The sequence below is a fragment of the uncultured Streptococcus sp. genome (assembly GCF_905372115.1).
In the GTDB taxonomy this organism is placed as follows: domain Bacteria; phylum Bacillota; class Bacilli; order Lactobacillales; family Streptococcaceae; genus Streptococcus.
On sequence record NZ_CAJPNR010000003.1, the window covers coordinates 56704 to 113569 of the forward strand.

Annotated in this window: 62 protein-coding genes (2 of these 62 running past the window's edge); 56 read left to right on the forward strand and 6 right to left on the reverse strand. The window is 43.5% G+C overall.

The genetic code is table 11. The annotated features are described in order from the left end of the window. From QZ169_RS01905 to QZ169_RS01985, 17 genes are all read left to right on the forward strand, one after another. Positions 1-202 carry the end of a prepilin-type N-terminal cleavage/methylation domain-containing protein gene (locus QZ169_RS01905; protein ID WP_295504541.1) on the forward strand. It extends 257 nt beyond the left edge of the window, so only the last 202 of its 459 coding nucleotides appear in the window; its start codon lies off the left edge, out of view; it ends in the stop codon at positions 200-202. A 113-nt stretch (positions 203-315) separates the two neighbouring features. Further along, positions 316-804 carry a hypothetical protein gene (locus tag QZ169_RS01910; RefSeq protein ID WP_295504543.1) on the forward strand — a complete coding sequence of 163 codons (489 nt, stop codon included), beginning with the start codon at positions 316-318 and terminating at the stop codon, positions 802-804. A gap of 16 nt (positions 805-820) precedes the next feature. Continuing rightward, positions 821-2215, forward strand: a complete 1395-nt coding sequence (locus QZ169_RS01915; protein ID WP_295504545.1) for a VWA domain-containing protein — start codon at positions 821-823, stop codon at positions 2213-2215. 12 nt (positions 2216-2227) lie between these two features. Further along, positions 2228-3715: a type II secretion system protein gene (locus QZ169_RS01920; protein ID WP_295504547.1), complete on the forward strand. Its 1488-nt coding sequence runs from the start codon at positions 2228-2230 to the stop codon at positions 3713-3715. 43 nt (positions 3716-3758) lie between these two features. Continuing rightward, the gene (gene pilM, locus QZ169_RS01925; protein ID WP_295504548.1) at positions 3759-5168 is read left to right on the forward strand and encodes a pilus assembly protein PilM; all 1410 of its coding nucleotides are present in this window, start codon (positions 3759-3761) and stop codon (positions 5166-5168) included. Next, positions 5168-5749, forward strand: coding sequence for a PilN domain-containing protein (locus QZ169_RS01930; RefSeq protein ID WP_227965026.1), 582 nt, complete (start codon positions 5168-5170; stop codon positions 5747-5749). The genes pilM and QZ169_RS01930 overlap by 1 nt, the downstream gene beginning before the upstream one ends. Then, positions 5733-7316, forward strand: a complete 1584-nt coding sequence (locus tag QZ169_RS01935) for a hypothetical protein (RefSeq protein WP_295504550.1) — start codon at positions 5733-5735, stop codon at positions 7314-7316. The genes QZ169_RS01930 and QZ169_RS01935 overlap by 17 nt, the downstream gene beginning before the upstream one ends. Before the next feature lie 263 nt (positions 7317-7579). Then, entirely contained in the window at positions 7580-9316 is a 1737-nt protein-coding gene (locus QZ169_RS01940) for an MFS transporter (RefSeq protein WP_295504551.1), read from the forward strand. A gap of 55 nt (positions 9317-9371) precedes the next feature. Beyond that, a complete protein-coding gene (locus tag QZ169_RS01945) occupies positions 9372-10460 on the forward strand; it encodes a hypothetical protein (RefSeq protein WP_125348693.1) in 1089 nt (362 codons plus the stop codon). A 7-nt stretch (positions 10461-10467) separates the two neighbouring features. Then, positions 10468-11532, forward strand: coding sequence for a VanW family protein (locus tag QZ169_RS01950; RefSeq protein WP_002919953.1), 1065 nt, complete (start codon positions 10468-10470; stop codon positions 11530-11532). Beyond that, the gene (locus tag QZ169_RS01955; RefSeq protein ID WP_295504553.1) at positions 11529-12341 is read left to right on the forward strand and encodes an A24 family peptidase; all 813 of its coding nucleotides are present in this window, start codon (positions 11529-11531) and stop codon (positions 12339-12341) included. The genes QZ169_RS01950 and QZ169_RS01955 overlap by 4 nt, the downstream gene beginning before the upstream one ends. A 36-nt stretch (positions 12342-12377) precedes the next feature. Next, positions 12378-12977 carry a glucosaminidase domain-containing protein gene (locus QZ169_RS01960; RefSeq protein ID WP_002894168.1) on the forward strand — a complete coding sequence of 200 codons (600 nt, stop codon included), beginning with the start codon at positions 12378-12380 and terminating at the stop codon, positions 12975-12977. Between the two features lie 167 nt (positions 12978-13144). Continuing rightward, the gene (locus QZ169_RS01965) at positions 13145-14059 is read left to right on the forward strand and encodes a hypothetical protein (RefSeq protein ID WP_295504554.1); all 915 of its coding nucleotides are present in this window, start codon (positions 13145-13147) and stop codon (positions 14057-14059) included. Between the two features lie 48 nt (positions 14060-14107). Next, positions 14108-14998, forward strand: a complete 891-nt coding sequence (locus QZ169_RS01970; RefSeq protein WP_002894163.1) for a hypothetical protein — start codon at positions 14108-14110, stop codon at positions 14996-14998. A gap of 51 nt (positions 14999-15049) precedes the next feature. Further along, a complete protein-coding gene (locus QZ169_RS01975; RefSeq protein ID WP_295504557.1) occupies positions 15050-16084 on the forward strand; it encodes a SepM family pheromone-processing serine protease in 1035 nt (344 codons plus the stop codon). Positions 16085-16281: 197 nt separating this feature from the next. Next, positions 16282-16878, forward strand: coding sequence for a DUF3796 domain-containing protein (locus tag QZ169_RS01980; RefSeq protein WP_295504560.1), 597 nt, complete (start codon positions 16282-16284; stop codon positions 16876-16878). A gap of 2 nt (positions 16879-16880) precedes the next feature. Further along, positions 16881-17105 carry a helix-turn-helix transcriptional regulator gene (locus QZ169_RS01985; RefSeq protein ID WP_125380116.1) on the forward strand — a complete coding sequence of 75 codons (225 nt, stop codon included), beginning with the start codon at positions 16881-16883 and terminating at the stop codon, positions 17103-17105. Positions 17106-17207: 102 nt separating this feature from the next. Here QZ169_RS01985 and rpmG read toward each other — a convergent pair whose 3' ends face one another. Then, complete coding sequence (rpmG, locus tag QZ169_RS01990; RefSeq protein ID WP_001265622.1) at positions 17208-17357, reverse strand: 50S ribosomal protein L33; 150 nt, start codon at positions 17355-17357, stop codon at positions 17208-17210. Positions 17358-17372: 15 nt separating this feature from the next. Beyond that, positions 17373-17555, reverse strand: a complete 183-nt coding sequence (rpmF, locus tag QZ169_RS01995) for a 50S ribosomal protein L32 (protein WP_008809991.1) — start codon at positions 17553-17555, stop codon at positions 17373-17375. A gap of 288 nt (positions 17556-17843) precedes the next feature. Between rpmF and ilvD the strand changes: the two genes are divergently transcribed. Beyond that, the gene (gene ilvD, locus QZ169_RS02000) at positions 17844-19547 is read left to right on the forward strand and encodes a dihydroxy-acid dehydratase (RefSeq protein WP_023917059.1); all 1704 of its coding nucleotides are present in this window, start codon (positions 17844-17846) and stop codon (positions 19545-19547) included. A gap of 88 nt (positions 19548-19635) precedes the next feature. Here the strand turns inward: ilvD and QZ169_RS02005 are convergent, their stop codons facing one another. Then, entirely contained in the window at positions 19636-19977 is a 342-nt protein-coding gene (locus tag QZ169_RS02005) for a metal-sulfur cluster assembly factor (protein ID WP_002899327.1), read from the reverse strand. A gap of 181 nt (positions 19978-20158) precedes the next feature. Between QZ169_RS02005 and hisS the strand changes: the two genes are divergently transcribed. The 16 genes from hisS (at position 20159) to QZ169_RS02085 (ending at position 40621) form a co-directional block, all read left to right on the forward strand. After that, on the forward strand, positions 20159-21439 hold the full coding sequence (hisS, locus tag QZ169_RS02010) for a histidine--tRNA ligase (protein ID WP_295504565.1): 1281 nt from the start codon (positions 20159-20161) through the stop codon (positions 21437-21439). 167 nt (positions 21440-21606) lie between these two features. Further along, positions 21607-21894 carry a WXG100 family type VII secretion target gene (locus QZ169_RS02015; protein WP_009659211.1) on the forward strand — a complete coding sequence of 96 codons (288 nt, stop codon included), beginning with the start codon at positions 21607-21609 and terminating at the stop codon, positions 21892-21894. A 234-nt stretch (positions 21895-22128) separates the two neighbouring features. Then, entirely contained in the window at positions 22129-25065 is a 2937-nt protein-coding gene (gene esaA, locus QZ169_RS02020; RefSeq protein WP_295504567.1) for a type VII secretion protein EsaA, read from the forward strand. Between the two features lie 6 nt (positions 25066-25071). Further along, positions 25072-25530, forward strand: coding sequence for a type VII secretion protein EssA (gene essA, locus QZ169_RS02025; protein ID WP_295504568.1), 459 nt, complete (start codon positions 25072-25074; stop codon positions 25528-25530). A 1-nt stretch (position 25531) separates the two neighbouring features. Then, positions 25532-25771, forward strand: a complete 240-nt coding sequence (locus QZ169_RS02030) for an EsaB/YukD family protein (protein WP_295504569.1) — start codon at positions 25532-25534, stop codon at positions 25769-25771. Position 25772: 1 nt separating this feature from the next. Then, on the forward strand, positions 25773-27032 hold the full coding sequence (gene essB, locus QZ169_RS02035; protein ID WP_295504572.1) for a type VII secretion protein EssB: 1260 nt from the start codon (positions 25773-25775) through the stop codon (positions 27030-27032). 2 nt (positions 27033-27034) lie between these two features. Further along, positions 27035-31435 carry a type VII secretion protein EssC gene (essC, locus tag QZ169_RS02040; RefSeq protein WP_295504576.1) on the forward strand — a complete coding sequence of 1467 codons (4401 nt, stop codon included), beginning with the start codon at positions 27035-27037 and terminating at the stop codon, positions 31433-31435. 15 nt (positions 31436-31450) lie between these two features. After that, complete coding sequence (locus QZ169_RS02045) at positions 31451-31819, forward strand: DUF5082 domain-containing protein (RefSeq protein ID WP_072073220.1); 369 nt, start codon at positions 31451-31453, stop codon at positions 31817-31819. Between the two features lie 2 nt (positions 31820-31821). Continuing rightward, positions 31822-33987, forward strand: coding sequence for a hypothetical protein (locus QZ169_RS02050; RefSeq protein WP_295504581.1), 2166 nt, complete (start codon positions 31822-31824; stop codon positions 33985-33987). Positions 33988-33999: 12 nt separating this feature from the next. After that, positions 34000-34986 (forward strand): hypothetical protein, encoded by a 987-nt coding sequence (locus QZ169_RS02055; protein ID WP_295504584.1) that lies wholly within the window; start codon positions 34000-34002, stop codon positions 34984-34986. Beyond that, positions 34973-35347 (forward strand): hypothetical protein, encoded by a 375-nt coding sequence (locus tag QZ169_RS02060; protein ID WP_295504586.1) that lies wholly within the window; start codon positions 34973-34975, stop codon positions 35345-35347. The genes QZ169_RS02055 and QZ169_RS02060 overlap by 14 nt, the downstream gene beginning before the upstream one ends. Before the next feature lie 143 nt (positions 35348-35490). After that, positions 35491-35703: a hypothetical protein gene (locus tag QZ169_RS02065; RefSeq protein ID WP_295504588.1), complete on the forward strand. Its 213-nt coding sequence runs from the start codon at positions 35491-35493 to the stop codon at positions 35701-35703. Between the two features lie 170 nt (positions 35704-35873). After that, entirely contained in the window at positions 35874-37628 is a 1755-nt protein-coding gene (gene aspS / locus QZ169_RS02070; RefSeq protein WP_295504590.1) for an aspartate--tRNA ligase, read from the forward strand. Beyond that, positions 37615-38550, forward strand: coding sequence for a YitT family protein (locus QZ169_RS02075; RefSeq protein ID WP_295504591.1), 936 nt, complete (start codon positions 37615-37617; stop codon positions 38548-38550). The genes aspS and QZ169_RS02075 overlap by 14 nt, the downstream gene beginning before the upstream one ends. A gap of 182 nt (positions 38551-38732) precedes the next feature. Then, on the forward strand, positions 38733-40010 hold the full coding sequence (locus QZ169_RS02080; RefSeq protein ID WP_295504593.1) for an MATE family efflux transporter: 1278 nt from the start codon (positions 38733-38735) through the stop codon (positions 40008-40010). After that, entirely contained in the window at positions 40007-40621 is a 615-nt protein-coding gene (locus tag QZ169_RS02085; RefSeq protein WP_295504595.1) for an HAD-IA family hydrolase, read from the forward strand. The genes QZ169_RS02080 and QZ169_RS02085 overlap by 4 nt, the downstream gene beginning before the upstream one ends. 47 nt (positions 40622-40668) lie before the next feature. Here QZ169_RS02085 and QZ169_RS02090 read toward each other — a convergent pair whose 3' ends face one another. Both QZ169_RS02090 and QZ169_RS02095 read right to left on the reverse strand, forming a co-directional pair. Further along, positions 40669-41154 carry a YcxB family protein gene (locus QZ169_RS02090; RefSeq protein ID WP_295504597.1) on the reverse strand — a complete coding sequence of 162 codons (486 nt, stop codon included), beginning with the start codon at positions 41152-41154 and terminating at the stop codon, positions 40669-40671. A gap of 78 nt (positions 41155-41232) precedes the next feature. Beyond that, a complete protein-coding gene (locus QZ169_RS02095) occupies positions 41233-41775 on the reverse strand; it encodes a histidine phosphatase family protein (protein ID WP_295504627.1) in 543 nt (180 codons plus the stop codon). A 97-nt stretch (positions 41776-41872) separates the two neighbouring features. On the opposite strand from QZ169_RS02095, the gene polA reads away from it, so the two are divergent. The 3 genes from polA (at position 41873) to QZ169_RS02110 (ending at position 45623) form a co-directional block, all read left to right on the forward strand. After that, positions 41873-44515 (forward strand): DNA polymerase I, encoded by a 2643-nt coding sequence (gene polA / locus QZ169_RS02100; protein ID WP_295504599.1) that lies wholly within the window; start codon positions 41873-41875, stop codon positions 44513-44515. A 165-nt stretch (positions 44516-44680) separates the two neighbouring features. Then, positions 44681-45118 carry a CoA-binding protein gene (locus QZ169_RS02105; RefSeq protein ID WP_061591887.1) on the forward strand — a complete coding sequence of 146 codons (438 nt, stop codon included), beginning with the start codon at positions 44681-44683 and terminating at the stop codon, positions 45116-45118. A 1-nt stretch (position 45119) separates the two neighbouring features. Then, positions 45120-45623 carry a kinase gene (locus tag QZ169_RS02110; RefSeq protein ID WP_295504602.1) on the forward strand — a complete coding sequence of 168 codons (504 nt, stop codon included), beginning with the start codon at positions 45120-45122 and terminating at the stop codon, positions 45621-45623. Between the two features lie 27 nt (positions 45624-45650). Here the strand turns inward: QZ169_RS02110 and QZ169_RS02115 are convergent, their stop codons facing one another. After that, entirely contained in the window at positions 45651-46526 is an 876-nt protein-coding gene (locus QZ169_RS02115) for a DUF975 family protein (protein ID WP_295504604.1), read from the reverse strand. A gap of 152 nt (positions 46527-46678) precedes the next feature. Here QZ169_RS02115 and tgt point away from each other — a divergent pair, with 152 nt between their 5' ends. The 19 genes from tgt to rpsH all read left to right on the forward strand — a co-directional run. Then, positions 46679-47821, forward strand: coding sequence for a tRNA guanosine(34) transglycosylase Tgt (tgt, locus tag QZ169_RS02120; protein WP_295504606.1), 1143 nt, complete (start codon positions 46679-46681; stop codon positions 47819-47821). A gap of 25 nt (positions 47822-47846) precedes the next feature. Next, the gene (locus QZ169_RS02125; protein WP_295504607.1) at positions 47847-48485 is read left to right on the forward strand and encodes a uridine kinase; all 639 of its coding nucleotides are present in this window, start codon (positions 47847-47849) and stop codon (positions 48483-48485) included. 180 nt (positions 48486-48665) lie between these two features. Then, the gene (locus tag QZ169_RS02130) at positions 48666-49397 is read left to right on the forward strand and encodes a hypothetical protein (RefSeq protein WP_295504609.1); all 732 of its coding nucleotides are present in this window, start codon (positions 48666-48668) and stop codon (positions 49395-49397) included. 357 nt (positions 49398-49754) lie between these two features. Continuing rightward, positions 49755-50063, forward strand: a complete 309-nt coding sequence (gene rpsJ, locus QZ169_RS02135) for a 30S ribosomal protein S10 (RefSeq protein WP_002894478.1) — start codon at positions 49755-49757, stop codon at positions 50061-50063. Positions 50064-50146: 83 nt separating this feature from the next. Next, a complete protein-coding gene (gene rplC / locus QZ169_RS02140; protein ID WP_002894479.1) occupies positions 50147-50773 on the forward strand; it encodes a 50S ribosomal protein L3 in 627 nt (208 codons plus the stop codon). A 24-nt stretch (positions 50774-50797) separates the two neighbouring features. After that, positions 50798-51421: a 50S ribosomal protein L4 gene (rplD, locus tag QZ169_RS02145; RefSeq protein WP_002894480.1), complete on the forward strand. Its 624-nt coding sequence runs from the start codon at positions 50798-50800 to the stop codon at positions 51419-51421. Next, positions 51421-51717: a 50S ribosomal protein L23 gene (locus tag QZ169_RS02150; RefSeq protein WP_002894481.1), complete on the forward strand. Its 297-nt coding sequence runs from the start codon at positions 51421-51423 to the stop codon at positions 51715-51717. The genes rplD and QZ169_RS02150 overlap by 1 nt, the downstream gene beginning before the upstream one ends. Positions 51718-51734: 17 nt before the next feature. Further along, positions 51735-52568 carry a 50S ribosomal protein L2 gene (gene rplB / locus QZ169_RS02155; RefSeq protein ID WP_002894482.1) on the forward strand — a complete coding sequence of 278 codons (834 nt, stop codon included), beginning with the start codon at positions 51735-51737 and terminating at the stop codon, positions 52566-52568. Between the two features lie 85 nt (positions 52569-52653). Then, positions 52654-52935, forward strand: coding sequence for a 30S ribosomal protein S19 (gene rpsS, locus QZ169_RS02160; protein WP_000533766.1), 282 nt, complete (start codon positions 52654-52656; stop codon positions 52933-52935). 11 nt (positions 52936-52946) lie between these two features. Beyond that, positions 52947-53291, forward strand: a complete 345-nt coding sequence (rplV, locus tag QZ169_RS02165) for a 50S ribosomal protein L22 (RefSeq protein WP_295504612.1) — start codon at positions 52947-52949, stop codon at positions 53289-53291. A gap of 12 nt (positions 53292-53303) precedes the next feature. Further along, positions 53304-53957 carry a 30S ribosomal protein S3 gene (gene rpsC / locus QZ169_RS02170; RefSeq protein ID WP_002894486.1) on the forward strand — a complete coding sequence of 218 codons (654 nt, stop codon included), beginning with the start codon at positions 53304-53306 and terminating at the stop codon, positions 53955-53957. A 3-nt stretch (positions 53958-53960) separates the two neighbouring features. Continuing rightward, a complete protein-coding gene (gene rplP, locus QZ169_RS02175; RefSeq protein ID WP_000960948.1) occupies positions 53961-54374 on the forward strand; it encodes a 50S ribosomal protein L16 in 414 nt (137 codons plus the stop codon). Positions 54375-54383: 9 nt separating this feature from the next. Continuing rightward, positions 54384-54590 (forward strand): 50S ribosomal protein L29, encoded by a 207-nt coding sequence (gene rpmC / locus QZ169_RS02180; protein ID WP_002894488.1) that lies wholly within the window; start codon positions 54384-54386, stop codon positions 54588-54590. A 23-nt stretch (positions 54591-54613) separates the two neighbouring features. After that, positions 54614-54874 carry a 30S ribosomal protein S17 gene (gene rpsQ / locus QZ169_RS02185; RefSeq protein WP_000440801.1) on the forward strand — a complete coding sequence of 87 codons (261 nt, stop codon included), beginning with the start codon at positions 54614-54616 and terminating at the stop codon, positions 54872-54874. A 25-nt stretch (positions 54875-54899) separates the two neighbouring features. After that, positions 54900-55268 carry a 50S ribosomal protein L14 gene (gene rplN / locus QZ169_RS02190; RefSeq protein WP_002894494.1) on the forward strand — a complete coding sequence of 123 codons (369 nt, stop codon included), beginning with the start codon at positions 54900-54902 and terminating at the stop codon, positions 55266-55268. Between the two features lie 75 nt (positions 55269-55343). Further along, positions 55344-55649, forward strand: a complete 306-nt coding sequence (gene rplX, locus QZ169_RS02195) for a 50S ribosomal protein L24 (protein WP_002894497.1) — start codon at positions 55344-55346, stop codon at positions 55647-55649. Positions 55650-55672: 23 nt separating this feature from the next. Then, on the forward strand, positions 55673-56215 hold the full coding sequence (gene rplE / locus QZ169_RS02200; RefSeq protein WP_002894499.1) for a 50S ribosomal protein L5: 543 nt from the start codon (positions 55673-55675) through the stop codon (positions 56213-56215). A gap of 17 nt (positions 56216-56232) precedes the next feature. Then, positions 56233-56502, forward strand: a complete 270-nt coding sequence (rpsN, locus tag QZ169_RS02205; protein WP_072073237.1) for a 30S ribosomal protein S14 — start codon at positions 56233-56235, stop codon at positions 56500-56502. A gap of 213 nt (positions 56503-56715) precedes the next feature. Beyond that, a protein-coding gene (rpsH, locus tag QZ169_RS02210) for a 30S ribosomal protein S8 (protein ID WP_072073238.1) crosses the window boundary here: on the forward strand, positions 56716-56866 show its 5' end (the start). It continues 248 nt past the right edge of the window; the window shows 151 of its 399 coding nt (coding positions 1-151); it begins with the start codon at positions 56716-56718; its stop codon lies off the right edge, out of view.

The following is a 56866-nucleotide window of genomic DNA, read 5'->3' on the forward strand; positions in this document are numbered from 1 at the left end:
GGCGCCATACATTTCTAAAAATTCCGCTAAAAAAGATGCCTCTACCATTGTAGAAAGCTTAGCTAAGAATGGTACTGCATCTGCCCATGAGATTAAAGGAACAGAGCTAATTTCTACCTTCAAGCCATCAGGTGCTAAGGATGCTTCAAAAGATAAAGTATGGAAGTATGACTGGTCATCAGCTGGTGTAAATGCTAACTAGAGATAGGTTCTCTACTCCGACTGCTTCGGCAGTCGGATATTACCAAAGTAGTTGTCAGATTGTGACAACTATTTTGGCAATATCAAAAGTAGAAGTATTAGGAGAGTAATAAAATGAAAGGGAAAAAAAGACAGGGTTCAACCTTGCCCATGGTCATTGTAACCATTGTGATTCTGGTTGCTATGATTGGGATTTTAGCTTCTATCGTGGATACGGGGCAGACACAGACTCAGCGTATGTATAGCTATCTCAAAGCTAAATATGTGGCAACATCTGGTTCGCAGTTGGCTTTGGGAGCTTATTTTGAGCCTCAAAACGGAAATCCCTCATCGCTCAATACAGAGTTTAGAAATCGAGCTGAAGGTCGGTCGCGTTCAACTGAACCTATTACTGCAACCCATACTTTCAAGGATGGAGGCGTAGCTGAGATTGAAATGACAGGGAAGTTTGATGGAAATGGTTCCGAAAATTACAATGTCACCATTAAATCTAAGTCTAAATTACCTGGTAGCAGTGATTATTATGAACATGTTGTCATTTTTAACTGGTCAACCAGCGGTATTCGCTCAGAAGAAGGTCACTTGGTTTCGGCTCAGAAATGAAAAATAGGTAGGAAAGATGAAACAATTACGCAAAGGGTTTACCCTAGTCGAGATGATTATGGCCATTATGCTCATGAGCATGATAGCGGTAATTATCGGTATTATATTTAATACTATGTTTTCCAGTCGGGAGTTAATAGAACGTGAAGCTAGTATTCAGGCAGAAATGAGAACTTCTATGCAGTATGTTGACCGAACCATTGGAAAAGCTACTTCGGTCTTTATCCTGGATGATAGTAAGTTTAAAGGAAATAAAGAAGGCCTGACTAAAGAATGGAGCTATATCGGTCTTTCATCTGATGGTAAAAAAGTTCTTAATTATGTTTGGGATAAAAGCAAACAAGACTGGAAGGTCAGTGAGTTAGGAACTAAATCCCTTTATAATATTAAGTTGGACTTGGAGTTTAAGACTGAAGGTAGCTATCAGGATAACCGCTTGATTAGCTATAATCTGACAGGGAAATATCCTGATACTAACAATAAGTTGTCTATTGATACAGCTATATCAGCTCTTAATACTAAGCAGGTCTTCTCTAAAGTTGCTAAAGGCAAGAAAGGAATTGCCTTAGCCTATCGGAACGATCCTATTGAGGGACAGATGAATGTAGCTATTTCTTTTGTTTTTGACAAATCTGGCTCCATGTCTTGGGATTTGAACGGTAATAATACTAACTATTGGGGCCCTAAAAGCCGGATGAGTATTTTGAAGGACAAAGCCACAATCATGATGAGAGATTTAAAAGATATTGGGAATGTCAGTGTTAATCTAGTTTCTTTTTCAATATTGGGTTCTTATGTTCAGAAAGACTTTTCTGAGCTAGACAAGGGGACAACAACTATAGAAGCAAGCATTAACGCTTTACAGACAGGTGGTGTAACTAATCCAGGGGATGGTCTACGCTATGGTATGATGAGTCTACAAAATCATTCTGCACAGCTTAAATACGTTGTTTTGTTGACAGATGGAATCCCTAATGCTTATACTGTGGACACTAATGATACATCTTGGCGTAATCGAAATGTCCAACCCTACTATAATCGTTGGAGAGAAACAGTTGGGGAATTAGTAACCTTTAATAATGGTCCTTATGATGTAACGACAAATCTAACAACAGATCAAAATCGTGTTTCTTATGACTCTTATTCTAATGAAGCACTACGGAAAAAGGCTATTGAATATGCAGGGAAAGTTTCTCAGACCTTTGGTGCAGGAGTTAAGCGTGTCAATGTTATCGGTTTTTCTGGAGTGCCATCTGAGATTGCTTATGGTGAGGATTTAACGAGAAGTATAGGAAGCGGAGGCATGGAAGCTAAGTATGTACCTGCTGCTGATGAGGCAGCCTTGCAGCAGACCTTCTCTGATATTAAGAAGCAGATTCAGCAGGATCTTTGGTTTGTATCAGGACCATAGAAAGGACAAAAGATGAAAGGATTGAAGAAACGTAAAGGAGTAACTCTGGTTGAGGTCTTGATTTCTCTAGTACTGATAGGTGTTATTACAGCTGGCCTATTGACCTTCTTTGCTGGAAGTTTTGATAATATCCTCCGTCAGCGGAAGCAGAATACAACAAATTTTGATATTCAGGAGTCTTTTGAAACTCAGCTGGCTGATATTAAGAAAAACAGTGGTAAAGGAACAGAGGTTGAAACGTTTACTTATCGTGTTGGTACAGGGAACAGTCAAAGCGTCAATGTGACGGGGCAAACCCTATCTTATAAAGAAAAAAATATTCATCTTTTTGCTGCTAACGAAAAAGAAAGCGTATTGTCAATTCCAGACGATTTACAAGTTCAAATTCCTAATTCCAAGCGGTACTATTATGTTGGTGAAACAACTCCCAGTGGAGTAGTGGGTTTGAAAGATAGTCAGCAAAATAGTAAAGCTCGAGTTTATACTGAGTCTGGTTGGTTTCTCAGTGATCGCAGTATTGGTTCTGGGGTTTCTGGTGTTGTACCTGTTGGAACAATCGGCCAAGCAGGAAATGATAGTATTTCTAAAATGGTTTTGCCAGAAATGCCGACTGATTTTCACGAAATATCAAAGCAGGACACTGGCCGCCGGATTACAGATGAGATGCGAGGCAAATACTTGACCTTCGCTGCCAGAGCTATTAACTCTTACGGTCGTGTTGGTAACTATCAAGAATCAAAAGATCAGGGGGATAATAGTCGTATATGGGTTATGGGTCTGCCATTGACAAATAAGTTACGGCTCCATACTGATGCAGATTTAGCTTTGCTTAAAAATGGGAACAAGACTACAAGGATCCCAACAACTGACCGACCTTATGAAAATACTGAGGTTCGCGACTATTTTAACAATGTTCTATATGGTGCAACAATCCCGGTTCTTAACTATTATGAGGAGGTGATTAAGCAAACTCGTCAGTTGATTGCTCTGAATGATAATACTATGATGTTTAGCCGAGATGGCAAGAACGGGACCATTGATTTCAATACTGGTTATACTACTTCAGTTCTGATAGGTAATCGTCAGCAGACAGGGGCACTTCTGACATATAAGCTGGATAATACCCTGACTTGGGGTCTCAATCTAGAGAGCGACGGTAGGATTGCTGTTAAAACTGTAGATACTACAGGAGCTAATAACGGTGGTCAGGAATTTATACAGAATATTAAGTTGGACTATACTAAAGATAATTCTATCCAAGTACGGAGTGCTGTGAAGAACGGCGGTCTAGGAATTGAAATTTTTATTAATGGACAGTTAGTCCATAATAAGACACTTACACTGAGACGTGGACAAATAACCCATAACATTGGTAGTGGTCAGATCATTTTTAGTGGCAAAACTTACATCAATGAATTTGCAATTTATATGCAAAGTTTGAGTGATAGTGATATACAAAAGCTTGCTAAATATTTTAGTGAAAAATACAAGGCGAGCTAATAGGGAAATAGTTTTTAGGAAAAATAAGGGAGATTAGGAGATTATGGCAAAAAATATGTTTTCGTCTAAGGGGCGCAGAAGCACTCTGGATGAAGAAGATAATGAGAAAAAGGGCTCATTTTTAGGAAAATTAAATAAACCGCTCTTCTCATCAAAAGGGAAAAAGAGAGAACACCTTTCTATTCAGGGGGTTCAGATTAAGTCAGATCGTCAGGATGACTTTGACGACGAAGAAAAGTCAACAGCAAAAGGTAGCTTCCTAACCAAGCTCAACAAGCCACTCTTTTCGAAGAATAGTGGTGACGATTCGTCTGCTAAGCCAGGGAACCGCTCGCCCTTTGCCAAGAAAGGCAGTGGTGCTGCTAGCCAGCCTGTTACCAGAATGCATGCACCTTACACTATGTTTGGCAAACCAATCAAGGGTAATCTGATGGCCATTGACTTCACTGACGAATCAGTCTATCTGGTTGTTGCTAGACAGAAGCGCAATGAGCTGGAGATTATCAAGATGGCATCTGCCAATCTGCCAGAAGGTGTTGTACTGAATAGTGAGATTATCGACCCGATTACTCTCAAAAATATTATCAGCGACCTGATGGAGCAGCATGCTATCACAGCTAAGTACGCTTTCTTTGCTCTGGGCAATACCAATATCATCGCTCGTTCGGTTGATGTGGCAGCTAGTGTGCAGAATGATGAGGATATTGAGGGCTTGGTATCTTACGAGCTCCAGCAATATCTGGATATTGATCCGACTTCTTATGTCATCCAGTTCCAAGAGCAGGAGTCTAATTCAGCTTTTCCGCTTGATGAAGATACTCGCTCACTCATGGTCTATGCTGTGCCAAAAGGCGTGGTAGAGCAATATCTGGGCTTGGCTGAGAATTTGAAGCTGACACCCTATGTCTTTGACCTTCAATCTAATACCTTTGAAAAATGGCTGGAACGCGTACAAGCGATTAACAATCGCGCCAAGAAGCTGACCAAGGAAAATGTCGGCATGGTACATCTGAGCAAGAGCTTCATCGGTGTTTATCTCTACTCAGAAGGCAAGTTTGTGACCAGCAACTATCTCAACCGTGGCTACAAGGACATTCTGAGCTATGCAGACGACGCTAGTCTGCTGCAGAAGCTTCCAGCGGTGGCTTCAGATGATCTGGATACAGGTCTCTTGAAGCGGGCCTTGGATGAGTGGGTGGCTGATGCTAAGAACCACATTCTCAATACTGAAAACTTCTTTAGTGGCTCAACTGGTCTCAACATTGACAGTTTCTATGTCTTTGGTGACCAAGATATCTGCTGGCAGTTGGCAGCTATTCTGAAGCAGAGCATGAATCGGGAATTCATCTCAATTGATAATGTAGATTATGAGAATGTATTGTGGGAAGGTTCGGCCGAGTTTAATGCGGAGTTCATTCCAGCTACAGCCATGTTGATTAGGAGAGCAAACTAATGCGGAGAGATTTAAACTACTTTTCAAAATATCATGTGGCACCGGCTAAAACCAGTCCACTAAAACTTGCTGCTATTTCCGCTTTTGCTGGGATTGCAGCGATTATGATTGTGCTGATTGGCTTTTTCCAGTTTAGCGCTATGCACCTCCAAGGCGAGATTGACCAAGCGGAGCAGACGCTCAAGAGTCCAGAAATGGCTCAAGAGCTGAAGGCAGTCTCTGAGACAGAAGACAAGATTGTAACGGTCAAGAATGATCAGGTGCTCTTTGGCAGTCTGGAAGGCGACTTCCGTCGACTGCACCGAGTAAACAAAGCCTTTATGGACTTCCTTAATAAAAATGTGACACGGGACTTGGTCTTTGATCAGATTAAGATAAATAACGACAATGTAGAAATCGTTGGTTCGGCTCAAGAGCAACTTTCCATCGCTAAGTTTGAAGAAGAGCTTCGTAAGTCTGAGAAGTTTAATCACATTTTTGTGGATAACATTACTCGCGAGGAAAAAGAGAATAATTCAAGATATGTGTTTAACATTAAAATTTTGACGAAGGATGTAGATTTCAATGAAGAACAAAAATGAGAAAGAAAAGAAAAAAATCCTGAGTAATTTAAATGAGCGTGACAAGAAGTTGTTGGCCTGTGTCGGAGGAGTAGCAGTACTTGCTGGTGGGGGGTATCTGGTATCAAATTCATATACTCGGATGGCTCAGCTGAATGAAGAACACGCAACAATCATGACAGAGCTGGATGGCAAGAATGCCAAGATTAGTCAAAAAAGATCTCTTGGGAATCAGCTGAAAACTCTGAATGCCAAGACTCTGGATCAAGCTAAAAAATACTATGGTACAACCAATCAAGGGGAGTTCATTTTCTTGATTGACAAATTGGTCAGAGAAAGTGGCATTAAATTCAAGTCTGTCAACTATACTGAAAGCAAAGAGTTGGAACTCCAGCAGGAGGGATTAGCTGCGACCTCATCTAATGGTCAAAACTCCAACTCTTCTGGTACGACTGGCAGCTCAAGTTCCGGTGAAACATCATCTTCATCCAGTACGACCTCTAGCTCGTCTACTACATCATCCTCGTCTTCATCTAGCAGCAGTTCTTCATCAGATGCGAATACCGCAACAACAACCGCGGCTAGTACAGCGACTTCAGGAAACGGTAAGTACAACAATTCCAATATTACTCAGATGACAGCGGACATTGAGTTCGAAGGAACTTATACGCAAGTTTTAAAACTCTTAGAATTGATTGATGGAAATCAACAAAAAATCGTTTCCAGCGAGCTTGAATTAGGTGAAAAGACAAGCCACTCCAATGTCGAGGAGAATAGGAATCCAGAGTTAGCTACCGGTAAAATCAAACTACGTTTCTATCAAGTAAAAGATGTTGAGCGCTATGTGACTCCAGAGAGCAATGTTGATAAGACACCAATTCAGTTTGCTAACTGGGAGTCACCATTTGCGATTCCGACTTGGCAAGCACCTTTCTTGACCTTAGTGTCAGGTAGCGGTACAGATACGGCTGGTAACAACAGTACCTTGGGGGCTGCAACAACCAATACAACTAGTAGCGCGACTGCTAACAGCAATACCAATCTAGCTCCATCTTATCTGGAGCAGCTCAGCAATCTGTCCAGTCAGAACAACGGTCTGTCAGCTTATTACAATTCATCAACAATCTACCGTTTCGAGTCACCTCTTAAGCTGATTCAGTCCGGTGGCAGCAATCAGTATGATGTGACGGTTGACAATACGGACTTCCTTGAGGGTTCAGGTTCCAATGTGGTTAAGATTCCAGCAACCAAGTCTTCTACCATGTATGAAATGGAATTTGCAGCACCATATGTATCCTTGAACAATAAGCCAGATGCTATCAGCTTCTCTCTATCTCTGTCTAATCAATGGCAGGGCAAGATTGGCTTGATTGTCAAGAATGCCAGCGGTCAGAAGATTTATCTTCACGTCATTCGTCCTAACAGCTGGACTGGCTGGCGCGAAGTTAGCTTCAATCCTGAAAACATTCCAGGATTCAGCTATCCAATGACTATTGTGGGTTACTACTTCGAAACTCCAAGCGGAGAAAGTCCTGAAACGACTATGAAGCTGGATAACCTATCTGTGAATAACTTGGTAGTGAGCTAAAATACTTTGAAAAATACCAAATAAGTCTATGGTTTAAAATTTCAAGAGCATGAGTAAATTTTTCTTAAAAAAATGCTAAAAACCAAGTTATTAGACTAGTATTCACAGTGCATTTATAGTAAACTAAAACATAGAGATATTTGAAATATAATACAAGCAAACTCAGAATAGACGCCCGAGTCTATTTTGGGTTTTAATGGAGTTTATGGAAAAACAAAATCAAGATTGGTTTTGCATTGAAAAAGTTTAATATCATTTAGAAAGTGGGGGGTGTCGAAAATACTCAAATGGCATATTTTTTACCTTTTGGAGCAGGGCTTATAGCACTGCATACGATTAGCATTTTATTTGTTTCTAGGATTTCATTAATAAAGCGCCTTTTTCTCGTAGTATGGGTCATGCTATTTGCGATTGGTGCTCCATTCCTCTTTCAACAAGTTCCCGGCATAGCCTTTGTTGGACTCTGTGCTTTGGCCTTGGCTGTCTATATGGTGCTGCTCTTTTCACAGGAGCTAGCTCCAGTCAAGAAGAGAGCAACTGCTTCAGCGCGAAGCAGAAGCCAGAAGCATGCTAAGAGCACACGCAAGAAAGCGGAAGCGACGAGCGCAGGCTTATCATCTGCTAGGGATTTGAACTTATCCAATGCTTCAACCGGTAGGATGAGAAAGGAAAGTAAAGAAAGGGTTCAGGCTGAGGAAAGTCCGGCAAGGCAGAGAGTATCTGCTTCTGGTCGCACCCTAGCAGACCGTTCTATCAAAAAGGATATGACAAGATATGAGAAAGTCAAACCTCTCTACCCTGTTGATAATTTGGCTACAGCTCCTGCCTTTGGAGAATACGAGCCAAACAGTCAGCTAGCGGCAGCTGAGGTCGGCATGGTGGGTATGGAACACAGCTCACAAAAAGCCAATGATGAATTTTTGCAGTCTCTGCTTCATCACCGCAAGGGAGCAACCAAGATTAAGGTGGCCAACTCTCTGATTCAGCCTACGGAAGCAAATGCAGCCGGCAATCAAGGCTATACAGATATTGATGATCCAGCCTTTGAGACAGCTGTTCTGTCTAAGATTAGACCGATGTCCTATACGGAGTCTAGCTATGGCAACTTCAGACCGCAGGCGGTTGAGGTGACAGGTGTTGTTTCTCAAGATGAGGAAGAATTCTTCACTGACCAAGAACAAGCTCAGCAGCCAGTGGCAGAAGAAGTAGGCAACAGCCTTGAAGATGTTTTTGCTGCTACGGGAGATATCAAGCCAGTTAGAGCAGAAGAGTCGAGAGCAGCAAACAGCTTAGAATCTCTCTTCTTTGCTGACTCGGGTGTTGAACCACAAGCTAAGATGGATTCCGCCTTCAGTCAAGCAGCTGCAGAGCCAGAATTTTCTGCTACTGAAGAGTCTATGGTTAGCCGTGATCGTGCTGATATTCAGGGTTATCAAGATATTCTCAGCCAGATTCAGCATGATTTGTTGGGATCTGAAGAGGAAGATTTGACTGCTGAAGTGGCAGAGACTTGGGAGAAAGAAAGCAGCTTCGAACCAGCAGTAGAAACGTTTGAGTTTGAAGAAGCTGCTGAACCAGCAGTTGTTCAATCAGTTTCTGAAGACGCTGTTTGGACACAGGCTGGGCCTGTTCAAGAAGCAGTTGCAGATGAGACAGAAGAAGACCTACTCAAGGGAATTGCTGACATCCTCAAAGCTGAGGAAGCACAAGTCAAAGCTACTCCAGTCGTTCCGGCTGCAGATGAGACAGAAGAAGATTTGCTTCAGAAAATCACTGACATCCTCAAGGCTGAGGAAGCAGCAGAAGCACAACCAGCTGCAACAACTGCGGGAGATAAAGAAGTCTATTTCCAATTCCTCCTACTGGAAAGTCAGGAATTATTGGCTTCTAATGCAGTTCAAGAAGCTGAGAGCTACCTGAAAGAGATTGTCCAAGGAAGCTCAGATCAAAATCTTCGTCAAGAAGCGTTCAACATGCTGGACAAAATCGGGAAAAATTAATACTATATAAACATACAATTGATAGTAATCAATTAGAAGGGTTTTAGGGGAAATTATGAAAAGTTGTAAGACAATCACAGGGACCGTTGTCATTGAGATTGAAAAAGGGATGGGACTGGGTGAAGTCCATGAAGTCTTTGTTGATGAGGGGGTCAATCTGACTTTTGTCATTAAGTCAAAACAGTCTGAACAGCCTTTTGCCTTGCTGTCTAGCAAGAACATCCAAGGCATCGGTGACTTTGCGGTCATGGTAGAGAATAGCTCAGTCTTTCAAGAGCTACAAGAAGCTGACCTGAAGGTCTTGAACGACAAACAGGGCAGTATCTTTGACGAAATCGTCATTACCATTGATGGAAACAAGGTGGGAACTGTTGTTGACTATCATATTGACGAAAAGAATGAAATTGGCTACTTGGTGGTTAATTCTGAAGATGCCAGCGAGGAAATTCAGATTCCTAAATCACGCATCTTGATGATTGGTAAAGAGTACATCATCCTCAATGATGAAAAAAAGACAGCTCCTCATCTTGAAGCAGATGTAGAGATGGGCCGTCTGGCTGCAGCAGATCTGCTCCATGAGACTGAAGCTGCAAAACCTGCCGAAAAAATTGAGGAAGTAGTTGCTGAAGCACCTGTATTCGAGCCAGTTGTAGATGAAAAAGTGGATGTAAAAGAAGAAGCAGCGACAGATTTGACAGAGGCCTTGGCTGCTGTAGGTCTGGGAGCTGCTGCTTCTGACTTGGAGTTTTCTGAAGCGGTCGTAGAGACAGCAGAAGAACCAGAAGTCCAAGATTTGGTACAAGAAATGACAGCTCCAGCTGAAGAAGAAGTTGAAGAAACAGATGCAGCACTGAGTCTGGATGCTGCTTTGGAAGAAGTATTGGCAGCCCCTGCTGAGGAAGTTGAAACAACTATCAGTACAGCGCCAGTTGCTGAGGAAGACTCTGCAGCAAAGAAAGCTGTTAACGACTTTATCGATCAGCAAAAACGTCTTCTGGTAGGCAAAACACTGCAAAAAGATCTTGTTAATGCAGATGGAGGAGTTATCCTGAATGCCGGAGATACTGTTTCTGATGACATCATTGATTTTCTTCGCCGTATCGACCGTAAATTCCTTATCCGCTTAGCTGAATGCGTAGTATAAGGTTGGGATGAGATTCATGTCAAGAAGAAAAAGAAAGGTTTCATCAAAATATCAAAAACTACTTCCAGCAGCGACACTTGCTGCCTTTCTGCTGGGTAGTTTATTTTATGTCATTTTTGTCTTTAATCCAACGATTGACCTGAGTATCAATGGCCGTCCCTCTATGAAGGTTCGCTCTCGGAGCGAAGCTGAGATTGAAGTTTACAGAGAACTGCCCTATAAGGCTACATTTCAGCTGTCTACGGGGCAACACTTCTCTGTAGATATGCGCTTTTTAGGACTGAGCTATTTTACAGAAGAAGAGCTTAAGCGGCTGGATAATATCTCAGCCAAGACAGTCTGGGATAAGTTTACACCGTTTTTCGATACCAAGGAAAATCTACAGATTTCCATCTATCCTAACCGTCTTTTTTGGCTTAGACCTTTAAACGATGTCTTAGCTGCCCACCCTGATGTTCTCAGTCAGCTTCCAACGACCAATCATCTGGTCATGGACGGCGAGTCTAACGTAAAGGTGGGAGACAAGTCTAATGGCTATAAGATTGACCCTGCTGCTTTTATCCAAGCATCTGAGGAGATTGCCAAGACTGGTAAATTTGATGATGTCAAGGTTGAGAGTACGCCTGTCGAAGCAGAAGATCAGAGTGAGCTTCTGAGCCAATATACGCACTTTATAGAGCGTAAGGAAGTACCACTGCCGACCAACGCTGCCCAAGCTCAAAACATGAAGACAGCCTTTTACAAGCTGCAGAATGTTTACTTGGCTCCTGGCGAGACCAAGTCTATCTCAGAATTGCTGGGCGCTTTGAATGCAGAGTCTGGATATCTGCCAGTCAAGGGCAAGGATAATAAAGAAGTTTACGGTCAGGGTGCTGAGCAGATTATAGATGCCATTCAGCAACTCGCCTTTTCACGGACCAATGTTATTTCTTATCGAGGACAGTATTTCAACATCGGAACGCCGGCTGAAGGTTTGACTGAATTGACCATTCAAAACAATACAGAAACAGATATGGTATTTTCATTAAGTTTGGAGGAGGGGCAAGTATCCATCATTCTGGCATCTAAGTGATACTCAAGGGAAGTCTAGGTTTGACACCGTCATCTGAGATTTTCAAAGAGTGTAAAAAGGGAAAAATTATGATTGCAAGTTTAGTATTTATATTAGGTGTCGTATTTGGGAGCTTTTTCAATGTCGTCATCTACCGTGTTCCGCTGGAAAAGAGCATTGCCAAAGGTCGGTCTATGTGCCCGTCCTGCGGTCATGTCTTGACTTCGGTGGAGCTGATTCCGGTTGTGTCGATTATCATGCAGGGCTTTAAATGTAAGCACTGCAAGGAGCCGATTTCACCGCGCTATCTCATTGTGGAGCTCCTGACGGGTCTGCTCTGGATGGCCTCTTATCTGATCTTTCAGGATCAGGGACCCTGGATGGTTGTTTCAGCCTGTCTCTTGGTGTCGCTTTGTCTCATTATCGCTTATATCGATTTTGATACTCAGTACATCTCGGACTCGGTTCTGCTGGTTTTCTGGCTGGGCCGCATGGCTGTTACGTTTTTTACCAATGAGTTCAATTGGGAACTGCTTTTTTCGCTGCTAGTCGGTGCTGGTCTCTACTCTCTCATTTATTTTGGGGCCAAGGCTTATTACAAGAAAGAGGCCTTCGGGATGGGGGATATTCTCTACTTAGCTGCTCTGAGCAGTTGGTTTAGCCCCTTGAATACACTGATTTTGGGATATGGTTCTTTCTTTGTAGCTGGAGCGATTCTCTTAATCGCAACCATCTTTAAGAAATTCAAATTTAAGTTGAAAGAAGAAGTCCCTTTTGGTCCTGCTATGAGCATCATGGCGGTCATCCTATATTTCTGGGGAGGAATCTAGGGAAACCAAAAGCGACAATAGAAATGGATAGAAAAAATGTTTAGGAAGAAAAAAGTTATCATAGCATTAGCGACAGCTACTGTCCTTTCAGGCAGTGTGTTGCCTGTCAGCCGCCTAGCGGCAAATGAAAAGGCTAGTCTGGATCCGTCTTTAGTGCAGGTGTCAGATCAGTTTCAGGCCAAGAAAACAGGAGCAGTCGTCTTTTCAGAAGATGTAACAGTGCCAAGCACAGTGTCAGCCGATTTCATTGATAGTCGTCTGGCTGGCACACCGATGGCTGGATTGGGAAAAGCTTTCAAAAAAGCAGAGAAAGATCATGGAGTTAATGCAATTTTTCTCGTAGGGCTGGCTATTCACGAATCGGATTACGGCCGCAGTCAAATTGCTCAGGCCAAGCACAACTTGTTTGGTTTCATGGCTTATGACTCCAGTCCTTTTTCCAGTGCAGGAAATTTCGCAACATTTGATGATGGTATAGATACCGTTGCCCGCTATCTCAGCGAGCACTATCTCAAGCCTGGCGGTCAGTTCTACAATGGTAAGAGCATGGCTGCTATCAATGTAAGATACGCATCTGACAAAACTTGGTCAAGCAAGATTATGATTCGTATTCGAAATTTTTTGAAAAAAGGTTAAGGTGGCTGGGACAATCATGTCTCAGCTTGCTTTATTATAGAAAGAATTTCTTTTGGTGAGGCGACTGACGGGGTTTTTCTTGCTCTCTGGGGCTCTAAAAATTCCTAATCATCCTCTCGGGACTAAAAAATCAAAAACTTGCTTCTGCGACATCTACATCGTCTTTTATGGCGAAAAATGACTTAATTAGGGGATTTATGAAAAGAAAGTTTGACGTAAGCGATGTGTTAAAGGAAGCCTGGGGACTGACTGTTGATTACTTTTTTGTATGGACAGCAGGGCTTGCTATCATTCAACTGCCATTTTTTATTCTGGGGCTGTTAATTCTATTTTTTTCTCCATTGACTTCTACATTTCTTCCAAGTATAATTCTGCTGGGATTTCTATGTGCATTTGTGATTGCTTATATCCATAAGTTTTCCTTGACCATGGTTCGTAATCCGCAGATGGTGCGAAGAAACTTCTGGAGGGCTGTTGGCTACAGTATTTCTGATGGCTTTTTTGGGCGTTTGCTTTCTATGTCTATTTACGTCTTTATATTTTTCTTGGCTATGTTACTTCTTTTTGTATACTTCTATAATGCCTTGATGTCAGATGCAAATTTTCAAGAGATTATGGGAACTTGGCTTATTTGGGTTGCAAAAAATCAAGAGAAGATAGCTAGCATGCTCTTCCTGCTTTTTTTAATAGCACCAATGTTTAACTTGGTATTCCATTTGTTTTATAGTTATTTTATAGTCTCTCACTTCTTCTTGTTGCCTTATATTATTCAAGATACCAACTCCTCTGATAACCTATTGCGTCCTCTGTCAGCCTTTGGCAGCTTGGGCAAGTCCTTTTCTTGTATGAATGGTCAGAGGGGGCGTTACTTACTGGTAGAGCTTGTCTTAAAGCTTATTCCTGTAGTATTGGGTCTGATAGAAGTTCTGAGTTTACTTTTTAGTGCTGGTGTGTCTAATATTGTGGGAATGATTGTTAGTATGATTAATGGCTTTTTGCTGATTTATACCTTGGCAGCCCGCTCGGTTATGGCTGACATCCTGATGTCTTATGATCGGGAAATAGTTAATTTTGGAGATTAATATTTATGAAAAAATTAGAAAGGGTTTTAGGATTTAGGATAATGAACGATGAATGATGTAAAAGTAACAAGGGTTTTCAGAGAAGCTTGGATTTTTGTTACAGAATATTATTTTGTCTGGCTGAAAGGCCTTTTGCTGGTCGGAATCCCGCTTGCAGTGCTGGGCTGGTTTCTTTTTCCGCTGGTTTCGAGTTGGTCTTACCGGTCCATTTTAGTCTTGACTTGTTTGGCATTTATAATTGCCTTCGGTTTTGCTTATGTCAATAAATTTGCCTTGACAGTGATTCGAAATCCGCAGATGGTTAAGCTCTATTTTGGCTATGCGGTTTGGTACAGTATCTCGGATGGCTTGCTTACTCGCCTCTTTTATTCCTTCATTGTCAGTGCAGTCCAAGTCCTGATTCTGTACATGGGTTGGTCGGCAATTGGCATCAATCTTGGGGTGGCTAGTCTCTTTGCCTTTTATCGGAGGGCAGTAAGTCCAGAGGCCATTGTGATTTTCCAGTTTCTCTTTCCTTTCTTGTTCATGGTCTTTTATCTGCTCTTCACTTATCTGGTTGATTCGCACTTCTTTTTGCTGTCTTATATCATTCAGGATACTAGCTCCAGAGACAATCTAGCCAAGCCGCTTTCTTTTTATGGCTGTTTGAGAAAGTCAGTCCTACTGATGAAGGAGCGCAGGGGTCGTTATGTTCTGCTCAGCTTTTTTCTAGCTTCTTTTGGTGGGTTGATTGGCTTGGGTACTCATCTCCTGATGGATCTGATAAGGCAGTATATTGGTCCCTTGCTGGGTGAACTGGATGATTTACTTGGCTTGATCCAGATGATTCCTGTCCTAGTTTTCAGTAGCTTTTACTGTGTATTTGTTCTGGTTGTTCGGACAGTTTTTGCCGATACTCTGATGGAAAATGATGCAGAAGTGGTGGATTTTGGTGATTAATTTAGGAAGTTGCAAGACCATACAATACTTGATAGAAACAAGAGGAAGGATATGAAATCAGTAACAAGAATTTTAATAACAGCTTTGGTGCTAACTGGGATTGGCTTTATCCCCCTGCCTTATCAAGTGGAGACCTTGAGACCGGCTTTGAATGCCAAAGACTTTGTCCAAGTTCAAGGAGGAACTGATAAAGGAAAAGGTAAAATCTATGTCATGGCTGTTGGTGTTTCCAAGGCCCGGGTGTTCAGTCTCTTTTTGACTTTGCTGCCTAATTACAGGCTGGAAACAGAGTATGTCTCTGTGCCTGAAAACTATTTTGATAAGGAGAAGGGACGGGAAGAGCGAGAGAACAGCACTATGGGGTCTTCCCATCTCAATGCCTTGCAGGTAGCTTATCAAGCATCCGGTCATACTGTTGAGATTAGACATAAAGAGATTTTTGTGGATGCTGTCAGCCAAGAGACGCCGTTAGCTCAGGAGCTGCAGAAAGGCGATGTGATTTTAAAGATTGACAATCAGACTTACACTAGCCCATACGACATTGTCGATCAGATGGAACAGCGGCCAGTTGGCGATGTGGTATCAATTGAGTACAGCCGTAATGGTGTAATTGGTTTGGCTAGCGGTCCTGTGATTGTGGATGAGACAACTGGTAAGCCTGGTTTGGGGATTGCATTAGGTTCCAAAGCCAGTGTTGCCATGAATCCTCTGACCAAGTTTAAGAGCAACGGTGTAGCAGGCCCCTCTGGTGGACTCATGTTCAGTTTGGAGCTGTACAATCAGCTCGTGTCTGAAGACATTACCAAAGGAAAAGCTATTGCTGGTACTGGAACGATTGACCACAAGGGAAATGTTGGCCGGATTGGCGGGATAGAGATGAAGGTCATGGCTGCAGATAAGGCAGGCGCTGAGATTTTCTTTGTTCCTGATGATACCATTGACGCCGATATTGCCCAGTACAATCCCAAGCTGCGCTCTAACTACCATGAGGCACTTCGTGCTTCTATCAAAATCAAGAGTAAAATGAAAATCGTCCCTGTCAAAACCTTCAATGAAGCTTTGAACTATCTCAGAGAGATGGAATAAGAGACTTTACTACTCTATGAATAGTCAATAGAAACACAAGCTCTTGCTAGTTATTTATCTGGCGAGGGCTTTTATTTTATAATTTTTTCAAATAATTGCCACCTTGGCACATAAATTCTTGCTTTCCAAATTGAAGTGTGATATATTTATAACATAAAGAATGTTAAATATTTCTAACACAAGGAAAGGAGTCTATCATGAAAAAAAGTCAAAAAACGGGTGGCCTCATTGCAATGATTGCCGCAGCTCTCTTTATTGATTTTACTGTTTTATTTGGTTCTAATCTTAGTTGGGGACCCAAGTTAGTTATTGCTGGTATTTCAGTGTTAGGTCAGATTGTAGCTATTTGGGGCTGGCTACATATGAAACCATGGCCTCATAAGAGTCAGAAAGGTAAGGGAAAGACTATTTTTGACTTGTCTGCTAAGCTATACACGATGCTTTTGTTTGCAGCAACCATTTTTTATACAGTAGGAATTTGGGTTGCGACCCCAAGCGAAGGATCCAGTATTAAGGAATGGATTTTGGGAGTTGGCCTCGTTATTGAAGCGATTGTATTTGGTTTTTTCTCTTTGAAAAATGTCAAGGAAACTCCAGACGAACGCTTCTATGCTAATCTAGCTAAGGCAGCTAGCTTGATGTTTGTTTTTATAATAGGCGCACTGATGATCCTAGCAGTTATCATTGGGTACATGGGTTCTCTCACTCTTTACATGGGCCAGATCTTTATTAGCATAGCTGCCTTGATTTGCATCTTTGCGGTTGTCTATCTTATCTTAGAACGGAGAGGATAACCGTGGCCAAAGAAAGCAAGATTATCACCAATCTCAAATATATCCGAGAATCCAAGGGTATGACCCAGCAGGAGCTAGCCGACCGCATCGGCATGAGGCGAGAGACAATTCTGCACTTGGAAAATAACCGCTACAATCCTTCGCTGGAAATGGCTCTCAAAATTGCTCAAGTCTTCAACTTGAAAGTAGAAGACCTCTTTGAACTCAGACAGAAAGAGGAGGCATAATTCTTTTTGAGACCTAGTATTAAGTTTGTTGTTCAGCTAGGGCTTGAAACAAAAAGAAAAATCCTTTGAAACATTGATTTCAAAGGATTTTTGTTATATAAATTACTTAACTTCTGTAAACACAACGTGCTTGCGAAGTTTTGGTGAGTATTTCTTTAATTGAAGACGGTCTGGTGTGTTACGTTTGTTTTTAGAAGTAAGGTACAAGCGTTCACCAGATTCTTTGTGTTCAAGTGTAATATTTACGCGCATGGTATCTCCCCTCTATTATTCAGCTGCAGCAGCTTTAGCAATCTTACGTCCCTTGTAGTATCCTTTAAGTGATACACGGTGAGAACGTGAGTAATCTCCAGTAGTTTCGTCAAAGGTTACAGATGGAGCTGTTACTTTGTAGTGTGTACGACGTTTGTTTTTCTTCGCTTTGGAAGTGCGACGTGCAGGTACTGCCATTGTTTGTTTCTCCTTTTAGTTTATGAATTCGATTCAATTTGATGATTTTCATCAACTTTAACAGTATAACAAAACTTTTTTGTAAAGTAAAGTTACTTGACAGATTTTTTCTTCTTTTTGAGAAAAAACTGAGCTTCTAGTTGTCATCTTTCTGCTTGAGAGGAAAAAGTTTCAAATTCGCCTCCATATTTTCCTAATCTTCTGAAAATTTAAAAATTTTCCTCTGTAAAATACAGCATAAGTGTGGTATAATAAAGCACAAAGATTACTGTAATGAAAGGGAAAGCTATGACAGATAAGGATATTCGTCACAGAAGTAAGATTTATGACAGTATGGTTAAATCTCCTAACCGTGCCATGCTTCGCGCGACGGGGATGACTGATAAAGATTTTGAAACGCCTATTGTTGGGGTGATTTCCACTTGGGCGGAAAATACACCCTGTAACATCCACTTGCATGACTTGGGCAAGCTGGCCAAGGAAGGTATCAAAGCAGAGGGCGCTTGGCCTGTTCAGTACGGGACTATTACGGTTGCGGACGGGATTGCCATGGGAACGCCAGGGATGCGCTTCTCTCTGACCTCACGCGACATCATCGCAGACTCCATCGAGGCTGCTATGGGTGGGCATAACGTGGATGCCTTTGTAGCTATCGGGGGCTGTGATAAAAATATGCCAGGCTCTATGATTGCCATTGCTAACATGGATATTCCTGCTGTCTTTGCCTACGGTGGAACGATTGCACCAGGCAATCTGGACGGCAAAGACATTGACTTGGTTTCCGTATTTGAAGGAATCGGGAAATGGAACCATGGTGACTTGACAGCTGAGGAAGTACGACGCATTGAGTGTAATGCCTGCCCTGGCCCTGGTGGCTGTGGTGGTATGTATACGGCCAATACCATGGCGACGGCTATTGAAGTTCTGGGCATGAGTCTGCCAGGATCGTCTTCTCACCCTGCTGAGTCCAAGGACAAGCAAGAGGATATCGAAGCAGCTGGCCGTGCTGTTGTGAAAATGCTGAAAATGGGGCTGAAGCCGTCTGATATCTTGACACGTGAAGCCTTTGAAGATGCAATCACGGTGACCATGGCTCTAGGTGGTTCTACTAATGCTACTCTGCACTTGCTGGCCATGGCTCACGCGGCCAATGTTGAGCTGACGCTTGATGACTTTAATGTCATTCAAGAGAAGGTGCCGCATTTGGCTGACTTGAAACCATCCGGTCAGTATGTCTTCCAAGACCTTTATGAGGTTGGTGGGGTGCCGGCTGTGATGAAGTATCTCTTGGCGAACGGCTTTCTGCATGGCGATCGCATTACTTGTACAGGTAAGACGGTGGCAGAGAATCTGGCAGAATTTGCTGATCTGACACCAGGTCAAAAGGTCATTATGCCGCTTGAAAATCCAAAACGTGCAGACGGTCCGCTTATCATCTTGCATGGTAATCTGGCTCCAGATGGTGCTGTTGCTAAGGTTTCTGGTGTTAAAGTACGCCGTCACGTTGGACCGGCTAAGGTCTTTGACTCAGAAGAAGCCGCTATTGATGCGGTACTGGCCGATGAAGTGGTCGATGGCGATGTGGTTGTAGTTCGCTACGTTGGACCAAAGGGTGGCCCTGGTATGCCAGAAATGCTGTCACTTTCTTCTATCATCGTAGGGAAAGGTCAAGGAGACAAGGTAGCCCTTCTGACCGATGGTCGCTTCTCAGGCGGTACTTACGGCTTGGTTGTCGGACACATTGCTCCAGAAGCCCAGGATGGTGGCCCGATTGCCTATCTTCGTACAGGCGATATGGTCACGGTTGACCAAGACACCAAGGAAATTTCCATGGCGGTCTCTGATGAAGAACTGGCGAAACGCAAGGCAGAAACGACTATTCCACCGCTTTATAGTCGCGGGGTACTTGGTAAATATGCTCACATGGTATCCTCTGCCGCTAAAGGTGCTGTTACTGACTTCTGGAAACCAGAAGAAACCGGTAAAAAATAGCTTATACTTATATATGATAAAAGAACCCGCTAGAAAAACTAGCGGGTTTGGTGTTTTTATTTTAAATGCTGATAAGTTAATTATCTTCTTATCTAGGACTGATCCCCAAGGCAATGCGGCCGAAGCGGCTGATACGGGTGATTTTCCAAGCAGGAGACCAAGTAACCTCAACAGAGGCACTTTCAATCTCATCAATTTTCTTAAGAGAGTCCATAATGGCGATGGGCAGACTCTCAGCACAGTCGCAGGCTGTATCAGTAAAGGTCATAACAACCTTGCAGTGGCCGTTTTCGTCTAAGTTAATTTCATAAATCAACCCTAAGTTATAAACATCCAACTCTACATCCGGATCGTAAATACGCTCGAGCTTCTCCACCAATTTATCCTGAATGGCAGCTGCTCGATCATTGATTTTGATATCGTCTCTCATGGCTATCCCCTTCTATTCTGAGTTGAATTGTTTTTATTTTCTCACAATTCAGACTTTTTTTCAAGCTATTTTGGAACATGAAAACGGATTTAGTTCTTCCAAACGAAAAATCCCTTTCGGGCTCCTCAAAATGGTGGACTTATGATAGAATATAAGTACTAAAGAAGGCGGAGGTCAGAAGATGAAATTACAAAAACCTAAAGGAACTCAGGACATTCTTCCTCAAGAATCAGCCAAGTGGCAGTATGTAGAAGACTTTGCCCGCAAGACATTTAGAAAATACAATTACGGCGAAATCCGCACGCCGATTTTTGAGCACTATGAGGTCATCAGCCGCTCGGTCGGGGATACGACAGACATCGTGACTAAGGAAATGTATGACTTCTATGACAAGGGCGACCGCCATATCACGCTGCGTCCAGAGGGAACAGCGCCCGTGGTGCGTTCTTATGTGGAGAACAAGCTTTTTGCTCCTGAAGTGCAAAAGCCTGTCAAAGTCTACTATATGGGCTCTATGTTTCGCTATGAGCGGCCTCAGGCTGGCCGTCTGCGGGAGTTTCACCAGATTGGAGCAGAGTGTTTTGGATCTAGTAATCCTGCTACAGATGTAGAAATGATTGCCATGGCGGCTCAATTTTTCAAGGATATTGGCATTACCAATGTCAGCTTGGAGCTTAACTCGCTGGGGAATCCTGAGAGCAGAGCTGCTTACCGTCAGGCCTTGATTGATTATCTGACTCCACTGAAGCCTAACCTATCAGCAGATAGCCAACGTCGCTTGGAGGAGAATCCGCTGCGCGTGCTGGATTCTAAAGAGCCCGAGGACAAGGCGGCTGTAGAAGGTGCACCGTCTATTCTGGACTATCTGGATGAGGAGAGCAGTACCTACTTTGCTGCTGTTCGCTCCATGCTGGAGACCCTGCAAATCCCTTTTGTCATCAATACCAACATGGTCCGTGGCTTGGACTACTATAATCACACAATTTTCGAGTTTACGACAGAGGTGGCTGGCAGTCAGCTGACCATTTGTGCTGGCGGCCGTTATGATGGGCTGGTGGCTTACTTTGGTGGCCCTGAAACGCCAGGTGTTGGCTTTGGTATGGGCTTAGAACGTTTGCTTCTCGTACTTGACAAGCAAGGAGTAGAGCTGCCGATTGAAACCGCTCTGGATGTTTATGTAGCGGTTCTAGGACCTGGTGCCAATGGCAGAGCTTTGGAGTTAGTGCAGGCTCTCCGCGCACAAGGGTTTGCGGCAGAGAGGGATTATCTCGACCGCAAGCTCAAGGCTCAGTTCAAATCAGCGGATATCTTTAGAGCCAAAACTCTTATCACCTTGGGTGAAAGCGAATTGGAGAGCGGTCAGGTGACTGTTAAGAACAATCATAATCGTGAGGAGATTATTGTTAGCCTAGACCAAATCCAAGAAAACTATCAGCTTATTTTTGAGAAATTGGGGTTTTAAAGGCTTGAGTCCAACAATCGAAAATGCTATAGTATCAGGCGTTCGAGCGAACTTGGTTGACAACATGTCAATATATTTTCTAAAAAAATATCTTTAAAAGCTTGAAACATAAAGTGATTATTGATATAATGTACCCGTTATATAAATTTGCTAAAGGAGAAACAACTATGGCACAAATTAAATTAACTCCAGAAGAACTTCGTCAATCTGCAAACAGATACACTGAAGGTTCTGAAAATGTAACTCAAGTTTTGACTACATTGACTAATGAACAAGCAATTATTGCTGATAACTGGGATGGTTCTGCATTTGATAGCTTTGAAGCACAATTCAACGAATTGTCTCCAAAAATCAAAGAATTTGCACAATTGCTCCAAGATATCAATGCTCAGTTGATTAAAGTTGCTGACATCGTTGAGCAAACTGACCAAGATATCGCTGCACAAATTCACTAATTTTGTTATAACGGCTTTAGGAAGGCAAGAGCCTTCCTATTTTTGTAAAGATTAAAAATGAAAAAATGGCAGTTTCTTTCATGTTTGATAAGAAAATCGCTGCAATGTAAAGGCAAGCTCTGACAATCTGAATCAATATCTGAATTAGACTGTTAGAGCTGTTTGTGTCTTTCTGTGTGCTTTTTTATGTAACAATAAACTAAAAAATTTAAAAAGAAAAAGAAATTTACATCCATGGGAAATAAAAAATTACTTAAGTATATAGGAAACGTTGTTTTGGTTATTGCCTTGCTGGCTGCTGTAGTGACGCTGAATGTCGCAGTGCAGAAGAATACAAGCAGTGCTAGAGACAGCAAGATCAAAACAGATCAAAAGACTAAGCTGAATGTCGCGGTCGTCAATGAAGATCGGGCTGTTAAGGTTGACAAGAAAGAGTACAATCTTGGTGCTAGCTATGTCAAGAATCTGGAACGAGATGATTCTCAAAACTGGTATATTGTGACGCGTGGAGCTGCGGATACTGGTCTCGAAAATGGCAAATATCAACTGGTCGTAACGATTCCAAGTGACTTTTCAGAGAAGGTGCTAGATGTTAATGCTATCAGTGCAGATCGGACAATCGTCACTTATAAGGTCAATGCTGCTGGAAATCAGCAGATTGAAAATGAAGCTAATAATCTAGCTAAGGATATTATCGCGGATTTGAATAGCCAATTGGTTGATATGTATATGGCTAGCATCCTGAGCAATCTTTATACAGCCCAGCAAAATGTGCAGGCTAGTTCAGAGGTGCAAATTACCAATATTGGCAATTATCGAACCAACTTGTTGGAGTCTGCTATTGGGTCTAAGAATATCTTCCCAACGTTGGTTAGTATGTCTGCCTCATCTGTCGAAGCCAATAATTCTCTGAAGACGACTCTGGAAACTTATGCTAAGGCTTTTGATGACTTGGATAACTCTCAAGCCACTTATGGCAAGAATTTTGATAGTCTTCTCAAACAGCGAGTTAGTGACCAAACTAGTTATGAAGAATTTATGACCCAGCTGATTGAGATGGATCGTCAGCTTTTGGCAAATGAAACTGAGACGCTTTATAATAGTTTGAGCGAATCGCAACAAAAATTGACTGCACAGCTTGAACTTGCCAAAAAACAATCTAGTGATGATTCAGACGATAATAATAATCAGCCAAATCAAAATCAATCTGATAATGTCAGCAAGCAACTAGAGCAGTTGGAAGCTGCCTTAAAAGCAGAACGTGGGCAATTAGATGTCCATAAACAACAGATTAAGGACTTTGTTGATAATAAATTAAGGACCTACTATGGTGTTGAAGAAGGAAAGCCTATTACTCTTAGCGCAGTGTTAGGAGATGCTATAACAAGCTATGATGCTTCTTTGAAGGCACAAATAGCTGAAGCAGTAAAAGCTTTGCCAGCTTCTCAACCAACAGAGGTGAAATTCGGATTGCCTGTTCCTGCTCTTGACTATTCAACCATTTCGCAATTTGGAACACCACAAGGAAATGGAAGTGCTGAGTTAGACAATCTGGCAGCTGCTGCAGAGAAAGCGGCTAGCTCTACAGCCAGCCCAGTTAATAGCCAGGTTGGAAAGGCTACTTTGTCAGTCACTCCACCAACAGGTGTAACAATTAAAACTATTACATACAATGGCGAAACAGTAGCAAATGGGCAAGAAATTAATTTAGCTGAGGGGGCTAATTTTAATGTGCAGTTCAGTGTAGCTAATGATGCTGCAGCCACTTCAGTTGACAGCTCAATTGATATTTCTCTGAATGGTATTAAGGTTGCAAGTGCGCCGGTGAATGTAGAGGATGCACAAAAAGCGGCAGCGGCATATGGAGCTAAAGTACAAGAGATTTCTTCTGCCTATCAACACGTTATGTCTTTAATCCAAGCTTATAATTCTTTTGATGAGTTAAAAAATAAAGATATGTCTGAATCTTTATCTACCCTTTTGATAAATGCTATTAATTCGAATCTAGATAGCTATCAAAATAGCTTGTCTAAAAGTAACGATGGTAAGAGTCAAGGGGTTAAAGAAACCTTGGATGAAACGATTAATAACTTGAAAAACAAGATAGAAGACGTCAAAGGGACCAATTCAGAACTCGCAACTGAGATTGATAAACAGCTCAATCTTTACAAAGATGTACGAGAGAAATTGAAAGGCATCTCAACTTCTCGGGAAACTTCTACTGATGCACTGAAAAAGACAGACACTGATTTGTCATCTCTGAATTCAGAATTCTCATCCTTGCTGTCTTCGACTTCTGGCGTTAAGTCTTCTTCACAGACCAATGTGCAGGCAGCTGATAGTGTCAACCAGATCTTCAGCAGCTTCAATCGTGAGCTGGAAAATGCACAAGGAACGACAGAGAAATTGTCTGCGAATGCTGAAAGCTTGATGGGACAATTCAATAAGGAATTGGAAGACAATGGCAACTTTGTGGAATCTTTTGTCAAGGTTCTGAATAATGCCTATGAGAATGGGGTTCCTAATGAAGTATTGCTGGACTTCCTATCTAATCCAGTTGCTCAATCTTCTTCATCTGTTAAAGCGACTGTCAATGTTTACCGTCCATTTACTTGGATCCTCTTGTTGGAGATTGTCAGTCTGTTTACGGCCTATCTCTTTGCAACGCAAAATATTGTGCGCAAGGTTAAAGACCGCTTTAAGCTTAATAAGCTACAAGATACAGATATTACGACTGTGGGCATTCTAGGCTTCCTGTCTCTGACGATTGGGCTAGTTATTGGGATTGTCTCCAGCATGCAGCTTCACATCGGCAAGGAATATGTTCCATCTTGGGTCTTGTTGATTGTGGTTGCTAGCTTTGTCTTGATTCAGGGGCAGTATTTGTTCCTCAAGCATCTGCGCGTGATGGGTATGGGATTAGCTTTCTTCATGATTATCAGCTTTGTCTACCTATCTAATGCCATTGGTACGACAGCTAGCTTGACTGGCTTCCCAGCCTTTATCAAGAGCTTGAATGCCTTGTCTGTGCTAGAAGGCATGCTGTCAGGTTACTTTGACGGCAAGACCGCTGGCTTCTTTGCCATCTTTGGTCTGATTGTCTTGCTGGCTCTGCTGGTTGCAGCTAATATCTTTATCAAGACTAGAACATTAAAAACTGAGGAAGTTTAAAAGAGTATGAAAAAAATTCTGTTTTTATTCCTACTCCTAAGTTCGTTTGCGGTGACGGCTGTTGCCGCAGATGAGCTTAAGGATAATCGTCTGCAGATAGATAATTCGCGGATTGAAAAAGAGCAAGAACTGAACTTTGGTGCACAATCGGAAGGCACCAAGTCTCTTTTCGTTGCTGAGAATCAGGAAAAAATTCAGGAAATGAAGCAGTATCAAAATAAACAGTTGGCCACAGAAGCGGGACAACTGTTTTCTGCTATACAGGGGCCGACGGATATTTACCATTCCAAGGAGCTTTTTCAGCCGGGAACGGAAAAATTGTCCAAGTTGCAGACGAGTTTGAAAAGTGATGATGAAAGCAGCTGGGATGATTTTCTGCCAGGAGTAGTCTACTTTGTAGCAGCCGTACTCTTGGTCAGTATGACTATCTTTGTCAGCTATCGTATCAGTAAGGGAGAAGTATAAGATGGAAGGACATATCAACATCACCCTCCGTTTGCGGTATAAGGACGTGGATATTCGCATTCCTAAGCGGATTGAGGTCCGTCGCTTCATTCGGGAGATTGATCAGATTTTCAATATCGAAGGAAAGCGCCATAAGTATCAGCTGCGGATTATTAACAAGGGGTTGATACTGGATGAGGGCAAGGTTTTGGCTGATTATCCAGTCACAACGGGAGATTTAGTAGAGATTGAGGAGATTTAAGGTGACTGAGGAAAAATTTGTATTTGCTGAACAAGAGTTTATCTATGAAAAAAATGACAAGAATTGGAGCCTAACGTTGAAGCGTTCGGACGTGGCAACGCAGGATTTGCGGGAGCTCTTGCTGTTGGACCTGCACCATCCGCTTTTCTTGGAGCAGGAGACTAAGGCTGACCATGATAGTGTCTATTTCACCTATCAGATTGAGCCTTTGGGGCTGTCTAAGGAAGAGATTGAAAAGCGCACGCTTTCTGAGCGGATTCGTCTGGCTCTCAATGTTTTTGCTCTGGAAGCGGCACTGGAATTGCCGGTGACTTTTTTGCTGCATCCTAGCAATCTCTTTATTACCAAGGATGCACAGGCGAAGATTGCTTACCGCGGAGTTCCCGGCATCATGACACCTCAGGCTATTTCTCGGGAGGACTTTTTGCGGCAGGCCAAGTGCTTTGCAGTGACTCTCTTTGCAGATTTGGACTTTATGGAACTTTACAAGGGCTCGTTGGAGCTAGAAACTCTGCCAGATTTCCTAGTGGAGCTGCGTGAGGCTGAGAGTCTGGAAGATGCGGTTGCTGTTTTGGAAAAATCCTATCAGGAAAAGGCTGCAGAAGAAGCAGAGAAGCAGACACTGGTCTCCAAGCGCCAGCATAAGATTTTCAAACTGGCGACCATCTGGCTGACAGCAGCTGTTGTGATTTTGACCATTCCTTTGATTTATTTGATTTTCATACAGAATCCTTTCAAGGAAAAGCTGTTACAGGCGGATACTGCCTTTATCAAAGTGGACTACAGCAAGGTCATCGATGAGCTGGAGGGAATTTCTCCTAAGAGCTTGCCGAATACACAGAAATATGAACTGGCCTACTCTTATATCCAGGGCTTGGAATTTTCTGATGATCAACGTAAGGTCATCCTGAACAATGTCACACTAAAATCAGATGATTTGTATCTCAATTACTGGATTCAAGTTGGACGTAATGATTTTGAAGATGCTTTGGATACAGCCAAACGAATTAATGACTCAGATCTGATTATCTATGCCTTGACGCAGGAGATGAAAAAGGTACGTGAGGACGATAGTTTGTCTGGTAAGGATCGGGAGACTAAGCTTGAGTCCTTAGAAGGCGAGTATAAGAAGTACTGGGATAGCCGTAAGGAGCTTTTGACTGGTGATTCTAGCTCAAGTGCTTCTGGCGAGGAAGGTTCTTCAGGAGCAAGCTCTTCCTCCAGCAGTGAAGCGTCGTCTAGCAGTAGCGCGAAGGAGTAAGTATGAGCAAGACAATCATCATCTATACAGACCATCTGCGCTATGAGCTGCAGCTGACAGAGGACAAGAAAGTTCTCCTAGCAGCGAGTGAGAAGGCTCAGCTTTACCTGCCTCATCAGGAGACTCCTATCCAGCTTCAGTTAGCTGAAGGGCAAGTCTTTTATCAAATGGGGGAAGAAACGGGAGTCGTAACTGACGGTCTGACCTTGGGCAATCTGACCTTGTATCAATCTGATTCAGAACCGGCTGTTTATGACCTATTGGACAGAAAAGAGTTACTCATCAGCGACCAGAGGGGAGCAGCTATCAGTCTGGAAGCGCCTTTGAAGTTGCTCTTGAAGCGAACGAATGATTCTTGGATTTTGACCAAGATGCGAGGTCAAGTCTACCTCAATCACGTTGAGTGGACAGGAGACCAAATCCAGCTGGAAGCCGGCGACGAGCTAAGCTTGGAAAGTATTTCTCTCAAGGTCTATCCAGAAGAAATCTGGGTGACAGGTCCGGCTACGGTCAGCTCTAGTCTGACCTTGCGGGGGGCTTCTCGCCATGGTTTTTATCCAGACTATCCAGACTATCACCGCTCGCCGCGGATTATCTATCGGAGCTCAGAGGACAAGATTCAGATTGCTCCGCCAAGCAAGGAACCTCAAAAGCCTAATGATGAGCTCTTGAGACTGATTGTGCCGCCACTTCTCATGGTTGGGGTGACGGTACTGATTACACTGGTTCAGCCGCGGGGAATTTATATCCTCGTTACAGTTACTATGTCAATCGCCAGTGCAATCTTTTCGGTTCGCGGTTTCTTCAAAAACCGCAAGAAGTTCAAGGAAGACAAGAAAGAGCGCATCGATCTTTATCACCTCTATCTGAAAGACAAGGCTATTGAGCTGAATAAGCTGGAGCGTGAGCAGCGTGATGGCATGCTTTACCATTTCCCAAACATTAACGAATTAACGGGTCTGGTGACAGACTACAGTCACCGCATCTACGAGAAGACACCGCTCCACTTTGACTTTCTCTACTACCGCTTGGGGCTTGGCCAAGTGCCGACCTCCTATAAGCTGACCTACGGTCAAGAGGAGCGGAGCGGAAAGAAAGATGCGTTGGAAGAGGAGGGCTATGCTCTCTACACTCGGCATAAGAAAATTCCCGATCTTCCTATCGTGGCTAATCTCAGCCATGGGCCGGTCGGCTATATCGGTCCGCGCAATCTGGTCCTAGAACAGCTCCAGCTCTTGGTCATGCAGTTAGCGGTCTTTCACTCCTACCACGATGTGCAGGTAATTACCATCATGCCAGAGGAGGAGCGCGACCAGTGGGATTGGCTGCGCTGGCTGCCGCATGCGACTCTGCAAGAGCTGAACGTCCGTGGCTTTGTCTATAATCAACGGACGCACGATCAGGTCCTAAACAGCCTCAACCAAATCCTGAAACTGCGCAAGGCGCAGAAGGAAGAAGCGACTCGGCAGGAGACGACACTCTACAGTCCTCACTATGTGGTATTGGTCACAGATGAAAAGCTGATTCTCGACCATATCATCATGGAGTTCTTTACTGAGGATCCGACGGACCTGGGCTGCTCACTCATCTTCGTGCAGGATGTGATGAGCTCGCTGTCTGAGAATATTAAGACGGTTGTCAATATCAAGGACCGCAACACTGGTCAGCTGGTCATGGAAGAGGGAATCCTCAGAGAAATTGACTTCCGCTTGGATCATTTCCCAGAAGGCTATGACAAGGAGCGAATTGCTCGGACCTTGGCGCCGCTCAATCACCTGCAGAATCTCAAAAGCTCAATACCTGATACCGTGACCTTTATGGAGATGTATGGGGCAGAGACTTTCTCGGACCTGCAAGTTTTGCAAAAGTGGCAACAGAATGCGCCTTATAAGAGCTTGGCAGTGCCTATCGGCCTGCGGGGTAAGGAAGACCTGGTCTACCTCAACCTGCATGAAAAAGCTCACGGACCGCACGGGCTGATTGCCGGGACAACCGGATCAGGGAAGTCAGAGACTATCCAGTCCTATATCTTGAGTCTGGCTGTCAACTTCCACCCGCACGATGTGGCTTTTCTCCTCATCGACTACAAGGGTGGGGGAATGGCCAACCTCTTCAAGAACCTGCCCCATCTCTTGGGAACCATTACCAACTTGGACGGGGCCCAATCTATGCGGGCGCTGGCTTCCATCAATGCGGAGATTCACCGCCGGGAGCGGCTCTTCAGAGAGTTTGAAGTCAATCATATCAACCAATATCAAAAGAAATTTAAGAACGGGGAAGCAACTGAACCCCTGCCCCATCTCTTCCTCATCTCGGATGAGTTCGCAGAGCTCAAGGTCAACCAGCCTGACTTTATCAAGGAGCTGGTATCCATCGCTCGGGTCGGGCGTTCCCTCGGGGTCCACTTGATCCTGGCTACTCAGAAGCCATCTGGGGTGGTAGATGACCAGATCTGGTCCAACTCTCGCTTTAAGCTAGCACTTAAGGTAGCAGATCGGACAGACTCGATGGAAATGCTTAAGACGCCAGATGCGGCGGAGATTACCCAGACTGGACGAGCCTATCTGCAGGTCGGCAATAATGAAGTCTATGAACTCTTCCAGTCAGCTTGGTCAGGGGCAGACTACCAGCCGGATAAGGATGAGATGGGAATTGAAGACCATACCATCTACCTAATCAACGACCTAGGCCAATACGAAGTGCTCAATCAAGACCTGTCAGGTCTTGACCTAGCCGAGGATATCAAGGAAGTACCGACAGAGCTGGAGGCCATTGTCAGTCAGATCCAACTACTGACAGAGAGCCAGCAGATCCCACCGGTACCACAGCCATGGCTGCCACCGCTCAAAGAGCGGATGACCCTGCAGGAGCTGGAACCGATTCAGCCGCAGGAAGCCTGGGAGCAAAAGAAGCCGGTCTCCGTCCTTCTGGGGATGGCGGATATCCCGCAAGCGCAGAAGCAAGAACCTGTCTCTGTCAACCTGTCCAAGGATGGGCATATCCTGCTCTACGGAAGTCCTGGTACGGGGAAGACAACCTTCCTGCAGAGTGCGGCCATGGACTTGGCTCGCAAGTTCAGTCCCAAAGATGTCACGCTCTACCTGATGGACTTTGGGACCAATGGTCTGGCACCACTGGGGCAATTGCCGCAGGTGGCCGATACCCTGCTTTTGGATCAGACGGAGAAGATTGCCAAGTTTGTACGCATCATGGAGCGGGAGCTCAATCGGCGTAAGAAGCTCTTGTCTGACTACGGTGTTGGGACCTTGGAGCTCTATCGTCAGGCTAGTGGTCAGCAAGAACCGGCTATTGTCATCTTACTTGATAGCTATGAATCTATGAGGGAAGAAGCTTATGAAGCGGAGCTCTTCAAACTTTTAGTGCGAATCTCCCGTGAAGGTCTCAGCATCGGTGTTCACCTCCTAGTGACAGCGGGGCGTCAGTCTAACCTTCGGGCGCAGTTCTATGCCAACTTCAAGCACCAGCTGAGTCTGCCGCAGAATGATGTAGGAGAAGTCCGCTCGATCGTGGGCTCTACCCCTCTTGCGGCGACCATGGAAGACATCAAGGGTCGGGCGCTCATGAAGCGTGACGAGGTTGATGTCATCCAGCTAGCTTTACCAGTAGCGGGTGCTAATGATGCACAAGTCCTCAACAACTTGCGTCAGGAAGTCGCTTCTCTCCAAGAAGCTTGGACTGGACAACGCCCAAGTGCCATTCCGATGGTACCAGAGGAGTTGACGGAGGCGGACTTCTATAGCCGGGCTAGTGTCCAAGCTGCTTACGAGCAAGGTCTCGTACCTCTGGGACTGGATATGGAGACGGTTGAACCAATTACTTGGAATCTATCTAAGGGTAATCTTCTCTACTTGACAGACAAGGAAGAGCAGATGAGTGCTTTGACTGAGCAGATTGCACGAGGAAAGCAGAAGGTGATTGTGCTAGCGCCGAAGTATCATAATCTGCCTGAGATGGAGGGAGTTCAAATTATTTCGACTTCAGAAGAATCTGTAAAATCTCTTGTGGCAATAGAGCAGAGAGTTCAAGAACGATTAGAAAAGCAAGAACGAGGACATGTAGTAACGCTAGTTGTATATAATTTAACAGAGTTAGTCGAAGAATTAGGAATGGATGCGCTTGAAAGTCTAGCATATATTTTAGAAAAAGGGCTTCGAACTGGCTATGGTTCCGTTGTGATGAGTTCGCCTCAACTTACCAAACATATTGATGCAGCGTCTAAGCTTGCTCGTGCTTATAAGCAAGCTATTATAGCAATGCGATTGAGCGATCAATCAGTTTTAAGTGTTGTAAATAGAGTGGTTCGTGAGGCTCAATTAGGAGAACAGGAACACTATTATATAGCAGACGGTTTAGCAAATAAAATAAAAGTATTAATGGCATAGGAGGAAAAATAAAAAATGGGGAAAGCAGCTATACAAGCAGAGATTAATGCAAAAAATGATGCATTATCCGCTCTAAGTGGGAAAATAGAAGAATTAGAAGCGAGCAAGAGTGCATTGACATCTTTTTCTACAGATGTAAAATATGTACTGGAGAATCATGAACATATAAAAGCAACTTATTATCTGGCTGGTACTCCTTATCTACAAGAAACAAGAGCTGAGGAAGGGATTGTCAGAGAAGTTGGGCAGTCATTCTCTGGAAAAAAAGAAGAGATGATTGAAAAATTAGCCACAAAAATTGCAGCTTTAGAGCTTGAAAAGTTATCAATAGGAACCTCTATTAAGCTTCTTGAAGTTCTTAAAGACATTACGAAGGAGGACTAAGTATGAGTGACGATATTATAAAGGTTCACGATTTACCGGCAATAGCTCGCTATAGTAAATCTGTGCAAGAATTTGCTAAAGGGGTAGATTCTGCCTCTAAGGAGACTGAGCGAACATTTAATGTGAAAACAGGTAAAACAGAAGGAGAAGGAGACGAAGGTGAAGCAATCAATGCTTTCTTTGAACGTCTTAACCAACTTCAAACGCAGGTATTCAAAGAGTTTCCGACAACAATTACACATTTTTCGACAGCTTTATCTAAGTTTGAAGGGGAGGTTACAGGAGCTGGTTTTGAAAAGAAAGCATGGACCCAGCAGTCAGGGAATGATACTGTTTATAACAAGTTGAATGGAGCGGAGTCTGAACAATATCAAAAGGTTGAAGAGAAAGCTAAAGCTTTACAAACACTTCTGGATGATGCAAGTGGCAAGTTGGGTATTGAGTCCGAGGACTTGACTCCTATCAAAACATCAGCAATGAGCAAGTTGACAGATGCTGCGAATAATCGTAGAAACACTCATAATGCTTTACAGGGAGCACATGATGATTTGTCAAAAAAAGCGACAGAAGTTGAGTCGGAATTACAGGATCTACAAACAAAAATAGTTAATGCTCGTGCTATTAGTAGTATTCCAGCTGCTAATATCTTTGAAGGTATTCAAAATGGTAGTTTTAGAAAAAGTAAACTTGAATATTTTGATGGGATACAGACTGAAGCAGATGGGCGTGCTTTAGGTGCTCTTCTTGCAAAGAGACCAGAAGAGATTTTAAATGAGAAACCAGAAAATCTTAGTGAAGGACTTTATGTAATAAGTGCTAGAGAAATGATGGCCTGGATAAAATCGGGAGATAAGGATACGCTAAATAGACTCCTTAAGGCAATGGGGGAACGTGAGTTTTCTGAGAACGAACCATTCTTAAAAAGTTTTCAACAAGCGGGAATTAAGCTTGGGGATACAACTATGGAAGCAATGGAACTAGAGCGTCAGACAAACGGGGATTTAAATAGTAAACAAATGTCTGAGTATTCTGGTTATTTAGATTTGTCTGATAAATTTGTTGGTTTAATGGAGACTTTGTATATGCTGGGCATTGGTACAGTCCGAACAACAAGTGGAAGTCTGAATAATAATTCTCGACTGTATACTACGGATACAACTACAAAGTTAACTATTGATGATTTGAATGCTAGTAGTTCTACCGTTGGTTTGAATGCTAAGATTATCACTCGAAAGATGACAACAGAGTCCAATGCTTATGGTATGATTTATCCAGTAGGCGATTATACGACTACAGAAGAGAAACAGTATAAAACTCAGATTTTCTCTACTTATGAAGGGGTAGATAGTTGGGAAAATCATGCTCGTTTAGGTGAGTTAGCTGAAGCCAGAAAACAGGCACGGAAAGATTTAGCTGCTAGTCTAGCGAAGACTGCCGGTTATGGAGCAGTTACTGTTTTTGCACCAGAAATCCTTCCTCTTGTGATGGCAATTGATGGATTAGCTAGTAGTGATACCACAAAATTTACTAAGCAACTGAGCTCTTTTGTAGATAAGAATGTAACAATTGGAAATAAGACAATTCAAGGCGGTTTTAGTAAAACAGGCTCTTATGTATTTGGTCTCACTGCCCCAATTGAAGCTTTAGAAAATTATGTGAGTTATGTCAACACACTAAATGACGCTCAGAAAGAAGCTGAAGAAGTTCGTCTTAAGTTTATCAATAGATTCTTAGATAAAGGTGGAGCGTATTTAGGACAAGATCTCGGTAAGGGAGAGGTTGTGAATATTTCCTCGTTGACACGTCATGACTATAAAGCTACTTTGCGTTTAGCAGAGATGAATAATCGAGGGATTGTTCCTTACGTTAACTATGCTAGAACAGCAGAGAACTATACATTAACAGAAGATTCTGATCTTAGCGCACAACAAATTATAAAAAATACAATAGATAAAATAAACAAAAATGGGAATGGAACCAAGATATCCCCAGAAGTCCAATCTTACCTTCTGGGAGAGTCTAGCTCTTCCTTATCCTTGACAGATATGAATAATCAGCAAATCAATGAATTTGAAATGGTATTAGATAGACTGCCGATAAATGCTCCTAATGTGGGAACAAATGGTACGGAAGAGTATGGAGCATATATGAATACGTATTATAAATAAGGAGAACACTCTATGAAGAAAAAATGGAAATTTATAGCAGTGCTCGTCATTGTCTTGTCTTTAGTCGGTGCTTACGATGCGTATCGATATTTTACATATAATCGTTATAAAGAAAGAAACTATGCAATTGAACCACGAGCTTATGAATTTATTGCAAACAAACAAGGCTTAGTTATTTCATGGAAAAAAGCAAATTCCCAAATTATTGACTCAAAAAACCCAGATAATAACAATGGCGAAGGACAAGCAGTAGGATTTGGCGCAGCGGTTTATGGAAAGCACTATCTTTCAACGGACAGCTATCAATTTGTTCGCCAGTTTCATGATCCTGATTTTAATCTGAAAGATTTAAGTTGGGGGGAGTTTTGGAAAATACAGGTCTACGATATTAGTACTAATAAGTTATCTCGTAAGGAATATGATTTACTTGAAGCGATTCGAGAATATGATGATAGTTATGTACCTTTTGCGACTTATTCGGCTTTCTTTAGTTATGATAATCAAGAATATCGAACAGTGGAGTTAGAAAAGGTTGGAGGCGGAAGTGGCCGTATAGTTTTGTTTAATATGGCGACAGGAAAAATAGAGGATGTTCCGAAAGATGTCGAAATTCCAAAAGATAAGCGAACTGATATTATTAGTAATTCTACAAGTTTAAAAAAATACTATAAAGAGCCTATTGATAATATATTCTCATCTATCTCTTTCCCCAATTCAGTTATTAAACAAACTTCTGATTGGCGCCTAAAGGACGAATACCCTAAAGCTTACGATTTGATGACGAAGCAAGGAGGTCAATTATATCTTTTGACGGATAAGACAGATCCTAAACTGATGTCAGATATTTACAGTCTTTTAATACCGAAAGATAAGCAACTATTTGATAACTTAACTGTTTATGGTAATATCACAAAAGACGGTCAAGACCATGTGGTCAATTCTTATGAAGAATTTATTAGTATTTTAAAAGTAACAGAGGAGGAAAATGATGCCAATTAAGCGAATACAGCCTTGGCGAATTCAAAGTATTAAGGCTAGCATTAATGCTTCAACTGAAGAAATTTCAAAAGGGATGAGTAGTATAATTGAGGCACCAGTTACAAATAGTCTTGAATCTTGTGCAAATAGTGCGAAAACATGCATGGAAAATTTGGTAGAAACAGTTGATTCTCTAGATCTGTTTCTTGATAATGTCGCGCAAGCCTTTCAAGATGTAGATGAAAAAATGGCTAAATCAATTCAATCAAATGATATGTATAGTGTAGCTCCAAAGGAGCCAGAGACAGATCCTGAAAAGAAAGAGCAGATGCGAGTTCAGCAAAAACAATATGATCTTTCTTTTTATGAGAACCTTCCATAAAGATAAATATCTCCACCTGAATTGATATTCAGGTGGTTTTCTTTTGAACCGTGTTTAGATGCTCTGCTATCACTCAAAAAACAACAAACTTCCTCCCCCATCCATCCCTCTTATGCTATAATAGTCTATAGAAAGTCGAGGGAATGATGAAGAAAATATTATTGGTGGTTGTGATGCAGGGCTTGGCTATCTTTGTGATTACAGGTCTGCTTTGTTATTTTATGCGGGGGGATTTTTTCTTCCGTGCTCTGGCTCCGATTTTTGGTCTGGCAGCGGGAGGTTTTCGCTTCTTGACGGCCATGGTGACAAAAGCGTTCGCGCCTAGTCTCTATGAGGACAGCAAGAAAAAGGAATAATCTATAGAGTAGGCAGTAGGTCTGGGGTCATTTACCTCAGGCCTTTTGTCATAAATGTCAGCATTAGTCATGCGGAACTTTAATATTTTTTAGAAAAAGAACGGACAGAAGGGCTTTCTTAGGCGCTTTGTGGTAAAATAGTAACAGAATTAAAAATTTGGAGAGTAAAGATGAAACGTTCTATGTATGCTGGGCGTGTTCGCAAGGAGCATGTTGGTCAGGAAGTCACTTTGAAGGGCTGGGTAGCCCGCCGTCGGGATTTGGGCGGTCTGATTTTCATTGATTTGCGCGACCGCGAAGGCATTATGCAGCTGGTCATTAATCCTGAGACAGTGTCTGCAGAGGTCATGGCAACCGCAGAAAGCCTGCGCAGTGAGTTTGTGCTAGAGGTGACAGGCAAGGTGGCTGCGCGTGAGCAGGCCAATGACAAGCTGGCGACAGGAAGCGTGGAGCTGCATGTGGAGAGCCTGACTGTCTTAAATACAGCCAAGACGACTCCTTTTGAAATCAAAGACGGCATTGAGGTGAATGACGATACGCGCTTGCGCTACCGTTATCTGGACTTGCGCCGGCCAGAGATGTTAGAAAACTTCAAGCTCCGCGCCAAGGTAACCCACTCTATCCGCAATTATCTGGACGAGCTGGAGTTCCTTGATGTGGAGACACCATTTTTGTCCAAGTCAACACCAGAAGGGGCGCGTGATTACTTGGTGCCTAGCAGGGTTCATCAGGGCCATTTTTACGCACTGCCACAGAGTCCGCAGATTACCAAGCAGCTCTTGATGAACGCTGGTTTTGACCGTTATTATCAGATTGTTAAATGCTTCCGTGACGAGGACTTGCGCGGTGATCGTCAGCCAGAGTTTACTCAGGTGGACTTGGAGACTTCTTTCCTGTCTGATCAGGAGATTCAGGATATTACAGAAGGCTTGATTGCTCGTGTTATGAAAGAGACCAAGGGTATTGAGGTGTCTCTACCTTTCCCACGTATGAAGTATGATGATGCCATGGCTCTTTATGGTGTTGATAAGCCTGATACACGCTTTGAGATGTTGCTGCAGGACTTGACAGAGCTTGTCAAGGGAGTTGACTTCAAGGTCTTTTCAGAAGCTCCAGCTGTCAAGGCCATCGTCGTGAAAAATGCTGCAGATAAATACTCTCGTAAGGATATTGATAAGCTGACAGAGCAAGCGAAACAGCATGGTGCCAAGGGCCTTGCTTGGGTGAAAGTGGCTGATGGTGAGTTGGCTGGGCCAGTTGCTAAGTTCTTGACAGACTTGACAAGTCAGTTGACAGAAGCTTTACAGCTTGAAAATAATGACCTGGTTCTCTTCGTGGCCGATACTTTGGAAGTGGCCAATGCTGCTTTGGGAGCTCTTCGTGTACGCTTGGCCAAAGAGCTGGACTTGATTGATCCAGATACATTTAACTACCTTTGGGTGGTGGACTGGCCCATGTTTGAATGGTCAGAAGAAGAGGGTCGCTACATGAGTGCCCACCATCCTTTTACCCTGCCTCAGAAAGACTCTGAGCAAGAGCTGGAAGGCGAACTGAGCAAGGTACGGGCTGTTGCCTATGATATCGTCCTCAATGGTTATGAGCTAGGTGGTGGAAGTCTTCGGATTAACCAGAAAGACTTGCAGGAGCGGATGTTCAAGGCGCTTGGCTTCTCAGCTCAAGAAGCTGCCGAGCAGTTTGGCTTCCTTCTTGAGGCTATGGACTATGGTTTTCCACCGCATGGCGGCCTAGCTCTAGGCTTGGACCGCTTTGTGATGCTGCTGGCTGGTGAAGAAAATATCCGCGAAGTCATTGCCTTTCCGAAAAATAACAAGGCTTCTGATCCAATGACACAAGCACCAAGTCCAGTGTCGGTCGCTCAACTAGAGGAATTAAGTTTACAAGTGGAAGCACATGAAGAAGACTAATTTTTATAAACTCTTTCGCTATTATATCCGCAGGTTTGCTTATAATTTCAAGATTTTGCGGTCTTTAAAGAGTATCTCGCGTGAGAAGTACGATGAGAAGATTTCTGCCTCGCTTGTCTATGGCTTTTTGTCGGCTGTCGCAGTCAATTTCTTCTTTCAGCCGGGGCATGTTTATTCCAGCGGGGCGACTGGTCTGGCGCAGGTCATTACTGCCCTCAGTACTCGTTTCTTAGGTTTTACCATTCCGGTTTCTGTGACTTTTTACGCCATCAATATTCCGCTCATGATCCTGGCTTGGTACCAGATTGGGCATAAGTTTACCATTTTTACTTTTATCACGGTTACGATGAGCTCGCTCTTTATCCAGTTTGTGCCGGAAGTGACCTTGACTGATAATCCTATTATCAACGCCCTTTTCGGGGGTGTAGTCATGGGAGCGGGGATTGGCTTTGCTCTTAAGTCCAGTATTTCCAGCGGTGGGACTGATATTGTCAGTCTGACCATTCGCAAGAAAACAGGTCGGAATGTCGGCCATATTTCCTTGATTGTCAATGGGATTATTATGCTGATTGCGGGTTTGACCTTTGGCTGGGAATATGCGCTGTACTCCATGATTACTATTTTTGTGTCTAGCCGGGTGACGGATGCTGTCTTTACCAAGCAGAAGCGCATGCAGGCTATGATTATCACCAGTCATCCGGATAGGGTGATTGATAAGATTCACAACAAGCTGCACCGCGGAGCGACAGTCATTCATGGCGCTGAGGGAACTTACAATCATGAGAAAAAAGCTGTTCTGGTGACGGTTATCACCCGAGCTGAGTTTAATGAATTTAAGCAAATCATGAAGCATACAGATCCAGCTGCCTTTGTCTCCGTTGCAGACAATGTCCATATCTTGGGACTGTTTGTGGAGGAGTGAGAATATTCATTAAGCTTGGGAATGCCAAGTAGTATAGTGTGGGAGTTTGTGTTTAAAACGAGCTTTTGTGATAGGAGATTCATATGCGGTAGGACAATAGTCCCACCGCTTTCTATTCTCTATTGTGGAGGGTGGAAATCTCAAGTGAGAAAGGATATACAAATGCAGGAGATTTTCAGATTATGACGACTTATAAAAAAATCATGAATATCGCCTTGCCGGCTATGGCGGAGAATTTTTTGCAGATGCTCATGGGAATGGTCGACAGCTATCTGGTGGCCAGTCTTGGGCTGATTGCGATTTCCGGTGTCTCGGTGGCCGGCAACATCATTACGATTTATCAGGCAATCTTTATCGCTCTGGGGGCTGCGATTTCCAGTCTCATATCCAAGACTCTGGCTCAGGGAGACAAGGAGCGTCTGGCCTATCATACAGCCGAGGCTATCAAGCTGACCTTGCTTCTGAGCCTTCTGTTGGGGCTGATTTCCCTGCTCTTTGGCAGGCAGATGCTGGATCTTCTGGGGACGGAAAAAGCGGTGGCTGAAGCAGGTGGTCTTTATCTGGCTTTGGTTGGAGGGACTATTGTCTTACTAGGCTTTATGACTTCCTTTGGGGCTCTGGTGCGGGTTATGAGCAATCCTAGATTTCCCATGTATGTCAGTCTTCTGACCAATGTCCTCAATGCCCTCTTTTCCGGTCTGGGGATTTACGTCTTTCGGCTTGGTATTGTCGGTGTAGCGCTGGGAACGGTGCTGGCTCGGTTGGTGGGTGTGCTGATTCTCTGGCAGGAGCTGGATTTGTCCACACTCCGCTGGAGCTGGGGCTTAGATGGAGAGCTCTTGCGCCTGTCTCTGCCGGCTGCTGGAGAGCGGCTCATGATGCGGGCGGGTGATGTAGTAATCATCGCCATTGTGGTCGTCTTTGGGACGGACGCAGTAGCGGGGAATGCCATCGGTGAAGTCCTGACTCAGTTTAATTATATGCCAATCTTCGGGGTCGCAACAGCAACAGTCATGCTAATAGGGCATGCGTTAGGTGAGGGAGATATGCAAGAGGTCGGTCTGATTCGTCAGCGGACCTTCTGGCTGTCTTTTGCTTGCATGTTGCCCGTGGCTCTAGGAATTTTCGTTTTTGGTCGGCCGCTGACCTTGCTCTATACGGATAATAGCGGAGCTATTACAGCCAGTCTTTCAGTCATGCTTTTCTCCCTGCTGGGAACTCCCATGGCAGTGGGAACCGTGATTTACACAGCTATCTGGCAGGGGCTGGGCAATGCCAGACTGCCTTTTTATGCCACGACTGTTGGCATGTGGCTGATTCGCATCATTGCCGGTTACTTGCTGGGTGTGACTTTTGGCTTGGGTCTGCCAGGAGTCTGGACTGGGATGCTCTTGGACAATGGCTTCCGCTGGCTGTTTTTAAAGGTTTTATTTGACAGGAAAATGAGGGAAATCACATGACAAAAGCGTTTATTTGGGATTTGGACGGTACCTTGCTGGACTCCTACGATGCTATTTTGGCGGGGATTGAGGAAACCTATGCTTACTATGGTCTGGACTTTGACAGGGAGAGTATCCACAGCTATATCCTAAAGCACTCTGTGCAGAAGCTCTTGGAAAAAGTAGCGTCTGAGAAAGGTCTGGATGCTGCCGAGATGAATGCCTTTCGTGGAGCAAGCCTAAAGGAAAAGAATGCTCAGATCCATCTGATGGAAGGGGCTGTGGAGATTCTGGTCTGGGCTGAAGAGCAAGGCATTGCTCAGTTTGTCTATACCCACAAGGGACTCAATGCCCATCAAATCTTAAAAGACTTGGGAATTCATGATTATTTTACAGAAATCATCACAACAGCCAACGGCTTTGAGCGCAAGCCTCATCCAGAGGGTGTCGATTATCTGCTTGAGAAATACGGTTTGGACAAGCAGGAAACCTACTATATCGGTGACCGGACCCTGGATGTGGATGTCGCCGTCAACAGTGGCATCCAGAGCATTAACTTCTGTGACTACCGACCAGAAATCAATCAGAAAATAGAGAAGCTGATGGACATCAAGCAATTATTTACAAAATAAAAAGCAGACAAGAACTGATCTACTGTCAGTCTAGCCTGCTTTTTCTTTTACATATGCTCAATCTGTAGTTCTAGCAAGAACTCAAGAGCCTTGGGAGAACAGTTTTCTTTTTCAATAGGGAAACCTACATTTGGCCCCAACATGATATAAAAATCTTCCTTAGTATGAAAAACTTTGACGATGTCATCATAGCTATAAAGAAACTCTCCTCGTTTGCTTTTCACAGAAAATTTATCTTTCTCAAATATAAGAGTTTGCTCCATATCCTTCCAGAAAGGAGTTTTTTGATAGGCTTTCTTTATCTGAAAGTCCGTACCAAAGTACATTACTGGGAATATAATCAAAGATGTAAATAGCACGGTAAAGAAAGAAAAACGCTTCAGGTTGTCAGGTAGGAAGGTTAGATAGAGAGACAGGATTCCTATAAAAATGATAATATTCAGCAAAAATCTTTTTCCGCGTAAGAAAATAGACCAAGCAAATCGTTGATACACTTCCTCAGTCATAAGAGTTGTAATACGGATTGGAAACATCTTTTACCTCCAGTTTTTATTATTATAACACATAAGAGCGATAAGATTTAGCCGAGCCTTGCTAGGCGATACCATCTTTTATGGGAGGTGAGTGATTTTTTTGTTTTTATCTAAAACCAGCACATCTGGCATGCTTAGGTTGCGCCAAAAGTTATAATTAATGTTGGAATCGAATGCGCTTAGTAAAATGCAGATAAGGTTACCATGGGAGTTAATGATAATCTCTTCGTTTTGGTGTTTGCTTTCCAGTTCATGAAGAAAGGCTAAGGCTCGCTGTTGAGCTTGTTGATTAGACTCGCCACCAACAAATGAAAAAGTCGGCTGTGACCAAAGTTGCATGAGGGCTTCTTCAAAGTTTTGGTCGGCAATCGCTTGACTACTTAGCTTTCGCTCTATTAGCCGTTTGTCGGTTTGAATAGCGAGTTTCAGACTCTGAGCTAAAGGATCAACCGTTTGGATGGCTCTTTGATAGGGGCTGGAATAAATGGCGGTAATAGGTTTGTCTGCTAAAAAGTCAAGTTGTGCCAAGGATTCTTGTCCCTTGTTTGATAATGGTCGATTGATTTCATCAGGTGTATAGTTAGAATGCGCATGACGGATAAAATAGTAGGTGTTGTTCATAAGATGATTATAGCAAAATTTAAATCTCAATTCATTTTCTACCTATTTCCACGCCGCCTTTTCTGTCTTTGTCTGTCTTTCGTGTTATAATAAACCTATGGAAAAAAAGAACAAGTTATTATTAATCGACGGTTCGTCCGTTGCTTTTCGCGCTTTTTTTGCGCTTTATAATCAAATCGACCGTTTCAAGAGTCCGTCTGGTCTGCATACCAATGCTATTTATGGCTTCCACCTCATGCTCAATCATCTCTTGGAGCGCGTGCAGCCGACCCATGTCCTGGTAGCTTTTGATGCTGGTAAGACGACCTTCCGGACTGAGATGTACGCCGACTATAAGGCTGGTCGGGCCAAGACACCGGATGAATTTCGTGAGCAGCTGCCCTTTATCCGAGAAATGCTGCAGCACCTAGGCATTCACTACTACGATTTGGCTCAGTACGAGGCGGATGACATCATCGGGACCTTGGACAAGATGGCTGAAAAGACGGCTGTGCCTTACGATGTGACCATTGTCAGCGGCGATAAAGACTTGATTCAGCTGGCGGATGATAATACCGTGGTGGAAATTTCCAAGAAAGGCGTGGCCGAGTTTGAGGAGTTTACCCCAGCCTACCTCATGGAAAAGATGGGCATCACGCCAGAGCAGTTCATCGACCTCAAGGCGCTGATGGGCGATCAGTCGGACAATATCCCCGGTGTGACCAAGATCGGTGAGAAGACTGGTCTCAAGCTCCTCTTGGAGTATGGTTCTTTGGAAAATCTCTATGAAAATATTGACCAGCTCAAGGCTTCCAAGATGAAGGAAAATCTGATCAATGACAAGGACAAGGCCTTCTTATCTAAAACCCTAGCCACTATCAATACTCAGGCACCGATTACAATCGGACTGAATGATTTGGTTTATAAGGGTCCGCAGGTAGAGAATCTGAGCAGGTTCTATGACGAGATGGGCTTCAAGCAGCTCAAGGCTCAGCTAGGGACTGGTCAAGAGCCGGTAGAAGTCAAACCCATTGAATTTACCAAAGTGACTGAGGTCACAGAGGATATGCTTGCACCAGAGCAATTTTTCTATTTTGAAATCTTGGGTGACAACTACCACAAGGAAGACATAGTCGGTCTTGCCTGGGGCGATAGCCGTCAGATTTATGTCGGCACCAGCGATTTACTGCAACAGCCTCTCTTTCAGGAATTTTTGACAAAAAAAGCTCTGAAAACCTACGACCTCAAGCGGACCAAGGTACTACTCAGTCATTACGGCATTGAACTGCCAGTAGCATCCTTTGATGCGCGCCTAGCCAAGTATCTGCTTTCGACGGTCGAGGATAATGAGTTGGCGACTATTGCTCGCCTCTACGGCCAAACAATTCTGCCGACGGATGACGAGGTTTATGGCAAGGGAGCCAAGCGTGCTTTGCCGGAGCAAGAGCAGCTCTTTGAGCATCTAGCTCGTAAGATCCAAGTGTTGCTGGAAACAGAAGAGCCAATGCAAGAACAGCTCCGTTCCCACGATCAGCTGGATTTGTTGCTTGAAATGGAGCAGCCATTGGCCTTTGTCCTAGCCAAGATGGAGATTGCGGGAATCAAGGTTGAGCGGGAAACCCTGCAAGGTATGCAGGCGGAAAATGAAAAGACGCTGGAAAGTCTGACTCAGGAGATTTATGATCTGGCTGGTCAGGAGTTTAATATTAACTCGCCCAAACAGCTGGGAACCATTCTCTTTGAAGATATGGGATTGCCACTGGAATACACCAAAAAGACCAAGACGGGCTACTCGACAGCGGTGGATGTGCTGGAGCGTTTAGCACCGATAGCACCGATTGTGTCTAAGATTCTGGAATACCGTCAAATCAGCAAGCTTCAGTCGACTTACATTATCGGATTGCAAGAGGCCATAGCGGCTGATGGCAAGATTCATACTCGCTATGTTCAGGATTTGACTCAGACGGGCCGCCTGTCCTCTGTTGACCCGAACCTGCAGAATATCCCTGTTCGTTTGGAGCAGGGCCGCCTTATTCGTAAGGCCTTTGTGCCAGAGTGGGCTGACAGCGTACTACTCAGCTCGGATTATTCCCAGATTGAGCTGCGGGTGCTGGCTCACATTTCGCAGGATGAGCATCTGATTGCTGCCTTTCAGCATGGAGAAGATATTCATACGGCTACAGCCATGCGGGTCTTTGGTATTGAAAAGGCAGAGGATGTGACACCTAATGACCGTCGCAATGCCAAGGCTGTCAACTTCGGAGTAGTTTATGGAATTTCCGACTTCGGACTAGCCAATAATTTGGGAATTTCCCGCAAGGCTGCCAAGGACTACATTGAGACCTATTTTGAGCGTTTCCCTGGTATCAAGAATTATATGGAAACCATCGTTCGCGAAGCGCGTGATAAAGGCTATGTAGAGACCATTTATCATCGCCGCCGCTCCTTGCCGGACATCAATTCCCGTAACTTTAATATCCGAAATTTTGCGGAGCGCACAGCCATTAACAGTCCAATCCAAGGCTCCGCCGCAGATATTCTCAAAGTCGCTATGATTAATCTGGATCAAGCTTTGACAGAGAAGAATTTCAAGTCTCGCATGCTCTTGCAGGTGCACGATGAAATCGTGCTAGAGGTGTCCAATGACGAGCTAACAGCCGTCCGCCAGCTAGTCAAAGAAACCATGGAAGCCGCGATTGAGCTAGCCGTTCCACTAGTGGCTGATGAAAATGCCGGCCAAACTTGGTACGAGGCGAAATAAAACAAGATACAAAGAGCGTCAAAACCGACTGAAAATTAGCAATTCGGACGGAGGAGCGATGCTCCTAGAACGGATTGTCTTTTTCACACAGTGTTTAGCCCGGATTCAGTTAAGACGCAAATACTGCAAAACTATCTAGCTTTATTATGAATGAGGAGGAAGCCCATGACTTATCATTTTCAAAATCCAAGTGATGCCATCGTCAAGCATTATTTGAAAAACAGCAAAGTGATTGCTGTTGTCGGACTGTCTGACCGTGAAGAAACGACCAGTAACCGTGTGTCCAAAGAGATGCAGGAGCGAGGTTATCGCATTATCCCTGTCAATCCGCGGGCAGCGGGCAGTCAGATTTTTGGTGAGACTGTTTATGCCAGTCTTAAAGACATTCCTTTCCCGGTGGATATTGTCGATGTGTACCGTCGCAGTGAGTTTTTGCCAGATGTGGCACTGGATTTTCTGCAGACGGATGCCAAGATTTTCTGGGCTCAGTTGGGCTTGGAGAGCGAGGAGGCTGAGCAGATTTTGCGGACAGCCGGTCGGGATGACATTGTCATGGATCGCTGCATTAAACGCGAGCATACACGCTTGATTCTGGGCGAATAGAATGGCCAAGTTAGTCATCATTCGTGGAAATTCCGGCTCTGGCAAGTCTAGTCTCGCTGGGAAACTGCAGACTCACTACGGCCGAGGAACTCTCCTGATATCGCAGGATACGGTTAGACGGGACATGCTCAAGGAAAAGGTTGAGCCAGGGAACTTGTCTATTGACCTGACAGAGACATTGGCACGCTTCGGTTACGAACATGATTTACTGGTTCTGGTAGAAGGATTTTATGAGACAGACATTTACGGACAGATGCTAGAGCAGTTGAAAAAGCTCTTCGCTCCGCAGGTCTTTGCTTACTACTATGACCTATCCTTTGAAGAAACAGTCCGCCGCCATCAGACTAGAGCTAAACAAGAAGAATTTACCCCAGCCGACATGAAGCGCTGGTGGAAAGAGCTAGACTTCTTAGGCTGGGAAGAGGAATCCTTCTTCACAGATGAGGATTCACTAGAGGCAGCCTTTGATAAAATCTGCTCTGCCCTTGACAAGACAGGAATATAATAGTAAATAAAAAAACAACTCACAAGCTTAGGACAAGGAGTTCCGTGCTTGCGGGTTGTTTTCGTTTAGAATAGCTTTTTCTTTTTTCAACTCTTCGTAGAAGAGAATGTAAGCAGTCGCTGTATAAGGAAGAACCATAATATTCAGTACACCGTAAGTCATTCTGGCCAGTAAATTCCAACCGATGAAGCTCAGATCCAGCATAAATAGCTTTCTCTTGTAGCCCTTCATGAGCTTCCGGCTTTGACGGATAGCATAGAAAGCTCCCCGGTAACTCCCGGTCTCAAGCTGGTCGTAGAGTATCAGTTCTGCTTGAGAATATGCGTAGTACTGAGGAACGGTGATGCCTAGACCAACCAATATCAAGAGGCTTCCCAGTAACATACCAGGAGTGTATTGAAGAATCTGCTGTCCTGCCTCGCTTTGAGCAGTCAGCACAGTATGGGCAGGAAGTTTTTCCGAAATATTGAGAATCTTATAAGCATTGAAGACGGACAGAAGACTCCCGAAATATATAGGAAGATTCCAAAGGAAAAGCAATAGCTGCTTGAGCAAAACGGTTTTGAAAACAGGTGTGAAGTTCTTACTCGTAAAAAGATGCCCAATATCTGAAAAGCGGACCTCATCCTTTTTCTTGCGGATGACGGTTATCATGGTGTAGCTGGCAGAAAGCAGCAGGAGAGACGTGATAAACTGAATGGTCGTCGGAAAAAGAGTTCGGCTAATCAGAAAATATATGAACTGGCTGAAGGTCAGGTCGGAAACGGAGTTTCTTAGATTCCCAATAAGGGAAAGAAAGATGTTTAGGATACCGGCAAGAGTCGGGGCTGCAAACAAAAGAAAAATCCCCCTCGTTTGACTGCGAACGGTACGAGCCTGAGCCCTGATGTTACTTAGATTCATAATTCCTCCATTTGGATTTGTCTGTTACATTATATCATACCCCGTGACAGATAGAAGTTTTTTTGGTAAAATCATACGGTATCTTGTGAGCACTTGCTGCTCATTATATAGAAGAAAAATCGCTGGGACTGTTTTTCCCAGCAGGAGGAAACATGTCAACATCACCGATTCAGTATCGTTTGATCAAAAAAGAAAAGCACACAGGTGCTCGTTTGGGAGAGATTATCACGCCTCACGGAACTTTTCCGACACCTATGTTTATGCCGGTTGGGACCCAGGCGACAGTCAAGACCCAGTCGCCAGAAGAGCTCAAGCAAATGGGTTCTGGTATTATCTTGGCCAATACCTATCATCTCTGGCTACGTCCAGGTGATGAGCTGATTGCCCGTGCAGGCGGCCTGCACAAGTTCATGAACTGGGACCAGCCTATTCTGACGGATAGTGGCGGTTTTCAGGTCTATTCTCTAGCTGACAGCCGCAATATCACAGAAGAAGGAGTAACCTTCAAGAACCATCTTAATGGTTCTAAAATGTTCCTCTCGCCAGAAAAGGCCATCTCCATCCAGAACAATCTGGGCAGTGACATTATGATGTCCTTTGATGAGTGCCCGCAGTTCTACCAGCCTTATGATTATGTCAAGAAGTCCATTGAGCGGACTAGCCGTTGGGCAGAGCGTGGACTCAAGGCCCACAGCCGTCCACACGACCAAGGTCTCTTTGGGATTGTTCAGGGTGCTGGATTTGAAGATTTGCGTCGCCAGTCTGCTCAAGACTTGATCAGCATGGATTTCCCAGGCTACTCTATCGGAGGACTGGCTGTTGGTGAGACTCACGAAGAGATGAATGCAGTGCTAGACTTCACAACGCCTATGCTGCCTGAAAATAAGCCCCGCTATCTCATGGGAGTTGGAGCGCCAGATAGCTTGATTGATGGGGTTATACGTGGCGTTGATATGTTTGACTGCGTCCTGCCGACTCGGATTGCCCGAAACGGTACCTGTATGACCAGTGAAGGGCGTCTGGTGGTTAAAAATGCTCAGTTTGAGGAAGATTTCACGCCGCTGGATCATGACTGTGACTGCTACACTTGCAGCAACTACACGCGGGCCTATATCCGCCACTTGCTCAAAGCGGACGAAACCTTTGGGATCCGCCTGACCAGTTATCACAACCTCTACTTCTTGGTAAACCTTATGAAGAAAGTTCGCCAAGCTATCATGGATGACAATCTGCTGGAATTCCGTGAAGACTTTATTGAGCGCTACGGCTACAATAAATCCAGCCGAAATTTCTAAGAAGCTCCATTTGAAAGGGGAAGCTATGTCTGATGAAGAAACATTGCTGGAAAGATTGACAGCGTATCTGTCAGACGACCAAAAACATACTATACGTATATATGGTCATGGTGCTTCAGGCAAGTCAACTTTTGCTCGAAAACTCCAACTAATATTGGGTGAGGAACGAGCTAATCTGCTAGCAACAGATCCTTATGTAATTACTGGGGAGTGTCGAGATTTGCTCAGTTCCAAAGATTTTCCTCATCAAAAAGTAACAGCCTGTATCCCAGCTGTTCATGAGCTCGGGAGTCTGGAGCGAGATATTTGTGCCTTGCAGTCTGGTCTGGATATTCTGACCATTGACACAGATTGGTCACCTAGGTTGCGTTTATCAGCCCTAAAGCCTATTTTAATAGTAGAAGGTATGTCGGCTGCCTTTTTGCCTGAAAGTTTGTTTGATTTGTCGATTTGCTTTTACACGGACGATCAGACCGAGTTAGAACGCCGCTTGGCACGGGATGTGGCTGTGCGAGAGCGCAGGCCAGAGTGGATAGAGCAGACGCATCTAGCTCGACGAGAGCAATATAAGCACTTTTATCAGCCCTATCTAGCAGCTGCAGACCTTGTCATCTGCCAGTCGGGCAACAGCTTTCGCATCGAAAAGGACAGCCCCTTACTATAAAATAAAATAGCCAAGGGTAAATTTTCATTTTTGATCTCACTGATGTGTGTCAGTGAGATTTTTCTTTCTATTCAAGGTCGGGTCTATATGGTAAAATAGATAGAGTGTTTTGTTATTTTACAGAAAACATCAGTTTTCAGAGTTAATTGTGCTAAATATATAAAAATCAAGGAGTTTATCATGAAAAGCATAAGCATAAAAGCTGTTTTGGCAACAGCTCTAGTTTTGATCCTGCAAGGTTGCAGTCAGCAAAAGGCGGTAGAAAAGCCTAAAACTTCTGCTAGTCAAAGCCAATCTGTATCATCTAGTCAAGCCAGTTCTTCTAGTGAAGCGAGCTCTTCCAGTAGCCAAGAGAAACCGGTGAAGTCTGATGAGGAATCTTACCAAAAGGTTTTTGAAGACTATCGTTTGCTTTTGTCGAGCAATAGCTCTGATACTCAAGCAGCAGAAAATCTTCGAAATCAGCTGCACTTCCCTCTAGAATACTGGACGGTAGATAATATATTAGCGCAGCCAGATGCCCTTGCCTATAGTTTTCACGACCTCAATGGTGATGGGCAAAAGGAGCTTTTGGTTGGAGCTAAGTTTGGAGAAAATCCATACCAATTAGTATCTCTTTATTACCTCAAAGGTCAGGAGCCAGCCTTGTTGGGAGAGTCGCATGCAGCTAGTGTCGGAGGTTCTAGGGTAACTCTCTTTGTTTACCGAGACGGCCGTGTCTTAAGCTCTCACTGGCATTCCGGAAGCGGAAACGGTCAAGCAACCCTTTATCAGCTGTCTAACCAGAATCAGGAGCCTGAAATCCTTCAGCAAATTGATTTCACAAAGACTGCAGATGCTGGCGAAAGCCAACTTGGTCTTGGCCAGGCTGACCGTTTAGATATGGATAGTTTAACTTGGAAGAAATTCTAAGAGAAATCAATTCGGAATAAAATCTATAAAGTTGCTTTCAAAGCAGCTTTTTCTATATCTTAAGCCTGATTACTTCCATTAATAAGGTGAACTATTCGAGTTGAATTGAAGAACAAGGCATAGTTATCAATAGAGAAAACGCTTTCATAAAAAATTATCCTAAAAATCTTTAAAAAATTACTCAAATCCCTTGCAATGACTGGTTCTTTGTGTTAAGATACTATGGTGCTGTAAAAATACAGCGTGTAGCTTTGATGCAAGAGGTTGCGACACGCTCGGTTGCATTGCCACGTAATCGCCTGTCGGTTTTCTTGTGGAGCTAGCCTATTATCTTAAATAGACGAAAAGGAGAAAAAGATGGCAAACAAAAAAATCCGCATCCGTTTGAAAGCTTACGAACATCGTACACTTGATACAGCGGCTGCAAAAATCGTAGAAACTGCTACTCGTACTGGTGCTGAAGTTGCGGGTCCAATCCCACTTCCAACTGAGCGCAGCCTCTACACAATCATTCGTGCGACTCACAAATACAAAGACTCTCGCGAACAATTTGAAATGCGTACTCACAAACGCTTGATCGACATCATCAACCCAACTCAAAAAACAGTTGACGCTTTGATGAAATTGGATCTTCCAAGTGGTGTGAACGTAGAGATTAAACTTTAATCTAAAGCTTGATCTAAACCAGAGCATAAAAAACGCTCGTTAAAAACTTTTTGAAAAAATTATAGAAAAGGAAACATTTTCTCATGACAAAAGGAATCTTAGGGAAAAAAGTGGGAATGACTCAAATCTTCACTGAAGCTGGCGAATTAATCCCTGTAACTGTTGTTGAAGCAGCTCCAAACGTTGTTCTTCAAGTTAAAACAGTTGAAACAGATGGTTACAACGCAGTTCAAGTTGGTTTTGATGACCTTCGTGACGTATTGAGCAACAAACCTGCCAAAGGCCATGTAGCGAAAGCTAACACAGCTCCTAAGCGCTTCATTCGTGAATTCAAAAACATTGAAGGCTTGGAAGTTGGAGCAGAAATCACTGTCGATACATTCGAAGCTGGTGATGTTGTTGATGTAACAGGAACTTCAAAAGGTAAAGGTTTCCAAGGTGTTATCAAGCGCCATGGCCAATCTCGTGGTCCAATGGCTCACGGTTCACGTTACCACCGTCGTCCTGGTTCAATGGGACCAGTTGCGCCAAACCGTGTTTTCAAAAACAAACGCTTGGCTGGACGTATGGGTGGCAACCGCGTAACTATTCAAAATCTTGAAATCGTACAGGTTGTTCCAGAGAAGAACGTTATCCTGATTAAAGGTAACGTACCAGGTGCTAAGAAATCTCTTATCACTATCAAGTCAGCAGTTAAAGCTGGTAAATAATAAAGAAAGGGGAAATCAGTCACAATGGCAAACGTAAAATTATTTGACCAAACTGGTAAAGAAGCTGGTGAAGTAGTTCTGAACGATGCGGTCTTTGGTATTGAACCAAATGAATCAGTTGTCTTTGATGTTATCATCAGCCAACGCGCTAGCCTTCGTCAAGGAACTCACGCTGTTAAAAACCGTTCTGCAGTATCAGGCGGCGGACGCAAACCATGGCGTCAAAAAGGAACTGGACGTGCTCGTCAAGGTTCTATCCGCTCTCCACAATGGCGTGGTGGTGGTATCGTATTCGGTCCAACTCCTCGTTCATATGCTTACAAACTTCCACGTAAAGTGCGCAGATTGGCATTGAAATCAGTTTACTCTGAAAAAGTTGCTGAAAACAAATTCGTAGCTGTAGACAGCCTTTCATTTACAGCTCCAAAAACTGCTGAGTTTGCAAAAGTGCTTGCTGCACTGAGCATCGATACGAAAGTTCTTGTTATCCTTGAAGAAGGAAATGAATTCGCTGCACTTTCAGCTCGCAACCTTCCAAACGTGAAAGTTGCAACTGCAACAACTGCAAGCGTTCTGGACATCGTAAACAGCGATAAACTTCTGGTTACTCAGGCAGCTATCTCTAAAATTGAGGAGGTTCTTGCATAATGAATTTGTACGACGTAATCAAAAAACCTGTTATCACTGAAGGTTCAATGGCTCAGTACGAAGCAGGCAAATACGTATTTGAAGTGGACACTCGCGCTCACAAGCTCTTGATCAAGCAAGCTGTTGAAGCTGCTTTTGAAGGAGTTAAGGTTGCTAACGTTAACACTATCAATGTAAAACCAAAAGCAAAACGCGTTGGACGCTACACTGGTTTTACAAACAAAACTAAAAAAGCTATCGTAACACTGACAGCTGATTCTAAAGCAATCGAGTTGTTCGGTGCAGAAGAAGAATAATCTAAGGAGGAAATATCGTGGGAATTCGTGTTTATAAACCAACAACAAACGGTCGCCGTAATATGACTTCTTTGGATTTCGCTGAAATCACTACCAGCACTCCAGAAAAATCTTTGCTTGTTTCTTTGAAGAGCAAGGCTGGTCGTAATAACAACGGTCGCATCACTGTTCGTCACCAAGGTGGCGGTCACAAGCGTCACTACCGTTTGATTGACTTCAAGCGTAACAAAGACGCTGTTGAAGCAGTTGTAAAAACAATTGAGTATGATCCAAATCGTTCAGCAAACATCGCTTTGGTTCACTACACTGACGGTGTGAAAGCTTATATCATTGCTCCTAAAGGTCTTGAAGTTGGTCAACGCATCGTTTCAGGTCCTGAAGCAGATATCAAAGTCGGAAACGCTCTTCCGCTTGCTAACATCCCAGTTGGTACTTTGGTTCACAACATTGAGTTGAAGCCAGGCCGCGGTGGAGAATTGGTTCGTGCTGCTGGAGCTTCTGCTCAAGTACTGGGTCAAGAAGGTAAGTACACTCTTGTTCGTCTTCAATCAGGCGAAGTTCGTATGATTCTTGGTACTTGCCGCGCTACAGTTGGTGTTGTTGGAAACGAACAACATGGACTTGTAAACCTTGGTAAAGCAGGACGTAGCCGTTGGAAAGGTATCCGCCCAACAGTTCGTGGTTCTGTAATGAACCCTAACGATCACCCACACGGTGGTGGTGAAGGTAAAGCACCAGTTGGTCGTAAAGCGCCATCTACTCCATGGGGCAAACCTGCTCTTGGACTTAAAACTCGTAACAAAAAAGCGAAATCTGACAAACTTATCGTTCGTCGTCGCAACGAGAAATAATTTAAAACAATCTATCCGCCAGCTCGGTAGCGCTGCTTAGTCAGCGCAGGCCGCTGTGGTACTTATTTAAAGGAGAAAATATAAAATGGGACGCAGTCTTAAAAAAGGACCTTTCGTCGATGAGCATCTGATGAAGAAAGTTGAAGCTCAAGCTAACGACGAAAAGAAGAAAGTCATCAAAACTTGGTCACGTCGTTCAACGATCTTCCCAAGTTTTATTGGTTACACAATCGCAGTTTATGACGGACGTAAACACGTGCCTGTTTACATCCAGGAAGACATGGTAGGTCACAAGCTTGGTGAATTTGCGCCAACTCGTACTTACAAGGGTCACGCTGCAGACGACAAGAAAACACGTAGAAAATAAGGAGAACATAAATGGCAGAAATTACTTCAGCTAAAGCAATGGCTCGTACAGTGCGTGTTTCACCTCGTAAATCTCGTCTGGTTCTTGACAATATTCGTGGTAAAAACGTCGCTGACGCAATCGCAATCTTGAAATTCACGCCAAACAAAGCTGCTGGCATTATCGAAAAAGTTTTGAACTCTGCAATCGCTAATGCTGAAAACAACTTTGGTTTGGAAAAAGCAAACTTGGTAGTATCTGAAGCTTTCGCAAACGAAGGACCAACTATGAAACGTTTCCGTCCGCGCGCTAAAGGTTCAGCTTCACCAATCAACAAACGCACAAGCCACATCACTGTGGTCGTTGAAGAAAAATAAGGAGGTAACATCGTGGGTCAAAAAGTACATCCAATTGGTATGCGTGTCGGCATCATCCGTGATTGGGATGCCAAATGGTATGCTGAAAAAGAATACGCGGATTACCTTCATGAAGATCTTGCAATCCGTAAATTCGTTCAAAAAGAATTGGCTGACGCAGCGATTTCAACTATTGAAATTGAACGCGCAGTAAACAAAGTTAACGTTTCTCTTCACACTGCTAAGCCAGGTATGGTTATCGGTAAAGGTGGAGCAAACGTTGATGCACTTCGTGCAAAACTCAACAAATTGACTGGAAAACAAGTCCACATCAACATCATCGAAATCAAGCGTCCTGACTTGGATGCGCATCTGGTTGGTGAAGGAATTGCTCGCCAGCTTGAGCAGCGTGTTGCTTTCCGTCGTGCTCAAAAACAAGCTATCCAACGTACAATGCGTGCAGGAGCTAAAGGAATCAAAACTCAAGTATCAGGTCGTTTGAATGGTGCAGATATTGCCCGCAGCGAAGGTTACTCTGAGGGAACTGTTCCACTTCACACTCTTCGTGCGGATATCGATTACGCTTGGGAAGAAGCTGACACTACTTACGGTAAACTTGGTGTTAAAGTATGGATCTACCGTGGTGAAGTCCTTCCAGCTCGTAAAAACACTAAAGGAGGTAAATAACCAATGTTAGTACCTAAACGTGTTAAACACCGTCGCGAATTCCGTGGAAAAATGCGCGGTGAAGCTAAAGGCGGAAAAGAAGTAGCATTTGGAGAATACGGTCTTCAAGCAACTACTAGCCACTGGATCACTAACCGCCAAATCGAAGCTGCCCGTATCGCTATGACTCGTTACATGAAACGTGGTGGTAAAGTTTGGATTAAAATCTTCCCACACAAATCATACACTGCAAAAGCTATCGGTGTACGGATGGGATCTGGTAAAGGTGCTCCAGAAGGTTGGGTTGCACCAGTTAAGCGTGGCAAAGTAATGTTTGAAGTTGCTGGCGTTTCAGAAGAAATCGCTCGCGAAGCGCTTCGCCTTGCAAGCCACAAACTTCCAGTTAAATGTAAATTCGTAAAACGTGAAGCAGAATAAGGAGAAGGCATGAAACTTAATGAAGTAAAAGAATTTGTTAAAGAACTTCGTGGTCTTTCTCAAGAAGAACTCGCGAAGCGTGAAAATGAATTGAAGAAAGAATTGTTTGATCTTCGTTTCCAAGCAGCTGCTGGCCAATTGGAGCAGACAGCTCGCCTGAAAGAAGTGAAAAAACAAATCGCTCGTATCAAAACTGTTCAATCAGAAGTTAAATAATAGACTAGGGAAGGAGAATTTCAATGGAACGCAATAATCGTAAAGTTCTTGTCGGACGCGTTGTTTCTGACAAAATGGACAAAACAATCACAGTTGTAGTTGAAACTAAACGTAACCACCCAGTCTATGGTAAACGTATTAACTACTCTAAGAAGTACAAAGCACATGACGAAAACAATGTTGCCAAAGAAGGCGATATCGTTCGTATCATGGAAACTCGTCCGCTTTCAGCTACAAAACGCTTCCGTCTTGTAGAAGTCGTTGAAGAAGCGGTTATCATCTAATCAAACCAGAAAGGAGAAAACTTAAATGATTCAAACAGAAACTCGTTTGAAAGTTGCCGACAACAGCGGCGCTCGCGAAATCTTGACAATCAAAGTTCTTGGTGGCTCAGGACGTAAGTTCGCTAACATCGGTGATGTAATCGTTGCGTCTGTAAAACAAGCTACTCCTGGTGGTGCGGTTAAGAAAGGTGACGTTGTAAAAGCTGTTATCGTTCGTACTAAATCAGGTGCTCGTCGTAAAGATGGTTCATACATCAAATTTGACGAAAACGCTGCAGTCATCATCCGTGAAGACAAAACTCCTCGCGGAACTCGTATCTTCGGCCCAGTTGCTCGTGAATTGCGTGACGGCGGCTTCATGAAGATCGTATCATTGGCTCCAGAAGTACTTTAATCAAAATTAACAAACACAGTCCCCTGGCAAAAGTCAGGGTGCCCCTATGGGCGTAAGAATTAAGAGGAGAAATAAATGTTTGTAAAAAAAGGCGACAAAGTTCGCGTAATTGCTGGTAAAGACAAGGGTGTTGAAGCACTTGTTGTTACAGCTCTTCCAAAAGTAAACAAAGTTGTTGTTGAAGGTGTAAACATCGTTAAGAAACACCAAAAGCCAAATAACGAAAACCCTCAAGGTGCTATCGTGGAAAAAGAAGCGCCAATCCATGTGTCAAACGTTCAAGTGCTTGACAAGAATGGTGTTGCAGGACGTGTTGGCTACAAGTTTGTAGACGGCAAAAAAGTTCGTTACAATAAAAAATCAGGCGAAGTGCTTGACTAATCACGAAGGAAAGGAGAAGTATAATGGCAAATCGTTTAAAAGAAAAATATCTTAAAGAAGTAGTTCCTGCTTTGACTGAAAAGTTCAACTACTCATCTGTTATGGCTGTGCCAAAAGTGGATAAAATTGTTTTGAACATGGGTGTCGGTGACGCTGTATCAAACGCTAAAAACCTTGAAAAAGCTGCTGAAGAATTAGCTCTTATATCAGGTCAAAAACCACTTATCACTAAAGCTAAAAAATCAATCGCCGGCTTCCGTCTTCGTGAAGGTGTAGCGATCGGTGCTAAAGTAACCCTTCGTGGCGAACGCATGTATGAATTCTTGGATAAATTAGTTTCAGTTTCTCTTCCACGTGTTCGTGACTTCCACGGTGTTCCAACAAAATCATTTGATGGACGCGGAAACTACACACTTGGTGTGAAAGAACAATTGATCTTCCCAGAAATCAACTTTGATGACGTTGATAAGACTCGCGGTCTTGACATCGTTATCGTAACAACTGCTAACACTGACGAAGAGTCACGCGAATTGCTTACAGGCCTTGGAATGCCTTTTGCAAAATAATATAGGAGGTAGATCTAATGGCTAAAAAATCAATGGTAGCTAGAGAGGCTAAACGCCAAAAAATTGTTGACCGTTATGCTGAAAAACGTGCTGCATTAAAGGCGGCAGGGGACTATGAAGGTTTATCTAAATTACCTCGCAACGCCTCACCGACTCGTTTACATAATCGTTGTAAAGTTACTGGGCGCCCCCATTCAGTTTACCGCAAATTTGGCCTGAGTCGTATCGCTTTTCGCGAACTTGCTCATAAAGGTCAAATCCCTGGTGTAACAAAAGCATCTTGGTAATATCATGATACAAAGAGCGTAACAACCACAGCAAAAATAGGAGATTTGGTATAGGAGCGATGCTCCAAAACAAATCTATCTTTTTTGCCAAGGTTGTAGCTCGTGTTCAAATAAGAATTATCTTATTTGAATGTATCAATACTATCTGAGCATAGCTCAATCATTAACTAGCAAGTGCAGCTTGCAAACTACTAGTAAGAGGAGAAATATAAAATGGTTATGACTGACCCAATTGCAGACTTTTTGACTCGTATCCGTAACGCTAATCAAGCGAACCACGAAGTGCTTGAAGTACCTGCATCAAACATCAAAAAAGGGATTGCTGAAATCCTGAAGCGTGAAGGTTTTGTAAAAAACGTTGAAA

Excerpts from the sequence above, each read along its gene's own strand:
- QZ169_RS01910 (WP_295504543.1), top strand. The coding sequence starts at position 316 with ATGAAAGGGAAAAAAAGACAGGGTTCAACCTTGCCCATGGTCATTGTA.
- QZ169_RS01915 (WP_295504545.1), top strand. The coding sequence starts at position 821 with ATGAAACAATTACGCAAAGGGTTTACCCTAGTCGAGATGATTATGGCC.
- QZ169_RS01920 (WP_295504547.1), top strand. The coding sequence starts at position 2,228 with ATGAAAGGATTGAAGAAACGTAAAGGAGTAACTCTGGTTGAGGTCTTG.
- pilM (WP_295504548.1), top strand. The coding sequence starts at position 3,759 with ATGGCAAAAAATATGTTTTCGTCTAAGGGGCGCAGAAGCACTCTGGAT.
- QZ169_RS01930 (WP_227965026.1), top strand. The coding sequence starts at position 5,168 with ATGCGGAGAGATTTAAACTACTTTTCAAAATATCATGTGGCACCGGCT.
- QZ169_RS01935 (WP_295504550.1), top strand. The coding sequence starts at position 5,733 with ATGAAGAACAAAAATGAGAAAGAAAAGAAAAAAATCCTGAGTAATTTA.
- QZ169_RS01945 (WP_125348693.1), top strand. The coding sequence starts at position 9,372 with ATGAAAAGTTGTAAGACAATCACAGGGACCGTTGTCATTGAGATTGAA.
- QZ169_RS01950 (WP_002919953.1), top strand. The coding sequence starts at position 10,468 with ATGAGATTCATGTCAAGAAGAAAAAGAAAGGTTTCATCAAAATATCAA.
- QZ169_RS01960 (WP_002894168.1), top strand. The coding sequence starts at position 12,378 with ATGTTTAGGAAGAAAAAAGTTATCATAGCATTAGCGACAGCTACTGTC.
- QZ169_RS01965 (WP_295504554.1), top strand. The coding sequence starts at position 13,145 with ATGGCGAAAAATGACTTAATTAGGGGATTTATGAAAAGAAAGTTTGAC.
- QZ169_RS01970 (WP_002894163.1), top strand. The coding sequence starts at position 14,108 with ATGAATGATGTAAAAGTAACAAGGGTTTTCAGAGAAGCTTGGATTTTT.
- QZ169_RS01975 (WP_295504557.1), top strand. The coding sequence starts at position 15,050 with ATGAAATCAGTAACAAGAATTTTAATAACAGCTTTGGTGCTAACTGGG.
- QZ169_RS01980 (WP_295504560.1), top strand. The coding sequence starts at position 16,282 with ATGAAAAAAAGTCAAAAAACGGGTGGCCTCATTGCAATGATTGCCGCA.
- rpmG (WP_001265622.1), bottom strand. The coding sequence starts at position 17,357 with ATGCGCGTAAATATTACACTTGAACACAAAGAATCTGGTGAACGCTTG.
- rpmF (WP_008809991.1), bottom strand. The coding sequence starts at position 17,555 with ATGGCAGTACCTGCACGTCGCACTTCCAAAGCGAAGAAAAACAAACGT.
- ilvD (WP_023917059.1), top strand. The coding sequence starts at position 17,844 with ATGACAGATAAGGATATTCGTCACAGAAGTAAGATTTATGACAGTATG.
- QZ169_RS02005 (WP_002899327.1), bottom strand. The coding sequence starts at position 19,977 with ATGAGAGACGATATCAAAATCAATGATCGAGCAGCTGCCATTCAGGAT.
- hisS (WP_295504565.1), top strand. The coding sequence starts at position 20,159 with ATGAAATTACAAAAACCTAAAGGAACTCAGGACATTCTTCCTCAAGAA.
- QZ169_RS02015 (WP_009659211.1), top strand. The coding sequence starts at position 21,607 with ATGGCACAAATTAAATTAACTCCAGAAGAACTTCGTCAATCTGCAAAC.
- esaA (WP_295504567.1), top strand. The coding sequence starts at position 22,129 with ATGGGAAATAAAAAATTACTTAAGTATATAGGAAACGTTGTTTTGGTT.
- essA (WP_295504568.1), top strand. The coding sequence starts at position 25,072 with ATGAAAAAAATTCTGTTTTTATTCCTACTCCTAAGTTCGTTTGCGGTG.
- QZ169_RS02030 (WP_295504569.1), top strand. The coding sequence starts at position 25,532 with ATGGAAGGACATATCAACATCACCCTCCGTTTGCGGTATAAGGACGTG.
- essC (WP_295504576.1), top strand. The coding sequence starts at position 27,035 with ATGAGCAAGACAATCATCATCTATACAGACCATCTGCGCTATGAGCTG.
- QZ169_RS02045 (WP_072073220.1), top strand. The coding sequence starts at position 31,451 with ATGGGGAAAGCAGCTATACAAGCAGAGATTAATGCAAAAAATGATGCA.
- QZ169_RS02050 (WP_295504581.1), top strand. The coding sequence starts at position 31,822 with ATGAGTGACGATATTATAAAGGTTCACGATTTACCGGCAATAGCTCGC.
- QZ169_RS02055 (WP_295504584.1), top strand. The coding sequence starts at position 34,000 with ATGAAGAAAAAATGGAAATTTATAGCAGTGCTCGTCATTGTCTTGTCT.
- QZ169_RS02060 (WP_295504586.1), top strand. The coding sequence starts at position 34,973 with ATGATGCCAATTAAGCGAATACAGCCTTGGCGAATTCAAAGTATTAAG.
- QZ169_RS02065 (WP_295504588.1), top strand. The coding sequence starts at position 35,491 with ATGATGAAGAAAATATTATTGGTGGTTGTGATGCAGGGCTTGGCTATC.
- aspS (WP_295504590.1), top strand. The coding sequence starts at position 35,874 with ATGAAACGTTCTATGTATGCTGGGCGTGTTCGCAAGGAGCATGTTGGT.
- QZ169_RS02075 (WP_295504591.1), top strand. The coding sequence starts at position 37,615 with ATGAAGAAGACTAATTTTTATAAACTCTTTCGCTATTATATCCGCAGG.
- QZ169_RS02080 (WP_295504593.1), top strand. The coding sequence starts at position 38,733 with ATGACGACTTATAAAAAAATCATGAATATCGCCTTGCCGGCTATGGCG.
- QZ169_RS02085 (WP_295504595.1), top strand. The coding sequence starts at position 40,007 with ATGACAAAAGCGTTTATTTGGGATTTGGACGGTACCTTGCTGGACTCC.
- QZ169_RS02090 (WP_295504597.1), bottom strand. The coding sequence starts at position 41,154 with ATGTTTCCAATCCGTATTACAACTCTTATGACTGAGGAAGTGTATCAA.
- QZ169_RS02095 (WP_295504627.1), bottom strand. The coding sequence starts at position 41,775 with ATGAACAACACCTACTATTTTATCCGTCATGCGCATTCTAACTATACA.
- polA (WP_295504599.1), top strand. The coding sequence starts at position 41,873 with ATGGAAAAAAAGAACAAGTTATTATTAATCGACGGTTCGTCCGTTGCT.
- QZ169_RS02105 (WP_061591887.1), top strand. The coding sequence starts at position 44,681 with ATGACTTATCATTTTCAAAATCCAAGTGATGCCATCGTCAAGCATTAT.
- QZ169_RS02110 (WP_295504602.1), top strand. The coding sequence starts at position 45,120 with ATGGCCAAGTTAGTCATCATTCGTGGAAATTCCGGCTCTGGCAAGTCT.
- QZ169_RS02115 (WP_295504604.1), bottom strand. The coding sequence starts at position 46,526 with ATGAATCTAAGTAACATCAGGGCTCAGGCTCGTACCGTTCGCAGTCAA.
- tgt (WP_295504606.1), top strand. The coding sequence starts at position 46,679 with ATGTCAACATCACCGATTCAGTATCGTTTGATCAAAAAAGAAAAGCAC.
- QZ169_RS02125 (WP_295504607.1), top strand. The coding sequence starts at position 47,847 with ATGTCTGATGAAGAAACATTGCTGGAAAGATTGACAGCGTATCTGTCA.
- QZ169_RS02130 (WP_295504609.1), top strand. The coding sequence starts at position 48,666 with ATGAAAAGCATAAGCATAAAAGCTGTTTTGGCAACAGCTCTAGTTTTG.
- rpsJ (WP_002894478.1), top strand. The coding sequence starts at position 49,755 with ATGGCAAACAAAAAAATCCGCATCCGTTTGAAAGCTTACGAACATCGT.
- rplC (WP_002894479.1), top strand. The coding sequence starts at position 50,147 with ATGACAAAAGGAATCTTAGGGAAAAAAGTGGGAATGACTCAAATCTTC.
- rplD (WP_002894480.1), top strand. The coding sequence starts at position 50,798 with ATGGCAAACGTAAAATTATTTGACCAAACTGGTAAAGAAGCTGGTGAA.
- QZ169_RS02150 (WP_002894481.1), top strand. The coding sequence starts at position 51,421 with ATGAATTTGTACGACGTAATCAAAAAACCTGTTATCACTGAAGGTTCA.
- rpsS (WP_000533766.1), top strand. The coding sequence starts at position 52,654 with ATGGGACGCAGTCTTAAAAAAGGACCTTTCGTCGATGAGCATCTGATG.
- rplV (WP_295504612.1), top strand. The coding sequence starts at position 52,947 with ATGGCAGAAATTACTTCAGCTAAAGCAATGGCTCGTACAGTGCGTGTT.
- rplP (WP_000960948.1), top strand. The coding sequence starts at position 53,961 with ATGTTAGTACCTAAACGTGTTAAACACCGTCGCGAATTCCGTGGAAAA.
- rpmC (WP_002894488.1), top strand. The coding sequence starts at position 54,384 with ATGAAACTTAATGAAGTAAAAGAATTTGTTAAAGAACTTCGTGGTCTT.
- rpsQ (WP_000440801.1), top strand. The coding sequence starts at position 54,614 with ATGGAACGCAATAATCGTAAAGTTCTTGTCGGACGCGTTGTTTCTGAC.
- rplN (WP_002894494.1), top strand. The coding sequence starts at position 54,900 with ATGATTCAAACAGAAACTCGTTTGAAAGTTGCCGACAACAGCGGCGCT.
- rplX (WP_002894497.1), top strand. The coding sequence starts at position 55,344 with ATGTTTGTAAAAAAAGGCGACAAAGTTCGCGTAATTGCTGGTAAAGAC.
- rplE (WP_002894499.1), top strand. The coding sequence starts at position 55,673 with ATGGCAAATCGTTTAAAAGAAAAATATCTTAAAGAAGTAGTTCCTGCT.
- rpsN (WP_072073237.1), top strand. The coding sequence starts at position 56,233 with ATGGCTAAAAAATCAATGGTAGCTAGAGAGGCTAAACGCCAAAAAATT.